The organism is Orenia marismortui DSM 5156 (assembly GCF_000379025.1).
Taxonomy (GTDB): Bacteria; Bacillota; Halanaerobiia; order Halobacteroidales; family Halobacteroidaceae; genus Orenia; species Orenia marismortui.
On the sequence record NZ_KB900617.1, the window covers coordinates 643,987 to 701,657 of the forward strand.

Annotated in this window: 54 protein-coding genes, 1 tRNA gene and 1 other annotated feature (2 of these 56 only partly in view); of the genes, 6 read left to right on the plus strand and 49 right to left on the minus strand. The window is 30.4% G+C overall.

Annotated features, from left to right (window positions below; all coding sequences use genetic code 11):
- The 33 genes from dnaG to OREMA_RS0103035 form a co-directional block, all read right to left on the minus strand.
- Positions 1 to 371, minus strand: partial view of a DNA primase gene (gene dnaG / locus OREMA_RS0102870; protein ID WP_018247776.1) — the 5' end (the start) only. Its footprint begins 1,465 nt before the window's first position; the window shows 371 of its 1,836 coding nt (coding positions 1-371); its start codon is at positions 369 to 371; its stop codon lies beyond the left edge, outside the window.
- A gap of 15 nt (positions 372 to 386) precedes the next feature.
- Positions 387 to 836 (minus strand): YaiI/YqxD family protein, encoded by a 450-nt coding sequence (locus tag OREMA_RS0102875; RefSeq protein ID WP_018247777.1) that lies wholly within the window; start codon positions 834 to 836, stop codon positions 387 to 389.
- Between the two features lie 218 nt (positions 837 to 1,054).
- A complete protein-coding gene (locus tag OREMA_RS0102880; RefSeq protein ID WP_018247778.1) occupies positions 1,055 to 1,636 on the minus strand; it encodes a flavodoxin family protein in 582 nt (193 codons plus the stop codon).
- Between the two features lie 247 nt (positions 1,637 to 1,883).
- On the minus strand, positions 1,884 to 3,953 hold the full coding sequence (gene glyS, locus OREMA_RS0102885) for a glycine--tRNA ligase subunit beta (RefSeq protein WP_018247779.1): 2,070 nt from the start codon (positions 3,951 to 3,953) through the stop codon (positions 1,884 to 1,886).
- Positions 3,946 to 4,830 (minus strand): glycine--tRNA ligase subunit alpha, encoded by an 885-nt coding sequence (gene glyQ, locus OREMA_RS0102890; protein ID WP_018247780.1) that lies wholly within the window; start codon positions 4,828 to 4,830, stop codon positions 3,946 to 3,948. Before glyQ ends, glyS begins: the two co-directional genes overlap by 8 nt.
- A 340-nt stretch (positions 4,831 to 5,170) precedes the next feature.
- Positions 5,171 to 5,341: a binding site (T-box leader), on the minus strand.
- Between the two features lie 26 nt (positions 5,342 to 5,367).
- Positions 5,368 to 5,787, minus strand: a complete 420-nt coding sequence (locus OREMA_RS0102895) for a DUF4342 domain-containing protein (protein ID WP_018247781.1) — start codon at positions 5,785 to 5,787, stop codon at positions 5,368 to 5,370.
- Positions 5,788 to 5,799: 12 nt separating this feature from the next.
- The gene (gene recO, locus OREMA_RS0102900; protein ID WP_018247782.1) at positions 5,800 to 6,543 is read right to left on the minus strand and encodes a DNA repair protein RecO; all 744 of its coding nucleotides are present in this window, start codon (positions 6,541 to 6,543) and stop codon (positions 5,800 to 5,802) included.
- A 687-nt stretch (positions 6,544 to 7,230) separates the two neighbouring features.
- A complete protein-coding gene (deoC, locus tag OREMA_RS0102905) occupies positions 7,231 to 7,917 on the minus strand; it encodes a deoxyribose-phosphate aldolase (protein ID WP_018247783.1) in 687 nt (228 codons plus the stop codon).
- Positions 7,918 to 7,943: 26 nt separating this feature from the next.
- On the minus strand, positions 7,944 to 9,293 hold the full coding sequence (gene mgtE, locus OREMA_RS0102910) for a magnesium transporter (RefSeq protein ID WP_018247784.1): 1,350 nt from the start codon (positions 9,291 to 9,293) through the stop codon (positions 7,944 to 7,946).
- Between the two features lie 7 nt (positions 9,294 to 9,300).
- Positions 9,301 to 10,212, minus strand: a complete 912-nt coding sequence (gene era / locus OREMA_RS0102915) for a GTPase Era (protein ID WP_018247785.1) — start codon at positions 10,210 to 10,212, stop codon at positions 9,301 to 9,303.
- 13 nt (positions 10,213 to 10,225) lie between these two features.
- Entirely contained in the window at positions 10,226 to 10,681 is a 456-nt protein-coding gene (locus tag OREMA_RS0102920) for a GNAT family N-acetyltransferase (RefSeq protein WP_018247786.1), read from the minus strand.
- Positions 10,671 to 11,285, minus strand: a complete 615-nt coding sequence (locus OREMA_RS0102925) for a DUF502 domain-containing protein (RefSeq protein ID WP_018247787.1) — start codon at positions 11,283 to 11,285, stop codon at positions 10,671 to 10,673. Before OREMA_RS0102925 ends, OREMA_RS0102920 begins: the two co-directional genes overlap by 11 nt.
- The gene (locus tag OREMA_RS0102930; RefSeq protein ID WP_018247788.1) at positions 11,286 to 12,569 is read right to left on the minus strand and encodes a hemolysin family protein; all 1,284 of its coding nucleotides are present in this window, start codon (positions 12,567 to 12,569) and stop codon (positions 11,286 to 11,288) included.
- A gap of 95 nt (positions 12,570 to 12,664) precedes the next feature.
- Positions 12,665 to 13,369 carry a diacylglycerol kinase gene (locus OREMA_RS0102935; protein WP_018247789.1) on the minus strand — a complete coding sequence of 235 codons (705 nt, stop codon included), beginning with the start codon at positions 13,367 to 13,369 and terminating at the stop codon, positions 12,665 to 12,667.
- Entirely contained in the window at positions 13,370 to 13,801 is a 432-nt protein-coding gene (ybeY, locus tag OREMA_RS0102940; RefSeq protein WP_018247790.1) for an rRNA maturation RNase YbeY, read from the minus strand.
- On the minus strand, positions 13,782 to 15,920 hold the full coding sequence (locus tag OREMA_RS0102945) for an HD family phosphohydrolase (protein WP_018247791.1): 2,139 nt from the start codon (positions 15,918 to 15,920) through the stop codon (positions 13,782 to 13,784). The genes ybeY and OREMA_RS0102945 overlap by 20 nt, the downstream gene beginning before the upstream one ends.
- An 18-nt stretch (positions 15,921 to 15,938) precedes the next feature.
- Entirely contained in the window at positions 15,939 to 16,892 is a 954-nt protein-coding gene (locus OREMA_RS0102950; RefSeq protein WP_018247792.1) for a PhoH family protein, read from the minus strand.
- Positions 16,893 to 16,898: 6 nt separating this feature from the next.
- The gene (gene yqfD / locus OREMA_RS0102955) at positions 16,899 to 18,128 is read right to left on the minus strand and encodes a sporulation protein YqfD (RefSeq protein ID WP_018247793.1); all 1,230 of its coding nucleotides are present in this window, start codon (positions 18,126 to 18,128) and stop codon (positions 16,899 to 16,901) included.
- Between the two features lie 10 nt (positions 18,129 to 18,138).
- Positions 18,139 to 18,417, minus strand: coding sequence for a sporulation protein YqfC (gene yqfC, locus OREMA_RS0102960; protein WP_018247794.1), 279 nt, complete (start codon positions 18,415 to 18,417; stop codon positions 18,139 to 18,141).
- 390 nt (positions 18,418 to 18,807) lie between these two features.
- The gene (locus tag OREMA_RS0102965) at positions 18,808 to 19,251 is read right to left on the minus strand and encodes a GatB/YqeY domain-containing protein (protein WP_018247795.1); all 444 of its coding nucleotides are present in this window, start codon (positions 19,249 to 19,251) and stop codon (positions 18,808 to 18,810) included.
- 61 nt (positions 19,252 to 19,312) lie between these two features.
- Positions 19,313 to 19,657 (minus strand): histidine triad nucleotide-binding protein, encoded by a 345-nt coding sequence (locus OREMA_RS0102970; RefSeq protein WP_018247796.1) that lies wholly within the window; start codon positions 19,655 to 19,657, stop codon positions 19,313 to 19,315.
- A 67-nt stretch (positions 19,658 to 19,724) separates the two neighbouring features.
- Positions 19,725 to 21,023, minus strand: a complete 1,299-nt coding sequence (mtaB, locus tag OREMA_RS0102975) for a tRNA (N(6)-L-threonylcarbamoyladenosine(37)-C(2))-methylthiotransferase MtaB (RefSeq protein ID WP_018247797.1) — start codon at positions 21,021 to 21,023, stop codon at positions 19,725 to 19,727.
- A gap of 317 nt (positions 21,024 to 21,340) precedes the next feature.
- On the minus strand, positions 21,341 to 22,081 hold the full coding sequence (locus tag OREMA_RS0102980) for a 16S rRNA (uracil(1498)-N(3))-methyltransferase (RefSeq protein ID WP_018247798.1): 741 nt from the start codon (positions 22,079 to 22,081) through the stop codon (positions 21,341 to 21,343).
- Position 22,082: 1 nt separating this feature from the next.
- Positions 22,083 to 22,958 (minus strand): 50S ribosomal protein L11 methyltransferase, encoded by an 876-nt coding sequence (prmA, locus tag OREMA_RS0102985; protein WP_018247799.1) that lies wholly within the window; start codon positions 22,956 to 22,958, stop codon positions 22,083 to 22,085.
- Between the two features lie 15 nt (positions 22,959 to 22,973).
- Positions 22,974 to 24,110, minus strand: coding sequence for a molecular chaperone DnaJ (gene dnaJ / locus OREMA_RS0102990; RefSeq protein WP_018247800.1), 1,137 nt, complete (start codon positions 24,108 to 24,110; stop codon positions 22,974 to 22,976).
- A 154-nt stretch (positions 24,111 to 24,264) separates the two neighbouring features.
- Complete coding sequence (dnaK, locus tag OREMA_RS0102995) at positions 24,265 to 26,124, minus strand: molecular chaperone DnaK (protein ID WP_018247801.1); 1,860 nt, start codon at positions 26,122 to 26,124, stop codon at positions 24,265 to 24,267.
- A gap of 110 nt (positions 26,125 to 26,234) precedes the next feature.
- On the minus strand, positions 26,235 to 26,825 hold the full coding sequence (grpE, locus tag OREMA_RS0103000) for a nucleotide exchange factor GrpE (protein WP_018247802.1): 591 nt from the start codon (positions 26,823 to 26,825) through the stop codon (positions 26,235 to 26,237).
- Positions 26,826 to 26,847: 22 nt separating this feature from the next.
- Positions 26,848 to 27,882, minus strand: a complete 1,035-nt coding sequence (hrcA, locus tag OREMA_RS0103005; protein ID WP_244871486.1) for a heat-inducible transcriptional repressor HrcA — start codon at positions 27,880 to 27,882, stop codon at positions 26,848 to 26,850.
- A gap of 209 nt (positions 27,883 to 28,091) precedes the next feature.
- Positions 28,092 to 29,228, minus strand: coding sequence for a radical SAM family heme chaperone HemW (gene hemW, locus OREMA_RS0103015; RefSeq protein WP_018247805.1), 1,137 nt, complete (start codon positions 29,226 to 29,228; stop codon positions 28,092 to 28,094).
- A 91-nt stretch (positions 29,229 to 29,319) separates the two neighbouring features.
- Positions 29,320 to 31,125, minus strand: coding sequence for a translation elongation factor 4 (gene lepA / locus OREMA_RS0103020; RefSeq protein WP_018247806.1), 1,806 nt, complete (start codon positions 31,123 to 31,125; stop codon positions 29,320 to 29,322).
- A gap of 80 nt (positions 31,126 to 31,205) precedes the next feature.
- Entirely contained in the window at positions 31,206 to 32,396 is a 1,191-nt protein-coding gene (gene spoIIP, locus OREMA_RS0103025; RefSeq protein WP_018247807.1) for a stage II sporulation protein P, read from the minus strand.
- 189 nt (positions 32,397 to 32,585) lie between these two features.
- Entirely contained in the window at positions 32,586 to 33,578 is a 993-nt protein-coding gene (gpr, locus tag OREMA_RS0103030; RefSeq protein WP_018247808.1) for a GPR endopeptidase, read from the minus strand.
- 20 nt (positions 33,579 to 33,598) lie between these two features.
- Complete coding sequence (locus tag OREMA_RS0103035) at positions 33,599 to 33,934, minus strand: phage holin family protein (protein WP_018247809.1); 336 nt, start codon at positions 33,932 to 33,934, stop codon at positions 33,599 to 33,601.
- Between the two features lie 612 nt (positions 33,935 to 34,546).
- Here OREMA_RS0103035 and rpsT point away from each other — a divergent pair.
- Entirely contained in the window at positions 34,547 to 34,813 is a 267-nt protein-coding gene (rpsT, locus tag OREMA_RS0103040) for a 30S ribosomal protein S20 (RefSeq protein WP_018247810.1), read from the plus strand.
- A gap of 69 nt (positions 34,814 to 34,882) precedes the next feature.
- Here the strand turns inward: rpsT and holA are convergent, their stop codons facing one another.
- Entirely contained in the window at positions 34,883 to 35,890 is a 1,008-nt protein-coding gene (gene holA, locus OREMA_RS0103045; RefSeq protein WP_018247811.1) for a DNA polymerase III subunit delta, read from the minus strand.
- 270 nt (positions 35,891 to 36,160) lie between these two features.
- Between holA and OREMA_RS17060 the strand changes: the two genes are divergently transcribed.
- The 3 genes from OREMA_RS17060 to OREMA_RS18600 all read left to right on the plus strand — a co-directional run bounded on the left by OREMA_RS17060 (position 36,161) and on the right by OREMA_RS18600 (position 37,647).
- Positions 36,161 to 36,466 carry an alpha/beta-type small acid-soluble spore protein gene (locus OREMA_RS17060; protein ID WP_018247812.1) on the plus strand — a complete coding sequence of 102 codons (306 nt, stop codon included), beginning with the start codon at positions 36,161 to 36,163 and terminating at the stop codon, positions 36,464 to 36,466.
- 127 nt (positions 36,467 to 36,593) lie between these two features.
- On the plus strand, positions 36,594 to 36,809 hold the full coding sequence (locus OREMA_RS0103055) for an alpha/beta-type small acid-soluble spore protein (protein WP_018247813.1): 216 nt from the start codon (positions 36,594 to 36,596) through the stop codon (positions 36,807 to 36,809).
- A gap of 100 nt (positions 36,810 to 36,909) precedes the next feature.
- Positions 36,910 to 37,647, plus strand: a complete 738-nt coding sequence (locus tag OREMA_RS18600; protein WP_018247814.1) for a CAP domain-containing protein — start codon at positions 36,910 to 36,912, stop codon at positions 37,645 to 37,647.
- A gap of 24 nt (positions 37,648 to 37,671) precedes the next feature.
- Here the strand turns inward: OREMA_RS18600 and OREMA_RS0103065 are convergent, their stop codons facing one another.
- The 9 genes from OREMA_RS0103065 to nadD all read right to left on the minus strand — a co-directional run bounded on the left by OREMA_RS0103065 (position 37,672) and on the right by nadD (position 48,699).
- A complete protein-coding gene (locus OREMA_RS0103065) occupies positions 37,672 to 39,978 on the minus strand; it encodes a DNA internalization-related competence protein ComEC/Rec2 (RefSeq protein ID WP_169331525.1) in 2,307 nt (768 codons plus the stop codon).
- Between the two features lie 16 nt (positions 39,979 to 39,994).
- Positions 39,995 to 40,621, minus strand: coding sequence for a helix-hairpin-helix domain-containing protein (locus tag OREMA_RS18160; protein ID WP_169331526.1), 627 nt, complete (start codon positions 40,619 to 40,621; stop codon positions 39,995 to 39,997).
- A gap of 138 nt (positions 40,622 to 40,759) precedes the next feature.
- Complete coding sequence (gene leuS, locus OREMA_RS0103075; RefSeq protein WP_018247817.1) at positions 40,760 to 43,237, minus strand: leucine--tRNA ligase; 2,478 nt, start codon at positions 43,235 to 43,237, stop codon at positions 40,760 to 40,762.
- A gap of 377 nt (positions 43,238 to 43,614) precedes the next feature.
- Positions 43,615 to 43,690 (minus strand) — tRNA-Ala (locus OREMA_RS0103080).
- Positions 43,691 to 43,920: 230 nt separating this feature from the next.
- A complete protein-coding gene (rsfS, locus tag OREMA_RS0103085; protein ID WP_018247819.1) occupies positions 43,921 to 44,274 on the minus strand; it encodes a ribosome silencing factor in 354 nt (117 codons plus the stop codon).
- A 49-nt stretch (positions 44,275 to 44,323) separates the two neighbouring features.
- Positions 44,324 to 45,541 (minus strand): LCP family protein, encoded by a 1,218-nt coding sequence (locus tag OREMA_RS0103090; protein ID WP_018247820.1) that lies wholly within the window; start codon positions 45,539 to 45,541, stop codon positions 44,324 to 44,326.
- A 69-nt stretch (positions 45,542 to 45,610) separates the two neighbouring features.
- Complete coding sequence (yqeK, locus tag OREMA_RS0103095; protein WP_018247821.1) at positions 45,611 to 46,177, minus strand: bis(5'-nucleosyl)-tetraphosphatase (symmetrical) YqeK; 567 nt, start codon at positions 46,175 to 46,177, stop codon at positions 45,611 to 45,613.
- A gap of 88 nt (positions 46,178 to 46,265) precedes the next feature.
- Positions 46,266 to 47,852, minus strand: coding sequence for a DEAD/DEAH box helicase (locus OREMA_RS0103100; protein ID WP_018247822.1), 1,587 nt, complete (start codon positions 47,850 to 47,852; stop codon positions 46,266 to 46,268).
- A 241-nt stretch (positions 47,853 to 48,093) separates the two neighbouring features.
- Complete coding sequence (nadD, locus tag OREMA_RS0103105; protein ID WP_018247823.1) at positions 48,094 to 48,699, minus strand: nicotinate-nucleotide adenylyltransferase; 606 nt, start codon at positions 48,697 to 48,699, stop codon at positions 48,094 to 48,096.
- Positions 48,700 to 49,040: 341 nt separating this feature from the next.
- Here nadD and OREMA_RS0103110 point away from each other — a divergent pair, with 341 nt between their 5' ends.
- Positions 49,041 to 49,559, plus strand: a complete 519-nt coding sequence (locus OREMA_RS0103110; RefSeq protein ID WP_018247824.1) for a hypothetical protein — start codon at positions 49,041 to 49,043, stop codon at positions 49,557 to 49,559.
- Between the two features lie 81 nt (positions 49,560 to 49,640).
- Here OREMA_RS0103110 and OREMA_RS0103115 read toward each other — a convergent pair whose 3' ends face one another.
- From OREMA_RS0103115 to OREMA_RS0103140, 6 genes are all read right to left on the minus strand, one after another.
- On the minus strand, positions 49,641 to 51,371 hold the full coding sequence (locus OREMA_RS0103115; RefSeq protein ID WP_018247825.1) for an alpha/beta hydrolase-fold protein: 1,731 nt from the start codon (positions 51,369 to 51,371) through the stop codon (positions 49,641 to 49,643).
- Between the two features lie 300 nt (positions 51,372 to 51,671).
- Positions 51,672 to 52,130, minus strand: coding sequence for a flavodoxin family protein (locus OREMA_RS0103120; RefSeq protein WP_018247826.1), 459 nt, complete (start codon positions 52,128 to 52,130; stop codon positions 51,672 to 51,674).
- Positions 52,131 to 52,311: 181 nt separating this feature from the next.
- The gene (locus OREMA_RS0103125; protein WP_018247827.1) at positions 52,312 to 52,980 is read right to left on the minus strand and encodes a potassium channel family protein; all 669 of its coding nucleotides are present in this window, start codon (positions 52,978 to 52,980) and stop codon (positions 52,312 to 52,314) included.
- Between the two features lie 2 nt (positions 52,981 to 52,982).
- A complete protein-coding gene (locus tag OREMA_RS0103130; protein ID WP_018247828.1) occupies positions 52,983 to 54,458 on the minus strand; it encodes a TrkH family potassium uptake protein in 1,476 nt (491 codons plus the stop codon).
- A gap of 229 nt (positions 54,459 to 54,687) precedes the next feature.
- Complete coding sequence (gene hslO, locus OREMA_RS0103135; RefSeq protein ID WP_018247829.1) at positions 54,688 to 55,575, minus strand: Hsp33 family molecular chaperone HslO; 888 nt, start codon at positions 55,573 to 55,575, stop codon at positions 54,688 to 54,690.
- Positions 55,575 to 56,459: a PHP domain-containing protein gene (locus tag OREMA_RS0103140; protein ID WP_018247830.1), complete on the minus strand. Its 885-nt coding sequence runs from the start codon at positions 56,457 to 56,459 to the stop codon at positions 55,575 to 55,577. The genes hslO and OREMA_RS0103140 overlap by 1 nt, the downstream gene beginning before the upstream one ends.
- A gap of 269 nt (positions 56,460 to 56,728) precedes the next feature.
- On the opposite strand from OREMA_RS0103140, the gene OREMA_RS0103145 reads away from it, so the two are divergent.
- Positions 56,729 to 57,671, plus strand: the 5' portion of a protein-coding gene (locus OREMA_RS0103145; RefSeq protein ID WP_018247831.1) for an HD-GYP domain-containing protein. It continues 131 nt past the right edge of the window; only the first 943 of its 1,074 coding nucleotides appear in the window; its start codon is at positions 56,729 to 56,731; its stop codon lies beyond the right edge, outside the window.

Consider the following 57,671-nt stretch of genomic DNA (forward strand, 5'->3'; position numbering starts at 1 on the left):
GCAGATAACTGATGAATTTGGAGTAGTTTCTTCTTTTCATCCATTTTCTGTTTCATCTGTGGACTTTGCGACTGATTAGGTAAAGGGATATTTGCTTTATCAGCTAAAACTTTAACAGCTTCTACAAAATTAACTCCTTCTATATCCATGATAAATTTAAATATATCTCCTCCTGCTCCACAACCAAAGCAATAATATAATTGCTGATCAGAGTTAACATTGAAAGAAGGAGTATTCTCATCATGAAAAGGACATAACCCTTTATAACTCTTGCCTGACTTTTCTAAATTAGTATAATCCGATACTATATCAACCATATCATTATTAAAGCGGACTTGGTCAATAAATTCTTCACTATAAGAATAGCTCAAAATCTTTCACCCTTTTTAAATATTATCTAATAATTTAACTATCAATTCTGTTAAAGCAAGTCTAAATACTTCCTTATCTTCTTTAGTGTACTTACTAGGTTTGGATAAATACTTTCCCTGCCTTCTCATCTTAGCAGCAAAATGGCGTCTAGACAGTAGATAATCTATCCTATCTTTTTTAAAAATTTTACCCTTTGCCGAGATTGAATATGCCTCTTTAGCCAAAACTAATGCAGCTAAACCATAATCATTAGTAATCACTATATCACCTGGTGATACTTGGTTAATCAACTTCATATCTACCTCTTGATAATTACTATCAACAGTTATATATTCTACATCTTCCTGATTTTTTGCCCAGTGGGCAGTACTAATAAAAACTAATACTTTTACACCATATTCTTTTCCAATGTTACAAATAATATCTTTAACGGGGCATGAATCCCCATCAACTAAAATCTTCATATTTTCTCCCTACAAATATAATTAACAGCAATTACAACTTTTCGACACCAGAATACAAAACCCTTCTTTAAATTAAAAAAAGTCAATATCAAAAGGTTAAAAGAATCATAATAAAACCAGATATTATATCATTAAAAAGATGATATTTCAAGCAAATAGCAGAGATTATTATTCCACTAAAGATATTAATTATTCTACAAATAAATAATAGTAAGGATTTATCCCCTTTTTATTAATCTAGCTACACGTTTACCCAAAATACTTGCACGATCCTGAGCAGCTTCATCTGAAATAGTTGGCTTTTGTCCACAAGCACCTTGATGACCAGCGTCAGTATCTTCAGAACCATCACCTACTATAATCATCCCTTGTATTAGCATCATATCTTGTAAAGTACTTATAGTGGTTTCTTGTCCACCATATCTAGAAGCACCTACTGTAATAGTTGCTCCAATTTTATTTAATAAAGCTTTATTAGTTCTTAAGTCTCTAGTCATATCCCAAAATGCTTTTAGCTGAGCAGTAACAGTTCCAAAATAAACAGGACTTCCCATAATAATTCCATCTGCTTTAGCTAATAATTTATAATAATCTTCTAGTAATGTTCCCTCATAACATGCTTTACTACAAGGACTAGAACATTGCCTACAAAATGGAACCTTTAACTTTGACAATGCCTTATTAACATGAATTAATTTTGTTTCTACACCTTCCTCATTAGCCGCTTCTAATGCTTTATTTAATAACACAGCAGTATTTCCATCTGGATTTGGACTCCCATTAATCCCCAATATCCTCATCTTAGTATGCCTCCCTAGTCTTTAACATATATTAATATTACACTATAATAAATAAAAATCCTTCATTTTAAAATTTAATTTTATAAGTTTAACTTAAGAAATTAAGTTTTAAAATGATTAAAAAAATAATAATTACTACAGTTCTAATAGGATTAGTCTAAAAGCTTATCACTCAACAACATATTAAGGTTATAAAATAAAAATCTCTTTTGGGATTATCCCAAAAGAGATTTTTATTTTATAATAATTAATCTACTACAACCTTTGTCAAATCAGCAATTCTAGATAATAGATCAGAAATTAGATTTAATAAACCTAATCTATTCTGTTTAACTTCTTCATTCTTTGCCATTACCATTACAGAGTCAAAGAATTCATCAATTGCCCCTTTAAGTGTAGCAACTTCTTTGAGGGCTTCTATATAAGACCTATCTGTTACTAAAAGATCTACTTTCTCTTTAATCAATTTATAATCTTGATATAATTTACCTTCGCTATCATCTTCAAATAATTCAGATTTAACTGTAGAATTATCACTTTTACTTGCCAAATTACTCACACGATTAAATGCAATTATTAATTCTTCAAAATCATCTTCTTCTCTAAACTCCATTAGCGCAGTTGCTCTAAGAAGAGTATCATTGATATTAGAATAATTTGTAGATAATATAGCATCAACTACATCATACCTAATTCCTGCTTCTTCTAATAGATTTTCTAATCTCAGCTTAAAAAATTCCAATACCTCAGCTTTTACTTCTGATCTACTTCTTTCTAACTTACCTTGTTCTTCAAGAATATCTAAAGCTTGCTCAATTAAATAATCTAATTCTAATTCTAAACCTGTATCAACTATAATCTTAACAACCCCTTGGGCTTGTCTTCTTAATGCATAGGGATCTTGAGAACCTGTTGGAATAATACCTACACTAAAGAACCCAACGATACTATCAATCTTATCAGCAATGCTAACTATAATCCCTGTTTCTGTACTTGGTAAAATATCATCGGAATAGCGTGGTAAATAATGCTCAAATATAGCATCAGCTACCTCTTCATTCTCTCCATCATTTAAAGCATAATATCTTCCCATAACCCCTTGTAATTTAGAAAATTCATCTACCATACCTGTTACTAAATCTAGTTTAGATAATTTAGCAGCTCTTTTTGCTTGTTCCACCTTTTCTGCTGATAAATCTACCTTAGCAGAAAATTGAGCTGATAAAGCAATTATTCTTTCTACCTTCTCATAGATAGTTCCTAGATCCTCTTGGAAGATAACATTCTTTAACTTATCTATCTTACTTTCTAAAGAGGTTTCTTGATCTTCCTCATAGAAGAAGATTGCATCAGATAATCTAGCCTGTAATACCTTCTCATTTCCAGCTCTAACAACATCAATATGATCTTCATTACCATTTCTAACTGTTACAAAATGATTCAAAAGATTAGCATCTTTATCTTCAACTGGGAAATACCTTTGATGCTCTCTCATAGAAGTAATCAATACTTCTGAAGGTAAGTCTAAGAAATTTTCGGAAAAACTGCCACATAAAGCAGTTGGATATTCCACTAAAAAATTAACCTCAGTTAATAACCCTTCATCGATCTTAACTACTACATCTTTCTCTTTAGCAATGTTTTCAATTTGTTCTAAAATCATAGCTCTACGTCGATTATGATCTACAATTACAAACTCTTCTTCTAGCTTAGTAAAGTATTCTGTCGTATTGCTAATTTCTATATTACCTTCACTTAAGAATCTATGACCTCTACTCCAATTAGAAGATTTAACTCCTGCTATAGAAAAATCTATCTTTTCTTCGCCATAAAGACTTAAAATCCATTTAATTGGACGAACAAATCTCATAGTTTCATCAGCCCAACGCATAGACTTAGGAAAGTTCAATCTATTAATAATCTCTGTTAATAGCCCTGCTAATAATTCATCAGTATCCTTTCCAATCTCTTTAGTACAAGCATAAACATATTCATCTCTTACATCTAGCTCTTCTGGTGTAATACCTTGTCCACGAGCAAAACCTGCACCAGCCTTACTTGGATTACCTTCTTCATCAAAAGCAATTCTTACTGCTGGACCTCTAACCTCTTTTTCTAAATCACTCTGCTTTTCAGCTACATCTTTAATAGATAATACCAACCTTCTTGGAGTACCCGTAGCTTCTACTTCTCCGATTTCAATCCTGTTATCAGCAAAGATCTCTTGGGACAAATCTCTTAATTGTCTAAAGGTGTAATTCATAAAACCAGCTGGAATCTCTTCTGTTCCAATCTCTAATAATAAATCTTTACTCATTATCCTCAACCTCCTTTAACAATGGATAGCCTAATTCTTCTCTTTGCTTAACATAGTTTTCAGCACACTTTTTAGCTAAAGTACGTACTCTGGCAATATAACTAGTTCTTTCTGTTACTGAAACAGCACCACGAGCATCTAACATATTGAAAGTGTGAGAACACTTCAATACATAATCAAAAGCTGGCAAAACAAGTCCTTCTTTAGCAATTCTAGTAGCTTCTTTCTCATATAAATTAAATAATGTTAACAAAGTTTCTACATCAGCAATCTCAAAGTTATATGTAGAGTGCTCTACTTCTCCTTGGTGGTGAACATCTCCATAACTTACTCCATCAACCCACTCAATATCAAATACACTATCTACCTCTTGTAAGTACATAGCAAGACGCTCTAAACCATAGGTAATTTCTACAGATACAGGTTTGCATTCTAAACCACCTACCTGTTGAAAATATGTAAATTGGGTTATTTCCATTCCATCTAGCCATACTTCCCATCCAAGACCCCAAGCTCCTGTAGTTGGGTTCTCCCAGTTGTCCTCTACAAAACGAATATCATGCATCTTAGGATCAACACCTAAAGCCTCTAAACTTTCTAAATATATCTCTTGAATATTATCTGGAGATGGTTTCATAATAACTTGATATTGATAATAATGCTGTAATCTATTAGGATTTTCCCCATAGCGTCCATCTGCAGGCCTACGGCAAGGTTCTACATAAGCTACATTCCATGGCTCAGGACCTAAGGATCTTAAAAAAGTTGATGGATTCATAGTTCCAGCACCAACTTCTATATCATATGGTTGTCTGACAACACATTTCTGATCAGACCAAAATTGATTTAAAGTATTTATCATTTCTTGAAATTGCATATAAAGTCCCCCTTTTTTTAATTCAATAATATTTAAAACTCAGACCTCACCCTAGCCCCTACGAGTTCATTAGTTGAACTCTTCGTACAGAACCAGTCTCTCCTCATCTGAGGAAATGTTTTTTATTGCGAAGTAGTCGATATATCCGGAGAGATGGAAGAAGTTCTAATTTTTCAGTTCCCCTTCTCCTTAGTTAAGGGGAAGAGGTTAGGGAATAGGGTCTGTTCTTTAGATTTATTGTTAAAAATAAGCTCAATATAAAAATTATTTATCCTTTAAGTTCTTAACTCTAAATTCTCAATTTTAATGAAAAAACCCCCTCCCTAATAGTATCTCTACTATCAGGGACGAGGTTACCCGCGGTTCCACCCTGTTTAATCCTATTTACTAGGATCCACTTTATTATCAGTTACTCCCAAGTGCCCTTCATTAGTTTTTATACTAGGCTTACACCATCCCTAGCTCGCTATAAAACTACTAACTAATTACTCTTCTTGTTCATCATAACTATATTTCTTGAATTTTGCTTTAAATATATCAGAATTCATCCTGATTGTCAATATTATTGTTTAAATTATTAGCTGATTTCTTAGCTCTTTCTACTTCAATAGTTGCCTTACTTAAAAGTGCTGTTGTAGCTCCTAACAAAGCTAAAGGAGGAGAGAGAACAGCACCAACTACACCAACATTTACTGGAATATCTAATAATACTTTATCATCTTTCTTTACTTTAATTCTTGTTACATTACCTTCTTTAATTAATTCCTTAAATTTATTCAAAATCTGCTCGCCTCGAACTTGAAACTCTTCCTTTCTATACTTATTTTGCTCTTCCTTTTCTAATTTAACAATGGCTTCTAAAACATCACCATCTACTGCTCTTAATGCTTCTAATGCCTGTTCATAGCTTACCCCTGTTCTTTCTCTAATAACATCTACTTTCTCTAATTCTTCCATAAATATTCCTCCTTAGCTCATATCTTTTAAACTTTCTATAAAAGATATTGACTTTAGCTTTTTATGAATTAAATATTGGATGTAATAAGGCATAATATCAAATAATTCATCTCTTGCATACTGAGGTATTTTCATCTCTAACAACTTCTTATAATCTAATCTTAATATTTGTTTCATATACTTAATAGTTCCCAAACTAATCTTTTTAGCCCATTTTGCTGAACAAGAACATACTGTTCCCCCAACTTCTCCATCAAATCTAATATTCTTTCCTAACTCTTTTCCACATTCTACACAACTATCTAAATAAGGTTCATAACCTAATAATTTAAGTAATTTCAATTCAAAAACCCTTGTAATTAATTCAAGATCATCTAAGCGATCAACCAACCTTAAAGTTAATAATAATAAACTAAAGACTAGTTGATTATCTTCCTTATCAATTGTTAATTCATCAATTAATTCTACTATGTAAGATGCATAAGCCATCTTATAAATATCTCCTCTTATTTTATTAAAAGGCTCTTTAATCTCACATTGACTTAACTTACCTAATTCAGATTTACCTTGATAAACCAAAATATTATTATAAACAAAAGGCTGTAAACCTGCAGCTAGAGTACTTTTAGTCTTGCGAACACCTTTAGCAACTACCTTAATTTTACCTTTTTCTTTACTAAATAATGAAACAATTTTATCCGCTTCATCAAATTCATAATTTCTTATTACAATTGCATCTGTATCAAAGAGTGGCATATTATCATTCCTTCTATTTTCTCCTATTTTAATCTTTAATTTTCTGCATTCAAAGCTAATCTCCTCTTTGATACTATAGTATAAATTTATTTTAGGGTCTATACATTTAATTTTGGCGCTCCACGGAGCAAGGTCACGTGGATTCCTTGTTCCTAAATACGAGCCTATTTCTGCTTAATATCAAGTATTAAGTAAGAAATGAGGTCTTACAGTATCTCCGAAGGCTTACCTACGAGTTTTTAATAAAAACTCTTCGTGATAACTCCAATCCCGTACGCCCTACGGTAGGTTTAGCATTATGATACCTTGAATATTTTATGTGATAGAGGGGCTTGGTTTTCTCTGCTAATTCCTACCACAACCCTATATACTCAGTTATTAAATTCACCTTAATTTATTCTTAGTATATCATATTTTGAAAATAATTATGAGAATTAAATATTTAAATTAACCCTTTAGAAATATAACTTTTAATAAATAATTCTAAATTCAATCTTAAAAATTCATAAAAATCAGATCTTTTTTACTTCCAGTCAACTTATAACTTATCAATAAATTATCTATAACCTAAAAAAATATTCTCAAGTAATTACTTGAGAATATTTAAAAACAAATCTTAAGATATTTTTTAAAGCTATTTACTTTAAATCAATTAAAACAAATAATAAGAAGACTAACAATAATCTTCTACTCTTCATCATCCCCTGTTACTATAGATACACCTTCAGTACTGCCAATTCTATTAGCACCTGCATCTAACATATCAAGAGCTTCTTCAAAAGTAGAAATACCCCCAAATGCTTTTACTCCAATAGACCTACCAACATTCTTTCTAATTAAACTAACATCTTCAGTATCTGCCCCTTCTGGACCAAAACCAGTAGAAGTTTTAATAAAATCAGCCCCTGCTTTCTTACATATCTGACATACTTTTTCAATCTCCTCATCATCTAAATAACAAGTTTCTATAATTACCTTTGTAATAATATCTTTAGTAACTCCAGCAATTTTAGTAGCATCAACAACTGCTTTTATATCTTCTCGAACAACATCCCAGGAATGTGATTTAATTGCACTAATATTTGCTACCATATCGATTTCTTGGGCACCATTTCTAATTGCATCTTTGGTTTCATAAGCTTTAGTTTCCGAAGTAGTAGCCCCTAAAGGAAATCCTATAACTGTACAAACTTTAACTGAACTATTTTCTAATAGTTTAGCTGCTAAAGGTACAAAACAAGGATTAACACAAACAGAAGCAAAATCATATTCTTTAGCTTCGTCACAAGTCTTCTTCACATCTAATGCTGTAGATTTTGGGTGTAAAATTGTATGATCAACCATTTTAGCCATATCTTTTGGTTTAATTGCCATAATTATCACTCCTCTATCTTATAATTTTATGTCAAATAAGGCAAAAACAATCTTGCTAAGCTAAAATAAATAAATAATCCTGATGCATCAATTACAGTTGTAATAAAAGGACCAGCAGCTACTGCAGGATCTATTCCTAAATAATTTAAAATAAAAGGAGTCGTTGTTCCTACAAATGTTGCAGATAAAATATTACAGAACATAGCTAAGCCTACAACAACACCTAGCATGTAATTTCCTTGCCATACTAAAGCAACTAGACCTATTATTAAACCACAAATTGTAGCCACTAAACTCCCAACCTTAACTTCGTTAAATAAATGTTCCCTAAGATCTTTAGTATTTAAATCTCCAGTTGCCAATCCTCTAACAACAATTGCTAAAGATTGAGTTCCTGCATTTCCGCCAGTACCAGCCAAAGTAGGCATAAACAAGGCTAAGGCTACCACTGTATTTAAAAGATCAGAAAAAACATCAATTACAGAACCAGACAAAATACTAGCAAATAAAAGAACTATTAGCCATGGCGAACGCTTCAAAGAAGCTTTAACTATTGTATTATTCTCATCATCAAAATCAACCTCTGTTGTTGCTGCCATCTTATAGATATCTTCTGTAGCTTCTTCTTCAATTACATCTATAATATCATCTACTGTTATTATTCCCAAAAGCTGTTTCTTATGATTAACTACAGGAACTGCCAATAAATCATATTTTGAAATAATCCGAGCTACCTCTTCTTGATCTAAATCTAGCCTAACATTGATTACTTTTTTCTGGATCAGATCTTTTATTCTAGCTTCAGGAGATGCAGTAATCAACTCTCTCATAGAGAGAACTCCCATTAACTCTTTAGTCTGACTAACCACATAGATATAATAAATCATCTCTGCTTCTCTAGCTATATCCCTGATGATATTTAGTGCATCTCTAACCGTTTTACCCTCTTTAATAGCAATATATTCAGTGGTCATAATACCACCAGCACTATCTTCATCATAGCCTAAAAGGTTTTGTATCTGCTCTGCATCCTCTTTTTTCATAAGCTTTAATAGTTCTTTACTTTTTCCAATTGATAAAGGACCTAATAAATCTGCTATATCATCAGCATACATATTATCCAAAATTATCTTTAATTCTTTTGGTGCTAACAAATTTAGAATAGTATGCTTATCATCAAAATCTAATTCAGCTAAAGAATAGGCTAATTTATCAACTGGAATAATAGGAATCAATACTTTAATCTCATCCTTTGATAGTTCATCTATTAATTCAGCTATATCTGCTGCATATAAGTCTTTTAATAAGACCTTTAAAATTTCCATATCATTAATTGAAATCTTATCTTGAATCTCTAAAATTAGACTTTCCTTCATTTATATATTACCCCCTGTAACCCAGCATATTTAAAGCATCCTCCTTATCTCTCCAGTCATCTTTAACTTTAACCCATAAATCTAAAAATATTTGTGTATCTAATAATTTTTCTATATCTTCTCTAGCACTTTTCCCAATTCTTTTAAGCATGCTTCCACCTTTACCAATTAAGATACCTTTTTGTGACTTTCGCTCTACATAAATATTAGCTCCTATTTCAACTAAATCTTTGTCTGTTCTTTCTTTAAAACTCATAATTTCTACTGCCACTGAATGAGGGACCTCTTGATGAGTAAATTTTAATATTTTTTCCCTAATTAGCTCTGAAATTATAAATTGCTCTATTTGGTCTGTAATCATATTATCGGGATAATATTTTGGCCCTTCAGGCAAATAGCCTGTCATTATTTCTACAAGATCATCTAAATTAGTCTTGTTTATAGCAGAAATAGTAATCAGTTCATCAAAATCACCTAGTCTTTGATAGTCTTTTATTCTTTGAAATAGATCTTTCTTCTTAACTTTATCTGTTTTATTTAGCACCAATAAAACAGGCTGTTTTAAGCTAGATAATTGTCTAGCAACTGTTTTATCTTGATTATTAGGTTTATAACTTGCATCTACCATAAATAATACTAAATCTATCTCCTTTAACGAATTATATGCTACTTCATTTAGATATTTCCCCATTTTATCTTTAGGTCTATGAATACCTGGGGTGTCTATAAAGACCATCTGGGCATCATCTAAAGTTAGTATACACTGAATTTTGTTTCTAGTCGTCTGGGCTTTACGTGAAGTTATATTAATCTTTTCTCCGATAAGATTATTCACTAAGGTTGATTTACCAACATTAGGCTGTCCAACTACTGTAATAAATCCTGATTTAAATCCTTTATCAACTGTTAATTTATCCATTTTCTAACCTCCTCTAAAATTCCAATTCCATAATCAACCTATCTTCTCCAATACCATATTCATTTTTTCTATATTCAACTTGTTTAAACCCAAATTTATTCTGATAAAGATAAATGGCACTTTCATTATTAGGGTCAACGGTCAACACCACTTTTTGAATCCCTTGTTTACTAATTTTAGACAAAGAATACTCCAACAACTTGCTAGCTAAACCTTGCTTACGATATTCCTTTGCTATAGCTAATCCATATAAATAAGCTGTTGTTGATTGTCTAATATCTCTCATATATTCTACTAAACCAACAGGTTCTTTATCCATAAAAATAACATAAACTGCTCCATGATAAATCATTGGTACTATACCCCAATAATTTAATCCACCTTCTCCAAAGGCTTCACTCTCAATTGCTATAAGCTTATTAATAACAGAACTATTATTAGCAGTTAATTCCTTTATACTAATTCCCATGCTTGTCCTCCTTAATACTCTCTCTTGGAGCTAATGTCCCGCCAGAGACAATTAACTTTAACCCCTCTTCAACACTCATATCCAAATAAGTAACCTCTTCTCTTGGAACTAATATTAGCATTCCTGAAGTAGGATTAGGAGTAGTAGGAATAAAAATATTAACCACTTCTTTAGCTGTTTTCTCTTGTACCTCACCAATACCTTCACAAGTTAAGAAACCCAATTGATAAATTCCTTTTCTAGGATATTCAATTAAGACTACTTTACGAAAAGCAGTCTTGTTTTGCAAAAATAAAGAATTGATAATCTGACGAATTGTAGTATAAATATTTCTTACTAAAGGAATTCTACCTAAAATACTTTCACCAAAATCAATTAATTTCTTACCAAGCATATTCTTGGCTACAATTCCTACACCTAGAATAATAAGAAAAGTTAAAATAAAACCTAGTCCATATACTTCTTTTCCTACCAAAACTTTTACTAACGGGCTAAAAATACTATCTACAGTATTAATAACCGTTAAAATAATATATATAGTAGCTATCAAGGGCAATAATGCAATTAGTCCAGTAATTAAATAATTTCGAAGCTGTTTTAACATCTAATCTTCCTCCTGATTGTTAACTACTACCTTCTCCTTTACTCTCTTAATTCTAACTTTAGATATTCTCCTCTGTATTACCTTCTCTACAACAATCTTTAAATTTTCAAATTCAATCCATTCTCCAGCCTTAGGAACATACCCTAACATACTCAAAATAAAGCCACTAATCGTTTCATAATCTTCTTCTGGGAGATCAATCTCTAAAATTTCATTGATTTCATCAATATCAACTCTACCATCTATTAAGATCTCATCCTCATTAAATACTTTTATCCATTTTTCTTCTTCATCATATTCATCTTGAATATCTCCTACTATCTCTTCTAATAAATCTTCAATTGTTACTAAACCAGCCGTTCCTCCATATTCATCTAAAATAATAGCCATATGTATCTTTTCTTTTCTAAATTCTGTTAACAGATTATCTACTTTTTTAGTTTCAGGAATGTAATATGCTGGCCGCATAATTTTTTGTATATCTACCTCATAATTATCCTTCTTCAACAAATTTAATAGATCTTTAGCATAAACAACTCCTACTATATTGTCAACAGTATCATTATAAACTGGAATTCTTGAATATCCTAGATTAATAATAATATCAATTAATTCATCTAAAGAATCATTTATCTCTACACAAGCCATATGTATTCTAGGTACCATAATCTCTTTTACATTTGTATCATCAAATTCAAAAATACTATTGATCATCTGCTTTTCATCAGTTTCAATAACACCTTCTTGCTCCCCAACTGCTAAAAACCTTCTAATCTCTTCTTCACTAACAAAAGGCTTTGGCATTTGATTTGCTCCACTTTTTTTCATCACAAAGCTGGTAACTATAGTTAAAAATTTAATTAACGGCGCCAAAAGATAATAAAAAAGTTCAATATATCTAGCTACCATCATAGAAACCTTTTCGGATTCTTTATTAGCAAAGGACTTAGGTGTTATTTCTCCAAAAATTAATACAAATAAAGTAACTACTCCAGTAGCAATTCCAACTCCTTTGGTTCCAAAGATGTCAATTGCTAAAGCAGTAGCAATAGATGAAGCTGCAATATTAACTAAATTATTTCCTACTAATATTGTAGTTAATAATTGATTTGGTTTATTTAACAACCTATCTACAACCATAGCTTTCTTATTTCCTTCTTGTTTCAAATGTCTAATCTCTATCTTATCTACAGACATCAAAGCTGTTTCCGAACTAGAAAAAAATCCAGATAAGAGTAATAGTATTAATAAAGATATCCCTTCTATTAACACCGTCAAATCCATAAAAACGCCCTCCTAATAAAATTCTACTTCATAAATATATAGAATTAATTGTAAGTATTTAAATATGTATGATAAAAGAAAATATAATCATTAAGTTACAAGCTTACTAATTGAAAAATTAATATTCCAATTAATGAACCAATTATTGCTCCAGATATTACCTCCCAGGGAGTATGAATTTCTCCTTCAATTCTGCTTTGAGCAATTAACAATGCCATCCATAAAGATAGTGTTGTAATTAGTGCATCATTTGCTAAGTTAGAAATAATAATCATCAATCCAAAAGCAATAGCACTATGCCCACTAGGCATACCTCCTTGCAAAGGAGTTCCTTTATTAAAATAAGACTTAACTCCAATTACCACTAATATAATAAGTATCAATGATATAAATGTAAGATGAATTGGAGTTTGCTGTATTTGATATAAAAGGTCTAAAGTTAATGGCCTGATATCTTGAAAAAAGATAATATATCCAATAACAATAGCATTTAAAGCTGTTACTAATACAGCCCCAGCAGATATATCTTTAATAATTTTAACCTTAGTATTATACTTTTGACAGACCAAATCACTTAATTCTTCAATTGCAGTATTAATCATTTCAGCAAAAAAAACCAATGCTATCGTTATAAATAAAATCAGCAATTCAAATTTATTTAAATTAAGCAATAATCCAAATATTAAAACAATAATAGAAATAATAAAGTGTATTTTCATATTCTTTTCATGCTTCAAAACATAAATTATGCCATTAACTGCATAATTAAAACTTGAAATCAAGTGTTGGATTAGCTTCATTTAATCTCTAGTTAAATCTAATTCAACTAGAATCTCTTCCTCCTTTTCTCTCATAATCTTTCTACTTTCTTCCTCATAATGGTCATATCCTAAAAGATGCAACATTCCATGAACCGTTAAAAAGCCAATTTCTCTAATAAATGAATGGTTATACTCTTCAGCTTGGCGTTGGGCTGTCTCCAAAGAAATAATAATATCCCCCAATAAATAATTATCCTCTTGAGGAAAAGATAGCACATCAGTTGGTTGATCTTTCCCTCTATATCTATGATTTAATCCATGAATATATTTATCATCAACCAAAGCAATGCTAACCTCTTTTTCTTCTTGATCTTCATAGTCTAAAACTTTTTTTACTACCTTTTCTATTACCTCTGAAACTTGATCGTTAACTTCTAGATTATCTTGTAAATTATTTATTAAGACTGTCATTTAATTTCTTACCCTCCTTAAACTGTTGAGCAATATTATCAGGATATTCAATTCTATTATGAAAGATTCCCTTTAAGATATTAACAAAAGAATTTGCAACTTTATCTAAATCCTTTAAGGTTAAATTACATTCATCTAATTCACCACTATCTAATTTTTTCTTAATTAGCTCTCTGACAAACTTCTCTAATTTGCCTGGATTACTTTGAGCTGCAACATTTGACCTTACAGCAGCCTCTACCATATCAGAAAGCATAATCAAACCGGCTTCTTTAGTCTGAGGCTTAGGACCATCATATCTAAAATCACCTTCATCAACACTTTTATATTTTTCATCATGTACTGCTTCTTGATAAAAGAAAGATACCAAACTAGTACCGTGATGTTGCTCAATAACATCTATAATAACTTGTGGCAATTTATATTCTTTAGCTAACTCCACCCCATCTTTAACATGGGAAGTGATAATTAATGTACTTAAACTAGGAGATAATTTATTGTGGGGATTTTCTGATCCAATTTGGTTTTCAGTAAAGAAATAAGAACGTTTTATTTTTCCTATATCATGATAATATGCTGAGACTCTAGCTAATAAAGAATCGGCACCAACTTGATCTGCAGCAGCTTCTGCAAGATTACCTACTATTATACTATGATGATAAGTACCTGGAGCATCTACTAATAAGCGCTTTAATAACGGATGATTTGGATTAGATAATTCCAATAACTTAACCGGTGAGGTAATACCAAATATATTCTCTACATATGGTAATAATCCATTAGTTACAATTGCTACTAATACTCCATTTAGTATTCCCCAAAAAGCATTTAAAAATATAATTAAATCTAAATTAACCATAGTTAACATAAAAGTAAATATAGTTAATGAGGTTGCTCCCCCAACAATAAATCCAGCCCTAACAAGATCAGACCTTTGACTCAACTTAGAAACACTATAAATACCTGTTAAACCACTTACAATAGCAACCATCACATCAATAATCCGACCACCAGTAACTATACCTACTAAAAAGGATAATGCTATAGTAAAGACCACTGCTAAATCAGTATCAACTAAAATAGCGATCATAATTGAAGCTGCCGCTACTGGAACTACAAAAGATGGGTATTCTAATGGGAAATAAGTAGCTACCTTAGCTAATAATATTGTCATTATAGGTAATAACCCTAATAAGGCCAATATTCCTTCCCCTTCTAAAACTTCTCTATGGTATTGAGAGATATAAATACTAGGAATTAATACAAAAATTAAAACAATTAAAATGTGACCTAAAATATTAATATAATTTATTTTGGGCTGGGTAAGACCTAAATTTTTCAATATTTTAATATCTTCATGAGTAACAACCTTACCATGCCTAATGATTATTTCTCCCTTGGAAAAGGTTCTTTTAATAGGCTCTATATTTTGACGAGCCTCTTCTTTTCTTTTTTCTGTTTCCTCAAAATTAAAGATAAGATTGGGTCTAATAAAATGTCTACTTATTTTACTAACTAGTTGATTATATTGCCTATCTTCAGTTAACTCTATAGCATCCTGACTTAGCTGATCTTTAACATTATTTAAATAATTATCTTTAACACCTCTATTTAGGTATTTAACTAAAAACATTAGTGTATCTTCTTCTAAAAAATCTATATTTTCTTCTGATAAACTAAATAAATATGACAACTGCTGGGAAGATAAATCTATTTTATAATTATCTTGAACAGATTTGACCTTCTTTTCTAATTCAACATCAGAACTCTTAATATTTTTAATAGTATCAAAAAATTGACGCACATCTGCTTTTACCTTAGTCAATATCCCTGTATCTTCTTCATAAACTTTAGATACTTTATTCTCAGCCTCTTGTCTTAATTTTTCTGTACTCTCTTCATCTATATATTCAACAGTCTTAGGTGCTACAATATCACTCTTAGTAACTTGTCCTACTTGCAAATTAACCCTATTAGGTAAAAAATCTATACTAACGATGCCAGATAGGATAATAAAAATAACTATAACCCAAATATATCTCTGGGATTTCTGAATTCTATAAAAATTTGCTTCAGTTATATTGAACTTTTTTAAAGCTTTCTTAAAAAAAGATAACATTATATTTCACTCCTAGAACTAAGAATTAGCTCCTTCATAGGCTTTTATAATAGCTCTAACTAATCTATGTCTAACTACATCTCGATTAGTCAAATAAATAAAGCTTATTCCCTCTATATTTTTTAAAATCTCTTCAGTTTGTGCTAAACCTGATTTTTTTCTACTTGGTAAATCTACCTGAGTAATATCTCCTGTAATTACCGCTTTAGAATTTGGCCCTAAACGAGTTAAAAACATCTTCATTTGTTCTTTTGTAGTATTTTGAGCCTCATCTAAAATAACGGCACAATTCTTTAAAGTCCGACCTCTCATATATGCTAATGGAGCAATTTCAATAATATTTTTTTCTAATAATTGCTCAACCTTTTCTGAACCTAATATATCGTATAGAGAATCATATAGAGGACGCAAGTAAGGATCTACCTTTTCTTGTAAATCTCCAGGCAAAAATCCTAAATTTTCTCCTGCTTCAATAGCTGGACGAGTTAAAATAATTCTTTTCACCCTATTGTTCATCAAATCATTTACAGCCATAACTACTGCTAAATAAGTCTTTCCAGTACCAGCAGGTCCAATTCCAAACACTATATCATCTTTACGTAAAGCATCTACATATATTTTTTGTCCAATAGTTTTCGGGGTGATCTTCTTACCAGAATTGCTTACCTGAATAACATCAGAATATATATCGTTTAAAGAGAACTTTCCTTCTTTAGTTAATTCTATTGCATATTCAATTTCCTTCTTACTTAAATCCCCCTTCTTATTAGATAGATAATCTAATTCTTCAAATAGATCAATTACTCTTAATACCTCATCTTCTTTACCTTTGACTTTGACCAGATTCCCACGAGCAATAATATTTACTTCAAAGCTTTTTTCGATCAACTTTAAATTTTCATCATAATTTCCGAATATGTTTTTGGCTGAATGATTACTACTTAATTCAACTTCTTTAATTAAGTTATCCAAAATTAACTATTCCCTCCTAATTCCAATCTCCTCTTCAACTTCTAATAAAGCTTTAACTCTAATTATATTATTATCTTCAGTATCCAACTCTATTAACTTTAATTTACTATTCAATATTATAGCCTCTTTTGAAAGACCTTGCAAGATACTTTCTACAGCTTCTTCTTTAGCCAACTTTTTAGAAATATCAATACTTCTTCTCTCTTGAATTCTTTTTATTTGAATATATCTTCTTCTAACTAATTCGATAGGTAGCCTGAATTTCCTCCATTTAGGTAAAGATTTTACCTCCTTACTTAGTTTAAAATACTTGTAGGGTGATTTTTTGGGACCTCTAATCATTATCTCCCGATCTTTTAACTTTATAGCTATACTAATTTCAACATTCCCAGTAGGTTGAGAATACTCTCTAAAAAGCTTGGCCTCACCATATCCTTCATACCAAACTCTAGCCTTAACAATCCCTTCTGCTTTAACCTCTTTCTTTTCTAGTAAAATATTAATTTCTTCTTCATTCCCACTATCTGTACTAGCAACTTCCTCTTCTCTTCTGATTAATAATTCTCTACTAATTAATAAATCACCGGCTTTAACTGTCATTCCCTCTTCTACTACAGGAGTTCCTTGTAAAACAATTAATTTTGAAATTACTCCTGATTTGTCTGCTATAATATCACTAGGTTCCATCTCTGATTCTATTATCTTCTTTTCCACAATATCAATAACTAATCTGGTTCCCGAAAAATAAATATTAACCCATGAAATTTTAGGAATTTTCTCTATAAGGACTTCCTCTAATTTGTCTACAGGAATACTAGATTTTAAAACTCCAGGTTTAATTGAAGCTTTAGTTAAAAGTTTCTTAATATCTTCTTTTTCTACTTCTTTAGCCCCTTTTATTTCTATAAAAAAAACAAAAGAAGATAGAGTATAAAGTGATAGTATTAAAATAATTATTCCAATAGCCAAAAATCTTCTATCAATCAACTTATTTAAATAAAAAGGAAGACCTTTTCTCTCTTTGATTCTTACTTTACACTCTACTTTCCTAAGATGTTTTCTTATATTCTTAAAATCCTTTAGTCTAATATTTACATATAAAGTATCATCTATACGAATAATATTCCATAGTTTAAATCCATTTCTAATTAATATATTAACTACTTTCTCAAAGTGTCTTCCTTTTACCTCTAACTGTAAATATCCTTCTACTAAAGTATATAGTTTCTTTAGCATAATATCCTCCTTAAGATAACTTAAAACTTAAGTCAGTTATCTTCCCTTCTATTCTTAAGATATCTTTTTCTAAGCTTTCAATAATTAACTTTTCTCCTTTAATTATTATCTGACCATGATAAACTCTAACCTTAATAAAATCAGAATTATATTTTATTATTCCCCGATGATTTTCTATTTCTATCTGTAAATTTCCAGTTAATGATATCCTGGGCAAATTTAATACAACCTCTTGAGGAAGCTCAAACACTTTAGCAAAAACCTCTTTAGCTTTATCTTTCTTCCCCATTTAAACTCCTCCTATATGATAACAGTTAATAGTTAACCTTTATTAAAAAAATCTTTAAAACAAAACTTAAGGTAGATAAAGTGACACTTTCGGAGTTAGGCGTTAGGAAATGGGAGGTAGGAAGACCTTACTATCCCCTATGACCTAACTCCTATCACCTAAAAATGTCTCTTTATATCCATATAACCTCATATTTGAACTCCATTCTAAATCCGAAAAATATCACAATATATCCACAAAATTCAACTCTATCCCAAGCTATAACTCTACTTCTATCTACTAAATAATATATGTAAGAATTTTATTATTAATTACTAGTTGAATTTAAGTACAAAAATAATAGGGGATGGCTAATTTTAGCCATCCCCTATTAACTATATTGTTAATTTATTATTGTAATCTCTCTCTAACTAGCTGATTTACTAGATTCCCATCAGCTCTTCCTTTAACTTTAGGCATAATTCCGCCCATAACTTTACCCATATCCCTCATACTCTCCGCATTAGTATCAGCAATTACTTCTTCTACAATCTTAACCAACTCTTCTTTGCTTAATTGCTCTGGAAGATACTCTTGCAAAATATCAATTTCTCTATTTATTTCTTCAATCTTTTCATCTTGACCAGCCTTTTTATATTCAGAAATAGAATCTCTATTTTGTTTTACCAGCTTAGATAAAACTTCAATAACCTCTTCATCAGATAAATCTTTTCTTTCATTAATTTCTTTATCTTTAATTGCTGCTCTTGCCATTCGAATAACAGATAATTTTTCTTTATTTCTTCCTTTCATAGCTTCCTTCATATCTTCTAATAATCTTTCTTGTAACGACATAATAACTCCTCCTAATTTTATAATTTAGCTATTTATCAACAATTATCAACTAGCGGCTAAATTATCCTGGAGGCCACTGTAAATTACGTCCTCCTAGTAAATGATAATGAATGTGATAAACAGTTTGCCCTCCAGCTTCATTGCAATTTGATACAACTCTGAATCCATCTTCAGCAATGCCTTCTTTTTTAGCTAACTTACTTATCACACGATAAATATGTCCAATTAATTTTTGGTCTTCTTCTTTAATTTCTAGTAAGGTAGGGATATGTTTCTTAGGTATAACTAAATAATGTACTGGTGCCTGTGGATTAATATCTTCAAAAGCAACAACCTTATCATCTTCATAAATAATATTACTTTCAATCTCTCCAGAGACTACTTTACAAAAAATACAGTCTTCCACATCGTCCCCTCCTTTCTTAATTTAAATTAAATAACAGTAGATTATATGTCTCTTTTATCTACTAATATTATTCTAAACACCCAAACAATTTTCCTTCTTTTTCCATTATCTTTACTTCAACTAGTTTTCCTGCTAAATCATCATTAGCATCAACAAATACTCTCAAATAGTTATCTGTTAAACCAGTTAACATTCCTGTCCTATTATCTCTGTGTTCTTCTAGCAAAACAGATAGTTTTTCACCTATAAACTTCTGTTGATATTGTTTAGATAACCAATCAGATAATTCATTTAATTTATTACTTCTCTCTTTCTTTATTTTGGAATGAATCTGATTTGAGAACTCTGCTGCTGGAGTACCTTCACGTTTTGAATACTTAAAAATATGTAAATCGCTGAATTCAAGCTCTTCAATAACTTCATAAGTATCATTAAAATCTTCTTCACTTTCACCAGGAAAACCTACAATAACATCTGTTGTAATAGCTATTTCTGGAATTTTATTTTTTATCTTATTTACCATATTATTGAATTCTTGTATATTATATGGCCTATTCATAACTTCTAATATCTTATCAGAACCGCTTTGTAATGGCAAATGAAGATGTCGGCATAATTTCTTAGATTCAGCAATTAAATCTATTAATTCATCACTAACTTCTGTTCCCTCGATAGAACTTAACCTAATTCTTTTAATTCCCTCTATTGCTAAAATAGATTTAATTAATTTGACTAAATTCAACCCTTCTTTATCTTTCCCATATTGACCTAAATGAATACCAGTTAAAACAATCTCTTCAAATCCATGCTCTGCAACCCTGATTACTTCTTTTTTAACATCATCTAACTCTCTACTTCGCAAAGAACCTCGAGCATAAGGAATAATGCAATAAGAGCAAAATTGATCACAACCTTCTTGGATCTTAATTGATGCTCTAGTTCTCTGCTTAGACTCTTCAATAGATATATTTTCGAAATCATCATCTTCACTCATAGTTTGTACACAGTTTATTGGTGAATTAGATTTCATTGCTTGTTCAACAAAAGACACTATCTTGCTTCTTCCTTTTGTCCCTACAACTAAATCCACCTCTGTCATAGCCATTACTTCCTCTGCTTCCACTTGAGGATAACAACCTACAACAGCAACTAGAGAATCAGGAGCTCTCCTTTTGGCCCTCCTGGTTATCTTACGAGATTTACTTGCCCCTTGATGAGTAACTGTACAAGTATTTATAATATAGATATCTGCTAATTCTTCAAAATCTACTATTTCATATCCTGACTCTTCAAACTCTTTCATCATAGCTTCTGTGTCATATTGATTAACTTTACATCCTAATGTATAAAAAGCAACCCGTTTCATAATACTAACCCCCTAATAAGGCAATTAATAATTTGAAATTTTCAATATATAATTAAAATCGAATATAATATAAATTTTACTTTAGGATTAGATATCTATATAAAATAGTGAACTTAGATTAAAATTTAAATCTGATATCCTAAAAGGATAGTCAATAATTTAGTAACTAATAACAAGCAAGTAATAAATAAGTTAATCTTTTACTTGTCACTAGTCACCCATTACTGTTTCTTTATACTAGTTTTATTTCAATTTAAGTATAGACATCTATAAAAATTCTTGTTCTTAATTATCAATTATCAATCCTAAATTATTAATTAACCCAAGTCTCCTAATTCATATAATATCATAGATAAGGTAGCAATTCCAGCAGTCTCCGTCCTCAAAATTCTTGGCCCCAAAGTAACAGGCTTTATTCCTTCTTCTTTTGCTAACTCTACTTCTTGCTTACTGAAACCACCTTCTGGACCGATTATAATCATAATCTTATTAACTTCTTGATTATCAGTTAATACCTCTTTTAATTTGGTACTCTGTTCATCCTCCCAAGGCATTAATACTAAATCATACTCTGAAGCTAATGATAATATATCTTTAAAGGTCATTAAATCTTTCATTATAGGAATTATAGCTCTACCAGATTGTTTAGCAGCCTCTCGAGCTATTTTCTGCCATCTTTGTTGACGCCTCTCAGCTTTTTTGGGCTTTAAATTAACTACAGTCCTTTTCGTATCAACTGGAATAATCTCTCTTATTCCTAATTCAGTACACTTTTGAGTAATTAGATCCATCTTCTTACTTTTTGGTAAACCTTGAACTAGAGTAACTTCTATATTTGATTCAACTCTGACTTCAAACTCATTTATTATTTTTGCTCTTACAAATTCTTCACTTATATCTATAATTTCTGTTAAATATTTATTACTCTCTCCATCTGCAACACTGATTTTATCACTTATATCTAATCTCAAAGACCTAGTGATATGTTTTACATCTTTACCTGTAATGGTAATTATGCCATCATTTATATCTTTTGGTTTAACAAAAAAGTGATGCATTCTATCCTCTCCTAGTAACTACTATTGTTATCCATTGATCTTTCTTTACAATATCTTGAATATCAAAATTATATCTGATTAATTCTTCCTTTATTTTTTCTACTTTCTCCTCAATAATTCCTGACAAAATAATAGTACTCTTATCTTTTGAAACCTCAACTAAATCAGGTATTAATCTCATAATTACATGAGGTAATATATTAGCAAGAATTAATTCATATCTTCCTTCAACAACATCTAATAAATCCCCTTCACTAAACTCTATCTCAGTATTAACACCATTCAACTTTGCGTTTTCCTTGGCTACTTCAATCGCTACAGGATCTATATCTAAAGCAAAAAGAGAGTTAGCACCTAATTTAGCAGCTGCAATTGCTAAGATACCTGTTCCAGTACCAATATCTAAAACATTAAAATTAGGTTTTAAATACTTTTCTAACATTTCTAAACATCCGCTTGTTGTTCCATGATCCCCTGTACCAAAGGCCATACCTGGATCTATTTCAATAATGATATCGCCATCATCAGCATGATACTCTTCCCAGGTTGGCTTAATTACAATTCTATCACTTACTTTAATTGCTTTAATATCTTCTTTCCACTTATTGGCCCAGTCTTCTTGTTTTAAAGCTTTGACTCTCATATCAATTGGATCTATATTTAAACCATAATTGGATAAAGCAAATATTTTATCTTTTATAACTTTAATTTTTTCTTTTCCTAATTTATCATCTTCAAAATAACCTTTAATTATAAGCTGCTTATCCTTTTGAAATACCTCTTTACTAACTCCTAAAGCACCTATTTCACTGAGAATATTCTCAATTGCTGGAAAGGACTCATGTGTAGCATGAATTATAAGCTCTTTGAGCTCCATATTATTTTCCCACCTTTACATACCAAAAGCATCTTTAATTTTTTGTAAGAAACCTTTATGCTCTGGATTTATCTCTTCTCCACTAATTTCTGCAAAATCTTTTAATATATCTTTCTGTTCATCACTTAATTTTTTAGGAATAACAACTTTTACCTTAATATGCTGATCACCACGTCCACTACCTCTCAAATAAGGTATTCCTTTATCCTTCAATCTAAAAGAAGTTCCTGGTTGAGTTCCTTCAGGTATACTAAATTTAACCTTCCCATCTAAAGTAGGTACTTGAATTTCATCACCTAAGGTTGCTTGAACAAAGCTAATTGGGACTTCACATAAGACATCATTTCCTCTACGTTTAAATATCTTGTGAGCTTTAACATTAACTACAACTTGTAAATCACCGGCTGGCCCACCATTTACTCCTGCTTCCCCTTCACCTCTAACTCTTAATGTCATTCCATCATCAACACCTGCTGGAATATTTACACTGACCTTTCTTCTCTTCTTAACTTTGCCCTTCCCATCACATTTTGAGCATGGGTTCTTAACAAATTTACCACTTCCATGGCATCTATCACAAGTCTGAGTTTGCATCACTTGACCAAATGGAGTATTCTGTCTAAACCTAATCTCTCCACTTCCATTACATTTAGCACAAGTTTCTACATCACTACTTGATTTTGCTCCAGTACCATTACATTTATCACAATCTTCTGTACGAGGTATAGTAAGCTCTTTTTCAACTCCAAAAGCAGCTTCTTCAAAGCTGATACTTATATTTATTCTTAAATCTGATCCTTTGCGTGGGCCATTTCTTCGTCTAGAAGAACCTCCCCCACCAAAGAACATATCAAATATATCATCAAAGCCTCCAAATCCGCCTTGACCAAAACCTCCGAATCCACCTTGACCACCAAATCCTCCATCTTGATCTACACCTGCATGGCCAAATTGATCATATCTAGCTCTTTTATCATCATCACTTAACACTTCATAAGCTTCTGTAATCTCTTTAAACTTATCTTCTGCATTTTCTTCTTTACTTACATCAGGGTGATACTTTCTAGACAATTTACGATAAGCTCTCTTTATCTCTTTTTTATCAGCATTTTTATCTACACCTAATATTTCATAATAATCTCTTTTAGCCATTTTAAATCACTGCCTTTCTAACTTATTATTAGCTAATAGCTACTAGCTAGTGGCTAATAGCTAAAATCTATTCATAAAAACAGAGTCAAAACCAAATATAGTTTGGCTTTGACTCTATTAAATATATGTTAATTTAAAACTAAGTAGCTATTAATTACTCTTCCTCTACATCTTCAAAGTCAACATCTACTACATCATCATCCTCACTAGCTCCTTGAGCACCAGCATTTGCACCAGCTGCTTGTTGAGCTTGTTCAGCTTGTTGATACATTTGAGTAGTTAATTCATGTAATTTTTGAGTTAATGCTTCTTGTTTCTCTTTAATACCATCAATATCTAAGGTATCAGGATCAATATTATGCATATCAATATCCTCTAAAGCATCTTTTAACTCACCTTTAGCTGTTTCGATCTCACTTACCACTGAATCATCTACTTTATCTCCCGCTTCTTCTAAAGTTTTTTCAACTTGATGTACTAAGCTATCTGCACCAGTTACTGTTTCTACAGCTTCTTTACGTTTCTTATCTTCTTCAGCATGAGCTTCAGCTTCATTTACCATTCTATCAATTTCTTCATCTGATAATCCTGTATCAGATTTAATTGTAATTTGTTGTTCATTACCTGTGCCCTTATCTTTGGCAGATACATGAACAATACCATCAGTATCTATTTTAAATGATACTTCAATTTGAGGTACACCTCTTGGTGCTGGTGGAATATCAGTTAATTGGAAACGCCCTAAGGTCTTATTATCCTTAGCCATCTGTCTTTCACCTTGTAAAACATGGATATCCACAGCTGTTTGATTATCTGCAGCAGTAGAGAATACTTTACTCTTCTCAGTTGGAATAGTAGTATTTCTATCAATTAATTTAGTAAATACACCACCCATAGTTTCAATACCTAAAGATAATGGAGTAACATCTAATAATACAATATCATCTACCTCATCATTTAATACTCCACCTTGAATAGCAGCTCCCATAGCTACACATTCATCTGGATTAATACCTTTATTTGCTTCTTTGATCTCTTTACTAATCGCTTCTTGTACAGCTGGGATTCTAGTAGAACCTCCAACTAATAATACTTGATCAATATCTGTTTTTGATAGACCTGCATCAGATAAAGCTTGACGAACAGCTTTTAAAGTTCTATCAACTAAATCAGAACTCATCTTTTCAAATTGAGATCTTGTAATATCTACATCTAAATGTTTAGGACCTTCTGCAGTTTGAGTTATAAATGGAAGGTTAACATTAGTAGTTGCTAATCCTGAAAGCTCAATTTTAGCCTTTTCAGCAGCATCTTTTAATCTTTGTAGAGACATCTTATCTTTACGAAGATCAATTCCATTTTCTTTTTCAAATTCTTCAGCTAAATAGTTGATAATCTTCTCATCAAAGTCATCTCCACCTAATTGGTTATCACCACTAGTTGCTATAACTTCAAATACACCATCACCAAGTTCTAGGATGGAAACATCAAAAGTACCTCCACCTAAATCATAAACTAAAATAGTTTGTTCTTGATCATCATCTAAACCATATGCTAAAGCTGCTGCTGTTGGCTCATTAATAATTCTCTTAACATCTAAGCCTGCAATCTTACCAGCATCTTTTGTAGCTTGACGCTGTGCATCACTAAAGTAAGCTGGAACTGTAATAACAGCACTTTCAACATTTTGACCTAAGTAATCTTCTGCATGGGACTTTAGTTCTTGTAAAATCATAGCAGAAATCTCTTGTGGAGTTCTTTCTTCACCATGTAACTCTACTTTATAATTCTCTCCCATATGTCTTTTGATAGAACTTACTGTTTGATCTGGATTTGTAATTGCCTGTCGTTTAGCAGGCTCACCTACTAATCTCTCTCCTTTTTTAGAATAACCAACTACTGAAGGTGTTGTTCTACCACCTTGTTTATTAGGGATAACAGTAGGCTCTCCACCTTCTATAACTGCTACACATGAATTTGTTGTACCTAAATCAATACCAATTATTTTACCCATATATATTCATCCTCCTTTTAAATTTTAAAGTTTAGAACTTATATTATCTAGCTAAACTTTTCAAACAATTATTACATTATAGGTTGTAAATTCTTCAAAATATAATGTATCTATTCTGCCACTTTAACCATTGCTGGCCTAATAGCTATATTATTAAAGCTGTAACCTTTTTGTAATTCTTCTATAATTATTCCTGATTCATACTCCTCACTTGCCTCTTTCATTACTGCATTATGGAAATTAGGATCAAATTCTTCACCAACAGTTACTATCTCTTCAACACCATTTTTAGTCAATAGATTTTTTATCTGTCGATAAATCATTTCAACTCCCTCAAGTAAACTAGCAGTATCTTCACTTGTTTCAGAACTTTCTAATGCCCTTTCAAAATTATCTATAACAGGCAACAACTCTAGAATAAAATCTTTTTTTGCTTGAGTAGCCAACATCTCTTTCTCCTTAGTAACTCTTTTTCTATAATTGGAAAACTCAGCTTGCAACCTCTGTAAACGATCTATGTATTTTTCTTTTTCTTCTTTCTCTTTTGCTAGTTCTGCCTCCAACTCAGAAAATTGTTCGTTAGTCTCAGAAAGATCTTCATTAGTCAATTCAGAAGAGTCAGAATCTTGCTGCTCTAACTCTTCATTTTCTTCCTTAACTTCAAGCTCTTGTTCATTCAACTCTTTTTCCTCATCGACCATTTCTACCCCACCTACTCTTATCTTATTTATTTGTTAAAAGTTCACTTAATAGATCAGCCATAAATTTAACTGATCCCACTACATTAGCATACTCCATTCTAGTTGGACCTATTACTCCAATTTTACCAATTGGACGACCATTTAAATGATAAGTAGCTGCTACAAAACTACATTCTTTGATCTCATCAAAAGTATTTTCACTACCTATGATAATTTCAACACCTTCTTTATCACCGATATTATCCATAATACCATATAGTAGCTTATCTTGTTCTAGCAACCTTAATACCGTTTTTATTTTACTTATATCATTAAATTCAGGTTGGTCCAATATATGGGCAGTTCCTCCTAAATATATTTTACCATATTTAGGTAAATTATTCTTGTTGATTTCTTTATTTATAAAGTCTAGATTTCTTAATGTAACTGAAATCCTATTAATCAATTCAGTACTAAGCTCAAGTAAAACTTCTTTGCTTATTTGATTTAAAGATAAACCAACTAACCTCTCATTTAAAAAACGTGATAATTGATCAAGTTCTTGATGAGATATTCTTTCAGGTAAATCTATAATCTTATTTTTTACTAATCCTGTATCAGTAATTAGCACCAATAGTACTCTCTTACTACTCATTGGAACAAGCTGCAAATGTTGAAATACACTTTCTTCTATCTGTGGACTTGAAACTACAGAAGTATAATTAGTCAAATCAGATAACATTTGTGATGTTTGTTGTACAAATTCTTGAATCCCATTCTCTTTATATAGAGACTTGCCCTTTTTAATAAATTCTGATTTTTGTCTTGATAACTTCTTTAATTCCATTAAAGCATCCACATAAAATCTATATCCTTTATCAGTTGGAACTCTTCCGGCTGACCTATGTGGTTGCTCCAAATAACTTTCTTCCTCTAAATCGGCCATATCGTTTCTAATTGTAGCAGGGCTAACCCCAAAATCATACCGCCTAGCCAATGTACGAGAACCAACTGGCTCTGCAGTCATAACATATTCATTTACGATGGCCTTTAAAATCCTCTTTTTACGTTCTGTCATCTTCAACAGCAACCACCGCCTTTCCATAATTAGCACTCGATCTTATTGAGTGCTAATAATATGCTATAAATAAAATATCATTTATAATCTACTTTGTCAAATATTCTTGATTTTGATTAATCTATATTAGAGCTAATATACTCCTTTATCCAGTTAATTACTTCACTATCTAAAGCTAAAAAACTAATTAATAATTTAAATTCAATCATTTAAGTTAGAATAAATTCGGCTAAAACTCTATTGGCAAATATAATACCTTTCCAAGTCAATGAAATTTTCTCATCATTAAAAACTATTAACTTTTCTTCTATTAATTTATTAATCTGACTTTCATAGATATCACTAATATCACTATCGTACCTTCTCTTGAATCCAGATAGAGAAACCCCTTCAATTAATCTCAATCCAAGCATCATAGTTTCTTCAATCTGCTCTTCTTTAGTTAAGCTTTGATAATCTGCTATAGGTAGTCTTCCTTCTTCTAAACTCTGGAAATAATCTTCTAAGGAAGAAAAATTATATCCCCGACCAATCCCATCATAAAAGTGAGCACCAGGGCCAAGACTTAAATAAGCTTCATTTTTCCAATAAATCTGATTATGTTCACTTTCATAACCTCTTTTGGCAAAATTAGAAATCTCATACTGCTGAAAACCTCTACTTTCTAATACATCTTTAGTTAAATTATACATAGCTAAATCCAACTCTTCACTTATTGGTATCAAAGTTCCTTTTGTTAACATTTCATAAAAAGGAGTTCCTTGTTCAATCTTAAGATTATAAGTTGATAAATGCTCAGGATCAAGTTCACAAGCTTGTAATAAGGTCTCCTTCCATTCATCTAAACTCTGTCCTGGCAGAGCAAAGATTAGATCAAGGCTGATATTGTTAAAACCTAATTCTCTAGCTAAATAGTAATTATCAATCGTATCTTGGACTTTATGAATTCTTCCAATCTTTTTTAACATCTTATCACTGAAATTTTGCACCCCAAAACTTAATCTATTGACTCCAGCTTCTTTGATCAAATTCAGCTTCTTTCTATCTACTGTACCTGGGTTAGCTTCTATTGTAATCTCTATATCTTCTTTTATATTGAATTTCTGATAGCACTGATTCAAAATATTAGCTAACTCTTCCCCATCTAAAATAGTGGGTGTTCCACCACCAATAAATATACTTTTAATTTGAGGTTTATACTTATCTGCTATAAGTCCTATTTCCCTATTTAGATTAGTTAAGAATCTTTGCTTTAAAATAGGATCAAAACTAAAAGAATTAAAATCACAATAATAACACTTACGAACACAAAATGGAATATGAATATATAATCCGAATTCTTCCATGATCATCACCTTTATCTTCTCTAGAATAGATTTAGGGACGAACTTAAAAGTTCGTCCCTATTTTATAAGTCAAACTAGAATCTCATTTCTTCTAATCATCAATCTCTAAAACAGCCATAAATGCTTCCTGTGGAATTTCTACACTTCCAACCTGTTTCATTCTTTTTTTACCTTCTTTTTGTTTCTTCAATAATTTCTTCTTACGTGATACATCTCCACCATAGCATTTTTGTAATACATCTTTACGCCTTGCTCTAATTGTCTGGCGAGCAATTATCTTATTACCAATTGCAGCCTGTACTGGTACATTAAACATCTGTTCAGGAATAAATTCTTTTAATTTTTTAGTTAATTCTCTTCCAACATCATATGCAAAGTCTCTATGAACAATACAAGATAAGGCATCTACCGATTCTTCATTTACCAAAATATTAAGCTTAATCAAATCCGATTCTTGATAACCAGCAAATTCATAATCAAAGGTAGCATAACCTCTAGTTCTAGATTTTAACTTATCAAAGAAATCTAATACAATCTCACTTAGTGGAATATCATAAGTTAACCTTACCCTTACTTGATCTAAATATTCCATATTCTTAAATTGTCCCCGCTTATCCTGACATAATTCCATAGCAGCACCTACATGCTCATCTGGTAATAAAAGTTTAGCCTGTACAACTGGTTCTTCAATTTTCTCAATATATTGAGCTTCAGGCATATTAGCAGGATTTTCAATCTCCAACACCTCTTCATCAGTCTTGTATATCTTATAAATTACACTTGGAGCAGTAGTAATTAAATCTAAATTATATTCCCGCTCTAATCTTTCCTGCATAATCTCCATATGTAAAAGACCCAAAAAACCACAGCGATATCCAAAACCTAAAGCCTCTGAGGTTTCTGGTTCAAAAGTCAAAGAAGCATCATTTAATTGTAATTTTTCTAAAGCATCTCTTAATACATCATAATCTTTACCATCTACAGGATACATTCCACAAAAGACCATCGGCTTAGCCGGTTGATAACCTGCTAATGGTTTATTAGTAGGATTATTAGCATCAGTGATTGTATCCCCAACCTGAGCGTTCTTTACATCCTTAATACTTGCTGCTACATAACCAACTTCACCACTGGATATCTGTTTAGTTTTCTTCATTTTGGGACTAAAAGTTCCTACTTCATCTGCCTCAAAAACTTTATCTGTAGCCATCATTTTTATCTTCATGCCAGGCTTTATAAATCCATCTATCACTCTATAATAACAAATAACTCCTCGATAAGGATCATATAAAGAATCAAAAATTAAAGCCTTTAAAGGCTTGTCCTTGTCACCACCTGGTGCAGGCACATACTTTACAACAGTTTCTAATACCTCTTCTATACCAATACCTTCTTTTGCACTAGTTAAAATCGCCTCATCAGGATCTAATCCAATATCAATCAATTCTTCTTTTACTTTTTCAGGATTAGCACTTGGCAGGTCTATCTTATTAATTACAGGAATTATTTCTAAATCATTCTCTAAAGCAATATAAATATTAGCCAAAGTCTGTGCTTCTATCCCCTGAGCAGCATCAATTACTAACAAAGCCCCTTCACAAGCAGCTAAACTTCTAGATACTTCATAAGAAAAGTCAACATGGCCTGGGGTATCTATTAAATTTAATATATAGTCATTACCATCCTTTGCCTTATAATCCATTCTAACAGCTTGAGCTTTAATAGTAATACCACGTTCTTTTTCTAAATCCATAGTATCCAATAATTGTTCTTCCATTTCTCTTTCAGAAATTGTACCGGTGAATTCTAATAATCTATCAGCCAAAGTAGATTTACCATGATCAATATGGGCAATAATACAAAAATTACGAATTTTATTCTGATTAATCTTAGCCATTAAGAACCTCCTCTTTCGTCTACATTATCTTTCCTAATTATAACACCCATTATTCTATTAATCAAGATAACAAAAAATTGCTAAACCCCTTCTCTAATCAAGGATGCTAAGACATCAGCTAATAGATCAGCAGAACGTTTTGCTTCTTCAATAGTATTCTTAGCCCCACCAACCTCCAATAATAAAGCATGATTGTGTACATGTTGGTTATATCTTCGATTACTTAATAATTTAACATCTCTTAATAATCCCGGATACATAGCATTCATCTTCTGAGCCAATCTTTTTGCAAATTTAAAGTTTTCCTTCCAATTAGGATGTGGAAGACCATATTGATTATTAGTAACAATGATCATGATTCTAGCAACCTTTTGACCATTAATAGTTGTAGTAATTAAATCTTTACTACCATGCCCTATAGCATCACGATGAATATCAAATACCATCTGCAATTCAGAATTGTTCTTAACTATAGATTCAACTGTTTTTAAAGAATTAATATATGATTTACCATATGTCTTGTCATTAACTCTCTTAGAATGAACTGACAATATATTATACTTCTCCTTTAATACTTTACTTAGCTCATTACCAACTAATACTACATCTCCTCTATTTCCTGAACCTGCTCTAGAGTTATATCCTCTATTCTCATAGTTTTCAGCTGTATGAGTATGATAGATACCTACCAATGCTTTCTTTAAATTCGCTTTATTCCTTTTAGGAAATATATCTTGGGGATTACTCTTGTTATAAATATCATTCTTAATCTGTCCTTGTGGATCTTCAATCTCATTAGATGGCTCTGTCTGCCAAAAATTTAGTTCTATCTTCACCCTTTCTTCGTTTTCATGAGTTCCTTCTGCTCTTAACTTGTCCTCAACAGTCTGATTATATCTCTTGGTAACCTGATTTATAACCATCTTTACCCTATTATCTTCTTTAGCTTTAAAAAAAGATAGAGGTAGATCAGTTATAAAGCTACAAGTTAAATTTAAAAAATCACTTTTATTATTACTTTTATTCGATAATTGACTATTATTAACTCTAACAATTGGCAAACCCTGTTTTAATAACATTTTAGAATCAATCTCATCCAAATAAATAAAGTTAATTATATAATGAACTAACTTATTATTAAAGAAAATATCACCAACTAACAAATTAGAAGAGAAATTATATTTTTGAAAAATCAAGCTACCTAAAAACAATAGTAAGATAATATACAATATAATAATTACATTCATAAACCTATGTTGATCTCTAAACATAGATATCACTTCCTATTCTAGTTCATATAAAAACTTATGTGCATCATATAAAATTTATTACTTACCTTGATTAAGTAGTTCTTGATTTGTTAAATTAAATTTAAAATTAAAACAAAAAAAGACAGCAATAATAATGCTCCAACCTTAAATTAAGGCTAGAGCATCTTTTACTAATTTCAACTAACAATATTATTGTAAATATAATGATACATCTTCTGCTTTTATATCTGGATGTAATGCTACATTAATTCCACCAGCTATAATCTTGCTAGTGTCACGAATTAATTGGTCTATTCCTTTAGGCGAGACAATTAAATCTCCCATAAAAGGCTGTAATATATTTTGGATTATCTGTTGATGATTATTATTTTGCTCTAAACTACCCCTTAAACTCGGCTGAACATTTGGATTGTTCATTAATTGTTTAATCGTATCATTTACAATATTAACTGAGTTTATTACTGTAGGCATCCCAATTGCAAGTACTGGAACTCCCATATCTTGTTGTGTAATACCTACCCTATTCTTACCTAAGCCAGAACCAGGATAGATTCCTGTATCACTAATCTGAATAGTAGAAGCTAACCTGCTACTTTCTTTAGCAGCTAAGGCATCAATAGCAATAATTAGATTAGGATGTACTCGATCTACCACTCCCCGAATAATTTCTGCAGTTTCAATTCCAGTCAAACCTAAAACCCCTGGTGCTAAAGCACATACTGGTCTCATACCTTGTTTAGCATCTGCTGGTGATGAATCATATAGATGTCTAGTTACTAATAAATGATGAATAACCTCTGGTCCTAAAGCATCTGGAGTAGCATTCCAATTGCCCAAACCAACCACTAAAATAGTTGGTTCTCCTTGCATCCCTGGTTGCAAAGCATTATAATTTATTAATTTATTTATTTCTTCAGATAATACTCCACTTATATATTCCTGGGTTAATTTATCTGCTACCCTCAATGATTCAGACTCTATAGTAATATAGTTCCCTGGAGCTTTTCCAATTCTTTGAGCTGCTTGTTGATTCATAACCTGAATTCTTGTGACCTTTACATTTTCTTTCTCTTCTTCTTCTACCGCAACTCCTTGTATTTCACCACCAGTTCTTTCAACTGCTAGATTTCTAGCTTCAACTGCCAAATCAGTTAAAGTTGATAATTGCTCTAATTCTTGCATTATATATTCCCCCTCTCTTATTATCTTAACTCTGTAGGAACAAAAGAATCAACAATTCCAATAACTAAAGCTGCCAATAAGGATCCTATAAAAGAAACTTGCATTCCTGCTAATAATTTAGCGGTAAAATAAATAACAATAGCTGAAGTAACAAAACCAGTTAAACCTCTTGCTTGAGGAGATATATTTTCACCAAAAAAGTTTTCAACAATATAACCTAAAAAAGCTATAACAATCGATGCAATTAAAGCACTAGTAAAACTAGCGACTGATACTCCTGGTACTAAATAACCTACTGCTAATAAAACAAAAGCAGAAACAATAAATCTGACAATTGCTCCTAACCAACCGACCATTCTATAAAACCTCCCTTCTAAGAGTTTGTATTTTATATTTTTTATTTATAAAAATCTTCTGGATCATCAACAAACTTTGTGATTAATATTAATTTTAGATTTAAACTAAAGTTCAAAAATCAAATCTTAAAAAATAAAAACAATTATTTAACCACGCGCCCGGAGGGAACCATAAAAATTAAAATCTCACGAAGGGTTATTACTTCAAACCCGGAGGTGTTTTTCTCAAGGAAGTACTTCTGGGGTGAATCAATAACTGGCTAATAGCTAGTAGCCAATAGCCGCTAGCTAATTACTATTCGTGTTAATTCGTGGTAAAAATAAGGTTTTAAAAATTACTTTCACAAAAGTCGCGGAAGAACCAATCTTCTTTTTTATGAAAGTCAATAGTTATAATAACCTATTTATTTTTCTATATTCATTTATAGAAATTAATTTATGCCTTTTAATCTAAAAATTATAAAAACTCTTTATTTTTAGTAAGTAGACAGAAAGTATATTTAATCTTTTCTTGCGTTTTAAATAATAATATGATAGAATTCTTTTGTTAAAGCTAAGTAAACTCTATTTTATATTTTATATAGAAAATAGTGGCTAAAGGAGGTGACCGTAGTGGCAAATTCTAAATCTGCTCAAAAGAGAATTAGAGTTATTGAAAAGAAAACAGCTATTAATAGCAATAGAAAATCTCAATTAAAAACTGCTGTTAAGCGATTTGAAGAAGCAGTAGAAGCTGGCAATGTAGAAGCAGCTAGAGAAAAGTTAAATACAGCTAAAAAGATTATTGATAAAACTGCTGCTAAAGGTACTATTCATAAGAATAATGCTGCTCGTAAAAAATCTAAATTGGATAAATTATTCAATGATTTAACTGCTTAATTAAGGTTTCTATTACTTAATTAGAAAATAAAAAGGACTGCTCTTTTAAGAGCAGTCTTTTTTATTTTATTAAATAGCCTCTTTTAAATTTATTACTAATAATTCCATCTCTAATTTCTGGTCACTCCCTGTTACTAATCTACAATCACTTTCAAATAATTTCTCCAAAGCCATCTCTAAAGACTCAATAGAAAAATTATGACTCTGTTTTAAACATTTTTTTATCGGATAAGGGTGCTGATTTAGTTTCTTAGCAATTTGATCTACTGTATAACCATCTCTAGCTAACAATTTACTTCGTAACATTAACCTAATTTGTCTTGCTATCATTCCTAATATCTGCTTGCCTTCTGCACCTTCCTGTAAAATATCAGCTAATAATTTCAAAGCCAAAGATGTATTCTTCTGTCCAATTGCATCGACAAAATCAAAGATAATATTCTCTTTTACTAGCCAGTCCTTGCTAATAACAGCTTGAACATCATCTTTAGTAATTAACCTATCTTCTCCGGTAAATGTAATTACTTTATTTATTTCACTATCAAGCCGTTGTAAATCATTATTAAAGGCTTCTTCTAATAGCATTATTGCTTTTTTTTCTATTTTATACCCATAACTCTCTATCTTCTTTTCTACCCAATTATCTAATTTTTTATATTTTAATGACTCAAACTTTAAGATTTCACCCTTCTTTTTTATCCTTTTATAAACTTTTAAACTTCTTTTAGGTTTATTATAGCTTACAAATAATAAAATAGTACTTTCAGGAAAATCATCAATTAAATTATATATTAAATCAATATCTTTGACCTTCTTTACAAATAAGTCATAAGTATAAACAACTACAATCCTTTTCTCAGACATAAAAGGTAAGGTCTTAACTGAATTAATTAATTTAGATGCTAAATCACCATCTTCTTCCATAATGTTTAGATTAAAATCTCTAAGATCTTTAGAAGCAAATGTATCTATGAATTTAGTAATAAATTCATCTATTAAATATCTATCATCTCCATGAATTAAATAAATTGAATCTAACTGATTAATTTTCTTTTTTAAAATATCAATATGTTGCATATATATTATACCACCTTTTCAAAAACTTATTATTTTATATTAAAATATTAGCTTAATTACTCTCTATAATTATTTTAACATAAACCTGGATCTATGTTCAAAAGCTTATCCATATTTCTTAGTTATAAAATTATTAAATTCAAAACTAATTTTAATTATCATATTTTTGCAGCATTTATTATTTTTTTGTTTTTATATAAAATTTACTAGTATAGCTTCAAATTTATCAGCATACAATAAGAATACAAAATAAAAAAGGAGGTGACAGAAATGAGCATTAGAACTGGTAGTAATCGAACTTTAAATCCTATGGCTATGCAAGCTTTAGATAAATTTAAATTAGAAGCTGCTACTGAATTAAATATCAACAATGAGTATAAATCTGGTTACTGGGGTAATATCACTTCTCGTGAATGTGGATCTGTTGGTGGACAGATGGTTAAGAAAATGATCGAATCTTATGAAAATCAATTGGCTAATGGAACACCTACTAACACTAGCATGAAAGCTATCAAAAATGAGAATAAAAACTATAATTTAGCTAATAAAGCCGGTAATTTTGTTCCTCAAGGTTAATCAAGATTAATTTATAATATTTTTATAATTTTTAAGATAATTTTATAAAAAACACAATATTTACTAGTATAGCTTCAAGTTAATTAACACACAATAAGAATACAAAATAAAAAAGGAGGTGATAGAAATGAGCATTAGAACTGGAAGTAATCGAGTTTTAAATCCTATGGCTGTACAAGCTTTAGATAAATTTAAATTAGAGGCTGCTACTGAATTAAATATCAACAATGAGTATAAATCTGGTTACTGGGGTAATATCACTTCTCGTGAATGTGGATCTGTTGGTGGACAAATGGTTAAAAAAATGATCGAATCTTATGAAAATCAATTGGCTGGTCAATAATTAGTATCTAAATGGCTTACAACTAAATATTGAAAATGAGCGGTGGCTATCATCGCTCATTTAAATTTATATGATAAAATAATAAAAAAGGAGCTTAGCTGTGAAAAAAATAAATCGATATTTTACTATTATACTTGTGCTAATAATGGGATTATTTCTCACAACTAGTCATGCTAATGCCAAAAGAAGAGTCTACACTGTAAAAAAAGGTGACTCAATCTGGAATATATGTAAGGGCTGTAATGCTAACTTCTTAAATACTTTAAGAATGAATGGACACTTTAAAGATCCTAATTTAATCTATCCTGGAGATAAGGTTTATGTACCTGAGCCTGATAGAAATAATCAAACTCCAGAACCACAGCCAACTGAGCCAACTCAACCGACTCAACCTCAAAATGGTGAAGATATGCAACAGCCACCTCAAGAAGATATGGGAGAAAGCACCAACTTACAAGCTATGGAAGCTGAAGTAGTCAAATTAGTCAATCAAGAACGTCAAAAACGAGGCTTAAAGCCTTATAAGCATAATTCAAAACTGTCTAGTGTAGCAAGAACTAAATCTAAAGATATGCGAGATAAAAATTATTTTAGTCATCAATCTCCAACATATGGATCTCCATTTGAAATGATGACTAAATTTGGAATTGACTATAGTACAGCAGGAGAAAATATTGCTAAAGGACAACCTACAGCTAAAGCAGTTATGAATGGTTGGATGAATTCTCCTGGCCACAGAAGAAATATTTTAAGTGAGAAGTTCACTGAGATTGGTGTAGGACTTGCTAAAGATTCCAAGGGAATGACTTATTGGACACAAATGTTCATTAGACCATAGATAAAAGCAGGGATATCCCTGCTTTTATCTTATAAACCTACTTACTCTGTAACTTTGACCATTTGTCATAAGAGTAATTGCTCCATCTTTATCTGTTCGTAATATCTCAATTTTATTCTTCTTTAACCTCTTTATAACATTTAAGTCTGGATGACCATAATTATTATCTCCCACTGAAATAATTGCAAGCCTAGGAGTAACTTTTGTTATAAAATCTATAGAAGTTGAAGTAGCACTACCATGATGACCTACTTTTAAAACTGTACTATTTAAATTAATTGATTTTTTTAATAGTCTCTTCTCCCCCTCTACTTCTAAATCTCCAGTTAATAATACTTTAAATTTATTATAGCTAAGTCTCAGGACTAAGGAATTGTTATTTTCAGGGCTATTCTCTAATAAAGGTAATCTAGGAGATAATACTTCAAAGTCCAAATCTGAAATTTCTATTTGATCTCCATCAACTAACCTTTGCATCTCTACCTTTCTTATCTTATTAATTTCTGAAAGCAACTTTCGATCTTCTCTTCTTATAGTAACAGGATAACAAATTCTATCAACTTCAAACTCTTTGACTATATCCATAATTCCACCAACATGATCAGAATGAAAGTGAGAAAGAAAGATTAAATCTATTGCTTTAATTCCTTGTGACTTTAAAAAATCTCTTACTACTATAGCCTCCTCACCTACATCTACTAAAATATTTTTATCTGTTGGAGTATGTAAATAGATCGCATCACCATTACCTACATCTAAAAATACTAATTTAAGTTCTTTAAAATCAGTGAAGCCAAATTGAAATATTAGAAATAAAACTATAATTAAAGATATAATTTTAGCTTTGCTTTTATAATTTTCATTATATGGAATTATATTTTCTTTCAAAAATTCTAATACATAATAAAGAAGCAAATAATAAAGAAGTATTATTAATACCTTAGGTCTACCAATTAAAAAGCTTGTATTAAAATTAAGTGCTATAAAATTAACTATTTTTAAAACTACAGCTAATATTAACTTAATGCCAATTGAAGTAATATAAGTTAACATATTAAATTTTACCAAACCCATAAGAATAAAAAATATACCTATCCATAAAACTAAACTTATTAAAGGCATAATAAAGAGATTAGCTATGATACTCACCAATGAAATTTCATAAAAATAATAAGCTAATATGGGAATTAATCCTATCTGGGCAGCCATAGAACCTGCAATTAAAGTCTTGATCTTCTCATACTTTATAGGCAATCTATTAGAGATAAATGGAGTCAAATAAGTAATTGCCAATACTGCCCCAAAAGAAAGTTGAAAGCTAACTGTGAATAAACTCCAAGGATTAATTATTAAAATTATGATTCCTACCCCTGCTAATAAATTATAAATATCTATCCTTCTTTCTAAATAACCACCTAATAATACTAAAAATATCAAAATTACAGCTCTTAAGCTAGGTAGCTGACATCCAGTTATAACTATGTAAGTTCCTAAGATTAATAAATTTAAAATTAATCTTTTTCCTTTCGATAATTTTAATTTTTCAGCTAATAAATATATCAAATAACTTATTAACCCAATATGAAACCCTGATATAACTAATAAATGACTCAAACCCAAGTCTCTAAAATCATCTTTGATTTGCCCAGGTAATAATGATTTATCACCTAACAATAAAGCTTCTAAGATATAATTATTAGGATTGTCAAAATACTTATCAATTACTCCTTTCATCCTATTTTGCAATCTAAATAAAGCTCTTAAAATAAAGTTTCCGTTATTGCTAAGCTTTTTAATCTGATTTTGACTATTAACATCACAAAGGGCATAAATCCTATTATATTTAAGATATTTTTGATAGGAAAAACCTCCTGGATTTCTTTGAACTTCAGGCAAATGAATTTTAGTCTTAATAGAAACTATATCCCCATATTCTAGTTTAGGATTAAAATCCCATGCTGATAATAATATTTTCTGATCACTATTAATATTTCTGCCTATAACATCTATATTTTTTAATAAATATTCTCGTTTATATCCTTTGTTTGTTGCTTTTATTACTGTAGCCCTTATCTCAACCTTATGCTTCATTATCTTCCCTAAAGCTTCATTTTTCCAGGATAAATTTAAACTTTGAATATAACAAAGTCCAAGTGAAAAAATTAATATTAAAACTATAATTTTGCTTTCTTTTATCCTTTTATTTAAGAGATAAACTGCAAAAACTATCAATAAAACAACTACAAATACCATTATACTAATTGAATATCTAGTAGCTACAATATAATTCCCTACTATTATCCCTAATACTAAAGCAATAAATACTGCCACCAAAGGACGTTTTACCCTAATAACTAATCTGACTCTTTAATTTAGCAAAAGTCTTCTCCCCTATTCCAGGTACCTTGGTTAACTCTTTTAAAGTTTTAAAAGAACCCTTTTCTTGTCGATACTTTATAATTTTCTCAGCTGTAGAGGGGCCTACCCCCTTTAAATTCTGTAACTCTTCAACACTAGCATTATTAATATTAACTTTGTTAGGATAATCCTTAGCTACTATTGCTGGATTAGTATTTGAAGTTTTACTTTTAGATGGAATAATAATTTTACTTCCATCTTTAATCTCATCTACTAAATTAATTATATCTAAATTTGCATCTTTACTTGCACCACCTGCTTTTTCTATAACTTGATAAATCCTATCTCCCAGCTCACATTTATATACTCCAGGCTTTAACACTGCTCCTCCGACTTGAACTAATATATATTCTTTAGAAGTTTTATTTTTATCTGAAATATCAACTTGCTCTAAACTATTAGGTTGACTAATATTAGTCTGTTCATAATTTTTAATTTCAATTGTATCTTCTGAGTTAAAATTAATATTCTTAAAAATTAATAACGAGGTTGCTATAATAACTGCTACTATTAAAAAGAACAAGATATAGTCTTCTTTTTTATTTATTGGAAACATCCTATCATCCCCCCCTTGCTTATTTTTAACTTTTAACATTCTTTTATACTCTTTATGTTAAAAATAGTTATTTAATTTTTCAATCCAAAAACAAAAAAGGTTTGCATCTAATTAGATGCAAACCTTTTTAAATCCAATTTATTTAACAACAATATTAACTAATCGCTTAGGAACAACAATTTCTTTGATTATCTCTTTTCCTTCAAGATACTCTTGTACCTTCTCTTGCTCTTTAACAACTGCTTTTAATGATTCTTTATCAATATCAGCAGAAACCTCTACCTTATCTCTTACCTTACCATTGATTTGAACAACAATTGTGATCTCATCTTTTTTAGTTGCCTCTTCATCATAGCTTGGCCAACTTTGAAGGTGAATACTCTCTTCATATCCTAAGTTAGACCATAACTCCTCAGTCATATGTGGAGCAAAAGGAGCTAATAGTAAAATAATGCTTTCAACTACCTTTTTATATAATGGATAATTAATATTTTCATCCACTTTGCTTAGATATTTATAAGTTGCATTAACTAATTCCATAATTGAACTAATTGCAGTATTAAATTGTTCTCTTTTAGAAATATCTACCGTTACACTCTTAATTGCAATGTGTAATTGTCTGTGTAACTCCTGTTCTAGCTTAGTATTTAGTTCAAAATCAGAATTAGCTTCCTTAAGTCCATTAATATGTTCAGATACTAATCTCCAAACACGATTCAAGAATCTTTCAGCACCTTCTACTCCTTCATCACTCCAATCTAAGTCTCTTTCTGGAGGAGCAGCAAATAGAATAAATAGACGAGCTACATCAGCACCATAATTATCTAGAATCTCCATAGGATCAACAATATTACCCTTAGACTTAGACATCTTAGCTCCATCTAATAATACCATTCCTTGAGTTAATAACTTATCAAAAGGTTCTTTATAATCTACTAAACCTTGATCACTAATGAATTTCATAAAGAATCTTGCATAAAGTAAATGTAGGATTGCATGCTCAATTCCACCAATATATTGATCAACATTCATCCAATAATTAGCTCTATCTTTATCAAGAATCTTATCAGCTAAATCTGCACTAGTATATCTTAAATAATACCAAGATGAATCAACAAAAGTATCCATAGTATCTACTTCACGCTTGGCATCTTTTCCACACTTTGGACAAGTAGTATTTACAAAGCCCTCTACATTAGCTAAAGGTGATTGACCTTGCCCAGTAAATTCTACATTAGTAGGTAACTCTACTGGCAAATCCTCTTCTGGCACTGCTACAACTCCACAATCATCACAATAGATCATTGGAATTGGAGTTCCCCAGTATCTTTGGCGAGAAATCAACCAATCTCTCAAACGATAATTTACCTCTTTATTACCAATGTTATTACTTTCTAAATGATCAATAATTTTATCAAAAGCTTCTGAGAAAGTTAATCCGTTTAAGATGTCAGAATTAACGATCTTACCTTTCTCTGTATAGGCTTCAGTTAATTCTTCTCCAATCAACTCTTCTCTTTCACCTTGAACAACAACTCTAATTGGCAAGTCATATTTTTTAGCAAATTCAAAGTCACGTTGGTCATGAGCAGGTACTGCCATAATAGCTCCTGTTCCATACCCCATCAATACATAGTTAGCAATCATAACTGGGATTTCTTCATTAGTTAAAGGATTGATTGCTTTAATTCCAGTATCCATACCTAGCTTTGGAGCATCAGAACCCGTTCTTTCTTCTTCATCCTGTTCTTGCATCTTAGCTATAAAATCCATTACCTCTTGCTCTTTATTACTTCCACTAACTAACTTCTCTACTAATGGATGTTCAGGAGCTAAAACCATATATGTTGCCCCATAAATTGTATCAGGACGAGTTGTAAATACTTCTATCTCTTCATTACTACCTTCAATCTCAAACTTAATCTGAGCACCTTCACTACGACCAATCCAATTCTTTTGCATTGTCTTAACTCGTTCTGGCCAATTTTCCAATAGTTTATGATCAGATAATAACTCTTCAGTATAATCTGTAATCTTAAAGAACCATTGTTCTAAATCCTTATCTATAACTTTACTGTCACATCGTTCACATTCTCCATCTATCACCTGCTCATTAGCAAGTACTGTTTGGCAGCTTGGACACCAATTTACATTTGCTTTCTGTTTATATGCTAATCCTTCTTTGTACAATTGTAAGAATAACCATTGAGTCCATTTATAATAATCAGGATTACAAGTAGCTACTTCACGGTCCCAATCATAACTTAAACCCATCATCTTAAATTGTTTTCTCATATTATCAATATTATCTTGAGTCCAACTATTAGGGTGAATATTACGCTTAATCGCTGCATTCTCCGCTGGAAGTCCAAAAGCATCCCACCCCATTGGATGTAAAACATTAAAACCTTCCATTCTCTTATAACGAGCAAATACATCTCCTAATGAATAATTCCTCACATGACCCATATGTAAATTTCCTGATGGGTAAGGAAACATCTCTAATACATAATACTTAGATTGATCTTCTTTTACTTCACTCTTATATAGCTGACTATCTTCCCAGTTTTTTTGCCATTTTGGCTCTACATTCTTAAAATCATATCTTCCTTTCATCAAATCACCTCATCTTATTTTTAATTAATTCTAAAATATAGTATAAAATTTTGAACAATAATTATAGATTGTTTTTAGTATCCCCTTGTAAACTAACTATGTATTAATATAGAAAAACCCTCACCCCTAATAAAGATAATCTCTTTAGCAGGGACGAGAGTTTCTCGCGGTACCACCCTAATTGATATATACCATTGGCTACTAGTCTTCAGCTATTAGCTACTAACTAATGCTTTAACTGCACAACACTTGTTGCTGCCATGGCCTTAATGGCCTCATAACCAAAACCTACTCTAAACTTTAGATTAGATGATTGGTACGCCGCCCTCAATGGGCAAATACCAAAATCATCCTTCCAGTATTTCAATCAAAGATTTTGGTGGAGATAACCGGGTTCGAACCGGTGACCTCTTGTCTGCCAGACAAGCGCTCTCCCAGCTGAGCTATATCCCCATAATATATCCACTCTTCAACAATTTAACGCTTGTTAATCGTATAGACTACTACTACTTCATCTATATAGCTCCAAGGCGAGTTCAGTTTACACTTACTACTCCTCTTCTACACCATGCTAATATTCAACTACAAATTATTATAAGTTACAGTTTTTCCTTTGTCAAGGGAAATCAAAATCATCAGCTTAATATTTTTTATAGAGACATGTGATCACATGTCTCTATAAATTATTCCTGCCAATCTAACTTCTTAGCATCGCCCCATAATTTCTCTAATTGATAATGTTCTCTCTCATTTTGATGGAATACATGGACAATTACATCAGCATAATCTAATACTGCCCATCGACCTTCATCGATACCTTCTTTATTTTTAACCCGAATATTATCTTCTTCTAGGGTGTGTTCAATTGAATTAATAATTGCTCTAACCTGTGTATCAGCTGTACCACTACAAATTATAAAATAATCTGCTAAAATAGATATTCCTCTCATATCTAATACAGTAATATCCTCTGCTTTTTTATCATCAGCAGCTTTTGCAATTTTTTTAGCTAATTCTTCTGTGTTAATCTCTATCACTACAAAACCTCCTATTAAAAATATTATTTCCTATTATCAATTTCTAGACTTAACTAATAAATCCTTGTTTCTGTCTAATATGATCTACCTCTTTACCAATAATTACTTTAATTTCAGTACTTTCATCTATAACAGTTTCTGCCTTTAAATATTCAGCTAAATCTTCTAAATTAGATAAGTGTTCTTGAGGAGTAATAATTATAGAATTTCTATAATTAAAGTTATCAGCATTGCCAATCTCTTTTATTGAGTAACCTTGCTTTTTCAATAACTCAGCAAATTCCCTAGCTACTCCACTTTCTCCACTTCCATTTAAAAGAACTAATTCTAAACCTTTATGATTAAGATATGATTTATCTCTTATTAAAGAGTTAACTAATACCCTAGTCTCTTCTTTTAAAGGTAGCCAATAACTAATCCCATCAATATATTTAGGTTCTCCAGGTAGCATTTCCATTTCAACTTGATCCATACTAAAATCAGCTAACATAGAGGCCAATTTTAGAAGTTTAGTTGCTTCTAAATCAGTCTTTACATTTCTATTAAAATCATTAACCAATTCGGGAACCTTTAGTATTGTCTTAAAATTTAAAATTTGATCAAGAGCAGCTTTTAAAAACTTCTGTTGCCGCTGAATTCTCCCGATATCTCCTAAGGCATCATGTCTAAAACGAACATAATCCAAAGCCTCTGCTCCAGATAATTTATTTGGTCCTGCTTTCAAATCAATATAAAGATTATCTGCTTGATCTACATAATGTAAATCCTTAGCTATATTTACCTCTACTCCACCCAAAGTATTTACTATATCAATAAAACCTTTATAATCTAATTCAAAGTGGTAATCAATATCTATATCTAACAATTCTTCTAAAGTCCTTTTAGTTAAATCTATCCCTCCATAAGAGTAAGCTGCATTTATCTTATTATAACTATTTCTATCAACTAGCTTTACTCTTGTATCTCGGGGAATGGAAATAACTCCTACCTTCTTACTTTTTAAATCTATACTAGCTACCATTATTGTATCAGCACGATTATGCTCTTCATATTTCGAATCTGAACCCAATAACAAGATATTAAGCCTATTATCAATCTCTTCTTTTGGCATAGATGATGGATCTTCTTGATCTTGAGATTGGTCTATATCTATACCTGTTGACTTTTTGACCATAAAATTAAAAGTTAATAGACCTGCCCCTACAACCATTATAACAATGACTAAAAACAACAGAACAAATTTTACTATTCTAGCTTTCAGGGACATAATCTCACTTCCTTTCTAAGATCACCAGGTATTAAAATCTAAGCATTAATTATTTAATATTTTTCTTGTTTATTCCCAAATTAAAGCATTTCTAGTTTCAATACTCTGGGGATGAATAATTCTCCCTTGCTCTAGATTATATTTAATTGTATTCTCACAAGCTAATCTTACGGCTTCATCCAATGTTTTACCCTTTACTCTATCTCTCAATTCATCAATTGCTTTACATCTTCTATTCGGCTCTATATAATCAGCTAAAAATATAACCTTATCTAACTTTGTCATATTCTTATTACCTAAGGTATGAAATCTAATTCCATTTAAAATATCTTCATCATCAATTCCAAACTCTCGTTTAGCAAGCTCTGCACCAACAGGAGCATGTAATAAAGCAGGAACTCTTTGACAAATATCATCTATCACTATACCAAACTCATCTGCTCTTTGCAATAGGAGATTATTGGATAATTTTTTAGCACAATCATGTAATAAAGCTGCCCATTTAGCTTTATCTATATCTGCACCATACTTTTGAGCTAGATCAACTGCAGTATCTCTTACTCCAAAAGTATGTTTTAGTCTATCTTCATCAATCATTGTTGATAACTTTTCAATTGCTTCTTCTTCATTCAACATTATAAGACCCCCTAACTAACTTTATAAACATTAAATATTATTTTACTATGATAAAAAGTTGCCTTTAAAGGCAACTTTTTATTAATCTTTATCTTGGATTAGCAGGCTCTATATTTATACTTTTTCCTTTAATAGTATTATTCTTCATAATCATTAATACTTCTTTAGCATATTCTCTAGGAACCTCTACAAAAGTATATCTATCATAAACATCAATTAAACCGATTAAATCACCAGAAATACTTGTCTCACCAGCAATAGCACCTACAACATCTCCTGGAGATACCTTCTGTTTTCTTCCTACATTTACAAATAATCTAACCATTCCAGGTTCTGCTCCAGTATTCCCAAAATCTTCTCCGTTATCTACTGCTTCTTCTTTCTTTTCTTCTTCCATCATTACTTTTAATAAAGCTGCAGCTACATCAATTGATGTATGATCTTCTTCAACTAATTTTTCAATCGCACTAATTTCTCTTGATAAATTACCTGCTTGTAAGATTTCAGATATATCTTCTAAAATTAATGACATCTTAATCTCTTCTACATCTTTAGCTGAAGGAACCTTTTTTCTTTTTATCTTTGTCTTAGTATACTTCTGTATTCCTCTTAACTTATAAATTTCTTTACCTGATACAAAGGTAAATGCTCGACCTGTTCTCCCAGCACGTCCCGTTCTTCCGATTCTGTGTACATAATACTCCTCATCTTGAGGAACATCATAATTAAATACTGCCTCTACATCATCAATATCAATACCTCTTGCAGCTACATCAGTTGCCACTAATACTTCTATTGTAGCTGTCTTGAACTTATTCATAACTCTATCTCTCTGAGGTTGATTCATTCCACCATGTAATCCATCTACAAAATATCCTCTTGCCTGCAATTGCATTACAAGTTCATCAACCTGTCTTCTAGTATTACAAAATACTATAGATAATTTAGGATTATAAATATCAATTAATCTTGATAAGGTTTCTAATTTATTTCTTCTTTTCACCTCAAAATAACCTTGTTCAATGTTTGGTACTGTCAATTTTCTGTGAACAACTTTAATAAGTTGAGGATTTTTTTGATACTTCTTTCTTAACTTTAAAATAGGTTTTGGCATAGTAGCTGAAAAGAAGATTGTCTGCCTTTCACCTTTTATTCCATCTAAGATTGTTTCTATATCATCCCTGAATCCCATATTTAACATTTCATCTGCTTCATCTAAAATCATCATCTTTAAATTATTTAGCTTTAAAGTATTTCTTCTCATGTGATCCATTACTCTACCTGGTGTACCAATTACAATCTGTACACCTTTTTTTAGAGCTTTAATTTGACGATTTATAGACTGCCCACCATAGACAGGTAAAGTTTTAATGTTATTTTTATATTTTGAAATTCTTTTTAACTCTTCCGATACCTGTATAGCTAGTTCTCTTGTAGGGCATAAAATTAATGCTTGCGTATTTCTATTATTCTCATCAATCTTTTCTATAGTTGGAATTCCAAATGCTGCTGTCTTACCTGTTCCAGTCTGTGCTTGTCCTATTACATCTCTACCTTCTAAAATATAAGGTATTGACTGTGTCTGTATTGGAGTAGCTTCTTCAAAACCCATATCCTCAATCGCTTTATTTACCTCTGGAGATAAATTTAATTCTTCGAATCTTTTCTTTTCCATATTAAATTACACTTCCCTTTCATTGAGTCAGTCTCTTTTTTTATATAGTATGTACATCTGATAACAAATAATTGCATTTTAAATAGGGGATTTGAACAACTATCCAATTACCAAAAATCGGACTATATATTAACTAACTTTCTAAATATATTTTTTAAATTTAAGGACTTCTCTATTATAATAACATAAATATTAAATTTTTCAATCTTCTTTAGCAGATAACTTATATAGATGATATATATCATCTATATAAGTTATGTTTTTTTATATACATCTCTACAGTTTCTGGCAATTGATATTTAATAGGGCGCCCCTCTATAATTCTCTGTCTAATATCTGTTGATGATATTGCTAAACCAGGAATCTCTAAGGGATGAATTGCATCCCGATAATCATCATAAAGCTTCTGACCAAGCTGTGATAAACAATAACCTGGTCTAGTTGCAGCAATAAATTCTGCCTGTTTCAATAATTCTTCTGGTTCTTTCCAAGTAAATATCTCTAAAATGGCATCAGACCCTGTAATAAAATATATCTTAGCAGTTGAATAAAGTTTTTTAAACTCTCTAACTGTATCTATTGTATAAGAAAGTCCTTTTCGCTCCATCTCCATTCTAGAAACCCTAAATTTAGGATTGCTCATAGTAGCCAATAAGGCCATTACATATCTATCTTCTGCATCAGTAATGTTTTTTTCTACCTTATGAGGGGGATTAGCAGAAGGAACAAAAATAACTTCATCTAAATCATACTGATAAGCTGCACATTCAGCTGTTAATAAATGTCCATTATGTATTGGGTCAAAAGTTCCCCCCATAATCCCAATTACTTTTTCTTTCTTCTCCATCAAAGTCCACTCCTAATCTATCCTAAATAATTAATATACAGTTATAAACGATTAATCTAAATACTATCTTATAACAAGATTCAACTAGTCTCAAGGAAATAAAGTAAATATTTCGTTATAATATAAGATTAATAAGTTTAAATGGGTATAAAGGATAGTAACAAGTGACGAGTAACAGGTGACAAATTAAGTTATTTACTGGTCACTAGTTACTAGTTACTAAAGTATCGTAATCTCTATTAATTAAGATGAAATCACTTAATATCAACCTAAAACTACATCCCAACTCAAATATTTTCACTCACTTTGGGGTAAAATTTTAATTAAAGGGGGCAGTAAAGATGTTAAAAACAATGAAAAAACCTCTTTCAAAATTAGAACAAGAAGCCAAGTTATTAGAATGTGAAAGCTTATATTATCAAGTTCCCAAACCTGAATTTATTCCTAACCGCCTCTATCACTTTATTAGAGAAAATAATCCTAAACTAATAGAAGAAGCTATAAAAACTATAAAAAAAGAAGGATTAAAAAATGCTAAAAACCCTAGAAACACAACCAGCTTTATAGATAGAAAGGTTCAAAGACCCTTAGGAATTTATTTTTGGGGCCAAGAAATAAAAGAAGAAGCTCATATAGAAGTGGATATAAATAAATTAAATCTAAAAAAATTATATGCCTTTCCCCACTTTATTGCTGACACTATATTGAATATTGATCAAAACTACCAAGTTCCAGATGAATTTTGGCATAAAATCAAAAAAATAGCTGTTGCTATACCCTTCACTGAGTACCTAGGTCAGTTCCAAGCTGAATATATTTATACTGCCAATATCCCAACTAAATTATTAGAAATCAAATAAAACAGCTGGAATTAGACAGCTGTTTTATTTGATCGTTATAGATTCGTGCGTAAAACCACATGGGCTTGCCCCTGTGGAGCATCAATTTAAAATTTCTTCTATATAAATCCCACCAATTTTTATTTTTGAATCCTTAACTCCCATTAAAGATATATATTTACTATTATCTGTAGCAAAATCAATCTTACCTATCTCTTGTTCATTAATAAAAAGATTCAACTTATTACCCTTAGCAAATAATCTAAGGCTATCGATTTGAGAAATATTATTAATCTTATTCTGATAAATTTTTTGCTCTTCATTTTCAAAGATACTTAAATCTTTCTTAGCAGGATTAATTACTACAGTATAATTTTCTCTTCCTGTTAAAAATAAAGCAATAGGCTTAGAGTTAATTAATTTTAAATCTAATTGCAAATCAAATTCTCTAAACTTATAATAACTTAATTTAAGAAAAGTTGTTTCCCTAAAATTAAGCTCATATTCTCCTGATAATTTTTTTATTCTTAAGTTTTCATTATTTATTTCTGTAAATAAATTTGAATACTGACCATCAAACTCTTCTTTGATAATCATCTTCTTAAGATTATTAAAATTTCCCTTATCTAATAGAATATATTCTAAGCCATCTATAATATTTTCTCTCCAACTAGACCAATTATTGGCTTCAAGATTGATTTGTGCTTTATATTCATAGCCCTTTTCTTCTAGCCTTCTTAGAAATTCAAGATTATTATTAATTCCCTGTTTTTTATTAAATTCTCCCCAATCTAAATATACCTTAATATCCTTAGAGTTCTTAATATCCTTAGAGTTATTATTTTCTAATAACAATAGTATCTCATCAGATAATACAGGAGATTGAAGAATTAAATTAGATATTAGATTAGGTTTTTTTAACACAATAGAGGCAGCTAGATTAGCATATTCATTGAAAGCAACTAAAGTTCTACCTTTAGCATCAGCTATAGTATTATAGTTATTATCGATATAAGGAATTATTTGATGAGATAAGAAATACTCAAGATCAATACCTTCTTTTGATAAACTAGCTAACTCCTTAGAGTCAATAAATACACCAATAGTGTTTAAACTGTTTTGATCATTTAGCTTGTCCAAAGTATTATTAATTTTAGCATATTCCAAATATTGATTCCCTCCTATAAAATAAAGTACAGAATTTCTACTGTCTTGACTATATTTAGGAGGCAAATAAATAGATAAGTTAATTTCATCTATTTTTTTATTAATAATTTTTCCCTTAGCAAATCTAGTATCTTCGATCCAATACTTCCTAGATTTATACTCTGGCATTATAACCTGGCTATTAAATTCAAATACCTTACTTTTTACTTTATTATTATTCAAAGGATCATTTATAAATTTGCCATCCACAATAAATTTGTACTCAAAGCGTGCTTTTTTAGGTACTTGAAGTAATAAATAATATAATGATGTATCTGCTAGTCTATTCATCTTCTGCTCTTTCCAATTGCTCAAATCACTTATAAAAGTGATATTTTCTCCTTCTTCTAATCTATATATAATGATAACATTATTATTTTGAATCAAGGGAAAATTTCCTCTTCCAATCTTTGCAATCATCTTATCTATCTCTTCTTCCTTACTTTCAATACTACTACTTTGCTTAAGTTTAGACTTGAAATTATTAAACTCCTTAAGAAGATTAATATTCTCAGAAATAGCGCTATTATTTCCTTTATTCAAAGCAGGATTAACATTAGTATCTTTACAACCTAATACTAATATAAACAATAATATACAAGCAGATAATATCAATTTTTTCTTCATCAAATACCCCCTACCAGAATTTTTTAATATATACTTATAAGTTTCTATATTAAGCTTGAAATATCCTACTTAAAAATAATTGATAATTTTAGCAAACAAGCACATCTTAAATTACCTATCTTCTATAAATGAAAAACAATCGCTTAGAATTTATAGTTTCTTTAAAAATTAATCTACTTATATAATTCTAAATAAGATTTTTCTATCCTTTAAAATAATAAATCACAAGCATAAATTTATGCTTGTGATTTATTATTTGTATATTTTAGTTACTAACTAACCTATCTTTAAAAACTATTTCTACATTTGATTACAGAATTGCTCTAAAACATTATCACAACTTTTAACCTGCTTTGCCTTAATAGCAGTCTTTCCTATAATCTCTGTATTAGATTTTTCAAGCACTTCTTCTATGCTTGCAAAGATATTTCCTTCACTACCATTCATTGTTGCCAATAAGTATATCTGTTTACCATTAAAATTAAAACTATTAATAAACTTTCTAATAGCTGGTGGGATTTTACCTGCCCACACTGGAGTAATTAAACAGATAATATCACTAGAACCTTGATAATAATTAACTTCAACTTCTTTATTAAACAAAGCATAATATCCACCTTTAATCCATCCTAATACACCTTTGAAATTTTTATTTTTTCCTACAATCCGGTATAAGTTAGAATCAACCCTTTTTGACAACCTTTCTGCTACCTCTTTACAATTACCAGTTCTTGAGTAATAATATATATCTACCTTCATCTTTGCCCTCCTTGTTAATAGAGATAAAATTTAAAAGAAGCTATCTTAATATTATGGTAGATGGATATAATTTATTCACTATAAAGATTAAATCTATGTTAAATCTGCATCTTTATCTTTAATAATCAAATATATAAATTAAAATAATATATTTTTTAAATTCAAAACAATTTAATGAAAATTATTTAATTAATACTTTAGCAGCCTGAGTTATATTCTCTGATCTTCCTACTAAAAATAGTTGATTTAACTCTTTAACCTTTGTATCTCCATGAGGAATGATTAACCTATCCTCCTGTTGATCAAAAACTCCAGAAATCAAAATATTATCAGGAAAGCTATCTACCTTGACAATCTCAGAAATACTTTTACCATCACACCAAGAATCTTTTGGAACAGTTAAAACTGATATTTCTGCTTTCCCTTCACTTAAAGAATATACCTTCCTAATCTCTGGCTGTTCAATATCAAGAACAAATTCTTCCACTAACAGATCTATTACTCCAGCTATTGTAGTAGCACCAGCTAATTTATAAGCACTTTTATATTCAGGGTCCCTCATTCTAACCATAATCTGATCTATATTATAATTCTTAGATAATAGAGCAAAAGCTAAGTTATCTGCATCATTTCTCATTACTCCAATAGCAACATCAGCCTTCTCTATCCCAGCATCTTTTAATACATTAATATTAGTTGCACTCCCACAGATAGCGACCGCTCCATATTGAGAATAAACCCTTTCGCAGACTTCTCTATCTATATCAATTACAACTACATCATGATTTTCTACTAAACGTTTTGCCAAATTTCTCCCAACTACACCTGCACCTGCAATTACAATATACAATCTTATCCCCTCCATGTTCTTCTATTAAATATAATAAATATCGGTAATATTTCTAATCTTCCAGCCAACATAGCAATAATATAAGTAATCTTGATAGTATTAGATAAGCTTTGCATCTTTTCTACACTAAAATAAAAAGGACCTATATTACCTAATGCTGAGAAGATCCCTGAAAAAGAATTCCAAGCTGCTAAATCTGAAGTTAAAGCAGTAATTCCTCCACCAATAACTATTAATAACAACCATCCAAATAATAATGCTATAACTCTAAAAATTTCAGAATCAGAAATTATATTTCCATCTACTACTACAGGCAAGACTGCTCTTTTAGGATAAGATATCTTCTTTAGCTCCCTTTTAAATAATTTATTAAGTATTACTACTCTAATTAATTTAATACCTCCTGAAGTAGATCCTACACAGCCACCAATTAACATAAGTAATAATAATAATTGCTTGGCTAAAGCTGGAAAAAAAGCAGCATTAATATCTCTAGTACCATAACCAGTTGTTGTTAAAACTGATATCACTTGAAATAATGTATGTCTAATAGTTTCCTCAAGCTTATTCAAGATTAAAGGAAAGTGTAGATAATGATCTAAAAGAATTAAAGAAGTTATAGTAACAATAATCCCCCAAAAATACTTCATCTCTATACCTTGCCATAACTCTTTTACCTTCCCTGTTAATACTTTATAATGGACTAGAAAATTAATTCCTCCTAAAGCCATAAAAAATATAATTACATATTCAATTTTTTTATAATTAGTATATCCTGCTTGTTGGAAATAGGCAATACTTTGATCATAATTAGAAAAACCACCTGTTGATAAAGTTGTAAAAGCATGAGTAATAGAATCAAAAAAAGATAAACCTAAGAACTTCAAAATTATTAACTCCAAAACTGTAAATCCCAAATAAATGCCCCACAATATTTTTACTGTTTTAAAGATGTTAGGTACAGGACGAGACATATTAATTTTATGACTTTCAGCAGTAAATAATTGAAAAAGTCCAGATTGTCCTCTAAAAGTAACTATCAAAAAGAAGGTTAGAAAACCTAATCCCCCTAACCATTGAATCAAAGATCGCCAAAATAAAATTGACTTTGGCATACTACTTAAATTAGAAAAAACAGTAATACCTGTAGTAGTAAAACCACTCACAGTTTCAAATAAAGTATCTATATATGTATAATCTAAAGCCAAATAAAAAGGGATAGCCCCAACTATAGAAATAATAATCCATCCTAGGGCACAAACCAACATCCCTGTTGATAGCGAGATCTCATCTTCCCTAAATTTAAATCTTGTGATCACACCTAAAAATAATGAAATAATAGCAGGGATTAGATATATTCTTGCTAAGCTTTCTCCATATATTAAACTAACTATCAGTGGAATCAATAATACAAAGCCCAAAAGAAAGAGCAAAGAACCTAGTAAACTTATTACTGTATTTATTTTTTTATTTTTCATTTTTACATTTAAACCTCCTTCTTAATCATAAATAATATAGCTTAAATATTAAAGTAGGATTATAACTAAAAAATATTAATTCCTTTAATATTAATTCACCACTAATATTCAAATAATCACTGACATAATTTAGTAATCATCTATATTAAAATAGAGAGGTAATATTACCTCTCTATTTTAATATAATCTTATAAAAATCTTTATTTATTAATTAACTTAGATATAACTATTAATTTTCCTCTTGCGCCCTCTTTAAAATTTCTGCTATATCACCCTCATTAAATTTGTAGGTTTCTCCACAAAAATGGCATCTAATCTCAACTTTCCCCTGTTCTTCTAAGATATCTTTTAAATCTTCTTCTCCTAAGCTAAGTGCTAGAGCAGCAATTCTATCACGATTACACTTACACTTAAACTTTACATCTGCCTTTTCTAATACTCTAAATTCAAATCCATCAAGTAGCTTTTCTAAAATTTCCTCTGGAGTTAGTCCTGATTCTATTAAAGCACTGACAGAATTTATTTTAGATAAATTAGATTCTAACTGAGTAATTGTTTCCTCAGTAGCATCTGGTAATAATTGAATTAAGAAGCCACCGGCAGCTTTTACTGATAAATCTGTATCTACTAAAACCCCTAGACCTACTGCAGACGGTGTTTGCTCTGATTTTGTAAAATAATAAGTTAAATCATCTCCTATTTCTCCTGAAACCAAAGGTACACTACCTTGATAAGGCTCTTTAACCTTCAAATCCTTCTTTATAGTTAATTGACCATTTCCTACTGCTCTAGCAACATCTAACTTTCCTTGTTGATTTGTCATTAATTCAATATTAGGATTCCCTACATAGCCCCTTACTTCACCTCGATAATTAGCATTAACCATAATTCTCCCTAATGGCCCATCTCCAACTATATCTAATCCTATTTCCATCCCCGACTTTACTAAACTTCCAACTAATAAACCACCAGTTAAAGCTCTACCTAAAGCAGCTGTTGCTACTGGAGTAGTTTGATGAGACTTCTGAGCATCATTTACTGCAGTAGTAGATTTTACAGCTAAAGCTCTAATCTCTTTATTTGTTGTCATCGCTCTAATAATATAATCTTGTACCATTATTTATTCCTCCTTAAATTCTTCAACTCTTCTACTATACTATAATCATTTCCTGCTACTCCACCTAACTCTATCTTAGGCTTCAAATGACCATGAAAATCACTTCCAGCAGTTGCTAATAAATTTTTATTTTTAGCTACTTCCAACCATTGTTCCATCTCTTGCTTATTATGATAAGTACTATATGCTTCAATCCCTTGCAATCCTGAAGCTATTAAATCATCTATTACATCCTCATCTTTAGGGTTTAATGTTGAACCAGGATGAGCCAAAACCGCTACTCCACCCAATTCTTTAATTAACTCTATAGTATCTTTGGCATTAGGTTTCCAACAAGGAATATCTGCTGGCATTCCTGACCTAAAAAAGTCCAAATAAAAATTGAAATAAGGTTGATCACTTCGTTCTCCATTATAATATTTCTTTAATCTTGGATCTTCTTTACTTTCAGATTTAGCTAATAATACTTCAGCAATAAATCCTCCTAAGGGTCTATCATTATCTGCTTTATCCAAAACCTCTTTAGCAGTAATACTATAACCTAACTCTTGTAAACGATCTATACGCTTATAAAATTGTTCCTTTTTCGCTTCTTCCATGCCTGATAATAATTCTGATATTTTTGATGAATTATAATCTATATAATAGCCTAAAATATGTAAAATATTAGATTCATAATTAGTATCAAACTCGATTCCTGGGATAATCTCTAAATCATCATTTTTTGTTATTTCTAAAGCCTCTGAAATTGCTGTAGTTAAATTATGATCTGTTATTGAAATAGCTGACAAATTCTTTTTTTTGGCCATCTTAATAATCTCTTGAGGTGTATAATCTGCATCATCACTATAACTACTATGCATATGCAAGTCTATTTTTTTCATTTTTTGCCTCCTTATTAGCTTAGCGACTATCCTACTTTTATATTATATATAAAATTTTAAGTATATCAAATTATAAATAGAATAAATTTAAAATTATCTTAGGTGATTATTTACAATAAGCTATATTATTATTACTTTGACATAATTTTATCCTTTTGTTATAATTATTCCGTTAGTTTTATTTTTATCAAATCATTATAATTTTACTATTTTTTTAGATATAATACAGAAAAAACAAATAATTTATATATTAATCGAGGAGTTTTAAGATGAGAATAATTCATGTTGAAAATTTAAATCAAAAGATGAAGTTAGCAAAACCAGTTTATCACCAAGATAGATTATTGCTCAATACAGGATGTGACAATCTACAAAACTATAAAAGTAGACTTTTAGAACTGGGCATAAACTATATCTATATAAATGATAAAATGTCTCAGGATATAGAGATACCAGAGATAATAAACTCTGAAACTAGAAAAAAAGGGATAATAACAATTAAAAAGACTTTAAAAAATATATCCAATAATAAAAAAATCAATATTAAAGAAGTTAAACTTGTTGTAAAAGATATTATTGATGATATCTTAAACAATCAAAATATATTAGTAAATCTATCTTATATTAATGATTATGACTCTTATACTTTTTCACATTCAGTTAATGTTGCAGTTCTATCTTTAATTCTAGGTAAAAATTTAGGTTATAATAGTAAAAAATTATTACAATTAGGTGTAGGAGCTTTATTACATGATATAGGTAAAGTATCAATTCCAGAAGAAATACTCAAAAAGAAAGGAAAATTAACTGATAAAGAGTTTAAAATAATACAAAAACACCCTGCTTTAGGTTATAAAAATTTAAAAATATATAATCAGATCAGTCCACTTTCTAGAACAATAATATTACATCATCATGAAAAAGTTAATGGTAGTGGATATCCTAAAGGATTAAAACAGAATCAACTTCATGAGTTTATTAGAATAGTAACTATTGCAGACGTATTTGATGCTTTAACTAGTGATCGATGCTATAGAAATAAATGGCCTATTGCTAAAGCTGTAGAACTTCTAATATCTAATAGCAATACTGAATTTGATGCTGATTTAGTTAATAAATTCATCCAAAATATTGCTATTTATCCTAATGGAACACTAGTCAAATTAAGTAATGGGCAAACTGCAATTGTTAAAGAGCAGAATAATGACTTTC

Excerpts from the sequence above, each read along its gene's own strand:
- OREMA_RS0102980 (WP_018247798.1), bottom strand. The coding sequence starts at position 22,081 with ATGCATCACTTTTTTGTTAAACCAAAAGATATAAATGATGGCATAATT.
- OREMA_RS0103115 (WP_018247825.1), bottom strand. The coding sequence starts at position 51,371 with ATGAAGAAAAAATTGATATTATCTGCTTGTATATTATTGTTTATATTA.
- OREMA_RS0103055 (WP_018247813.1), top strand. The coding sequence starts at position 36,594 with ATGAGCATTAGAACTGGAAGTAATCGAGTTTTAAATCCTATGGCTGTA.
- OREMA_RS18160 (WP_169331526.1), bottom strand. The coding sequence starts at position 40,621 with ATGTTTCCAATAAATAAAAAAGAAGACTATATCTTGTTCTTTTTAATA.
- yqeK (WP_018247821.1), bottom strand. The coding sequence starts at position 46,177 with ATGTTGAATGAAGAAGAAGCAATTGAAAAGTTATCAACAATGATTGAT.
- OREMA_RS0103120 (WP_018247826.1), bottom strand. The coding sequence starts at position 52,130 with ATGAAGGTAGATATATATTATTACTCAAGAACTGGTAATTGTAAAGAG.
- OREMA_RS0102920 (WP_018247786.1), bottom strand. The coding sequence starts at position 10,681 with ATGGGAATTAGTATAAAGGAATTAACTGCTAATAATAGTTCTGTTATT.
- OREMA_RS0102965 (WP_018247795.1), bottom strand. The coding sequence starts at position 19,251 with ATGTCGTTACAAGAAAGATTATTAGAAGATATGAAGGAAGCTATGAAA.
- OREMA_RS0102945 (WP_018247791.1), bottom strand. The coding sequence starts at position 15,920 with ATGTTATCTTTTTTTAAGAAAGCTTTAAAAAAGTTCAATATAACTGAA.
- OREMA_RS0103100 (WP_018247822.1), bottom strand. The coding sequence starts at position 47,852 with ATGGAAAAGAAAAGATTCGAAGAATTAAATTTATCTCCAGAGGTAAAT.
- prmA (WP_018247799.1), bottom strand. The coding sequence starts at position 22,958 with ATGGAGCTCAAAGAGCTTATAATTCATGCTACACATGAGTCCTTTCCA.
- OREMA_RS0103130 (WP_018247828.1), bottom strand. The coding sequence starts at position 54,458 with ATGAAAAATAAAAAAATAAATACAGTAATAAGTTTACTAGGTTCTTTG.
- mgtE (WP_018247784.1), bottom strand. The coding sequence starts at position 9,293 with ATGAAGGAAAGTCTAATTTTAGAGATTCAAGATAAGATTTCAATTAAT.
- OREMA_RS0103110 (WP_018247824.1), top strand. The coding sequence starts at position 49,041 with ATGTTAAAAACAATGAAAAAACCTCTTTCAAAATTAGAACAAGAAGCC.
- OREMA_RS0102935 (WP_018247789.1), bottom strand. The coding sequence starts at position 13,369 with ATGAAGCTAATCCAACACTTGATTTCAAGTTTTAATTATGCAGTTAAT.
- hrcA (WP_244871486.1), bottom strand. The coding sequence starts at position 27,882 with ATGACAGAACGTAAAAAGAGGATTTTAAAGGCCATCGTAAATGAATAT.
- spoIIP (WP_018247807.1), bottom strand. The coding sequence starts at position 32,396 with ATGTTTAGAGATCAACATAGGTTTATGAATGTAATTATTATATTGTAT.
- lepA (WP_018247806.1), bottom strand. The coding sequence starts at position 31,125 with ATGGCTAAGATTAATCAGAATAAAATTCGTAATTTTTGTATTATTGCC.
- dnaJ (WP_018247800.1), bottom strand. The coding sequence starts at position 24,110 with ATGGCTAAAAGAGATTATTATGAAATATTAGGTGTAGATAAAAATGCT.
- yqfC (WP_018247794.1), bottom strand. The coding sequence starts at position 18,417 with ATGGGGAAGAAAGATAAAGCTAAAGAGGTTTTTGCTAAAGTGTTTGAG.
- leuS (WP_018247817.1), bottom strand. The coding sequence starts at position 43,237 with ATGAAAGGAAGATATGATTTTAAGAATGTAGAGCCAAAATGGCAAAAA.
- OREMA_RS0102925 (WP_018247787.1), bottom strand. The coding sequence starts at position 11,285 with ATGTTAAAACAGCTTCGAAATTATTTAATTACTGGACTAATTGCATTA.
- OREMA_RS0103090 (WP_018247820.1), bottom strand. The coding sequence starts at position 45,541 with ATGTCCCTGAAAGCTAGAATAGTAAAATTTGTTCTGTTGTTTTTAGTC.
- recO (WP_018247782.1), bottom strand. The coding sequence starts at position 6,543 with ATGCCACTCTTTGATACAGATGCAATTGTAATAAGAAATTATGAATTT.
- holA (WP_018247811.1), bottom strand. The coding sequence starts at position 35,890 with ATGCAACATATTGATATTTTAAAAAAGAAAATTAATCAGTTAGATTCA.
- hemW (WP_018247805.1), bottom strand. The coding sequence starts at position 29,228 with ATGGAAGAATTCGGATTATATATTCATATTCCATTTTGTGTTCGTAAG.
- OREMA_RS0103140 (WP_018247830.1), bottom strand. The coding sequence starts at position 56,459 with ATGAAAAAAATAGACTTGCATATGCATAGTAGTTATAGTGATGATGCA.
- OREMA_RS0102875 (WP_018247777.1), bottom strand. The coding sequence starts at position 836 with ATGAAGATTTTAGTTGATGGGGATTCATGCCCCGTTAAAGATATTATT.
- OREMA_RS0102880 (WP_018247778.1), bottom strand. The coding sequence starts at position 1,636 with ATGAGGATATTGGGGATTAATGGGAGTCCAAATCCAGATGGAAATACT.
- yqfD (WP_018247793.1), bottom strand. The coding sequence starts at position 18,128 with ATGCTAAAGAAACTATATACTTTAGTAGAAGGATATTTACAGTTAGAG.
- era (WP_018247785.1), bottom strand. The coding sequence starts at position 10,212 with ATGGATAAATTAACAGTTGATAAAGGATTTAAATCAGGATTTATTACA.
- hslO (WP_018247829.1), bottom strand. The coding sequence starts at position 55,575 with ATGGTACAAGATTATATTATTAGAGCGATGACAACAAATAAAGAGATT.
- deoC (WP_018247783.1), bottom strand. The coding sequence starts at position 7,917 with ATGGCAATTAAACCAAAAGATATGGCTAAAATGGTTGATCATACAATT.
- OREMA_RS0103035 (WP_018247809.1), bottom strand. The coding sequence starts at position 33,934 with ATGGTCGGTTGGTTAGGAGCAATTGTCAGATTTATTGTTTCTGCTTTT.
- grpE (WP_018247802.1), bottom strand. The coding sequence starts at position 26,825 with ATGGTCGATGAGGAAAAAGAGTTGAATGAACAAGAGCTTGAAGTTAAG.
- OREMA_RS0102895 (WP_018247781.1), bottom strand. The coding sequence starts at position 5,787 with ATGGAAGAATTAGAGAAAGTAGATGTTATTAGAGAAAGAACAGGGGTA.
- OREMA_RS0102930 (WP_018247788.1), bottom strand. The coding sequence starts at position 12,569 with ATGGATTTGACGGTGTTAATAGAAGGGATATCTTTATTAATACTATTA.
- OREMA_RS17060 (WP_018247812.1), top strand. The coding sequence starts at position 36,161 with ATGAGCATTAGAACTGGTAGTAATCGAACTTTAAATCCTATGGCTATG.
- gpr (WP_018247808.1), bottom strand. The coding sequence starts at position 33,578 with ATGCAAGAATTAGAGCAATTATCAACTTTAACTGATTTGGCAGTTGAA.
- nadD (WP_018247823.1), bottom strand. The coding sequence starts at position 48,699 with ATGGAGAAGAAAGAAAAAGTAATTGGGATTATGGGGGGAACTTTTGAC.
- ybeY (WP_018247790.1), bottom strand. The coding sequence starts at position 13,801 with ATGACAGTCTTAATAAATAATTTACAAGATAATCTAGAAGTTAACGAT.
- glyS (WP_018247779.1), bottom strand. The coding sequence starts at position 3,953 with ATGAGTAAAGATTTATTATTAGAGATTGGAACAGAAGAGATTCCAGCT.
- dnaK (WP_018247801.1), bottom strand. The coding sequence starts at position 26,124 with ATGGGTAAAATAATTGGTATTGATTTAGGTACAACAAATTCATGTGTA.
- glyQ (WP_018247780.1), bottom strand. The coding sequence starts at position 4,830 with ATGCAATTTCAAGAAATGATAAATACTTTAAATCAATTTTGGTCTGAT.
- mtaB (WP_018247797.1), bottom strand. The coding sequence starts at position 21,023 with ATGAAACGGGTTGCTTTTTATACATTAGGATGTAAAGTTAATCAATAT.